46 protein-coding genes (1 of these 46 running past the window's edge) are annotated in these 57,671 nt (G+C 60.4%); 20 read left to right on the top strand and 26 right to left on the bottom strand.

Features of this window, described 5'->3' with window-relative positions; genetic code table 11:
* Both ACIPL2_RS30300 and cra read right to left on the bottom strand, forming a co-directional pair.
* On the bottom strand, positions 1-759 hold the 5' portion of the coding sequence (locus tag ACIPL2_RS30300; protein ID WP_401363082.1) for a TatD family hydrolase. Its footprint begins 18 nt before the window's first position; 759 of the gene's 777 nt are visible here — the first part of the coding sequence; the start codon lies at positions 757-759; its stop codon lies beyond the left edge, outside the window.
* A 3-nt stretch (positions 760-762) separates the two neighbouring features.
* Positions 763-1,758, bottom strand: a complete 996-nt coding sequence (cra, locus tag ACIPL2_RS30295) for a catabolite repressor/activator (protein ID WP_401363079.1) — start codon at positions 1,756-1,758, stop codon at positions 763-765.
* A gap of 288 nt (positions 1,759-2,046) precedes the next feature.
* On the opposite strand from cra, the gene ptsP reads away from it, so the two are divergent.
* From ptsP to ACIPL2_RS30275, 4 genes are all read left to right on the top strand, one after another.
* Complete coding sequence (ptsP, locus tag ACIPL2_RS30290) at positions 2,047-4,908, top strand: phosphoenolpyruvate--protein phosphotransferase (RefSeq protein ID WP_401363077.1); 2,862 nt, start codon at positions 2,047-2,049, stop codon at positions 4,906-4,908.
* Positions 4,908-5,849 (top strand): 1-phosphofructokinase, encoded by a 942-nt coding sequence (gene pfkB, locus ACIPL2_RS30285; protein WP_401363074.1) that lies wholly within the window; start codon positions 4,908-4,910, stop codon positions 5,847-5,849. The genes ptsP and pfkB overlap by 1 nt, the downstream gene beginning before the upstream one ends.
* An 11-nt stretch (positions 5,850-5,860) precedes the next feature.
* Positions 5,861-7,600, top strand: coding sequence for a PTS fructose-like transporter subunit IIB (locus ACIPL2_RS30280; RefSeq protein ID WP_401363071.1), 1,740 nt, complete (start codon positions 5,861-5,863; stop codon positions 7,598-7,600).
* Positions 7,601-7,764: 164 nt separating this feature from the next.
* The gene (locus ACIPL2_RS30275; RefSeq protein WP_401363068.1) at positions 7,765-9,306 is read left to right on the top strand and encodes an alkaline phosphatase D family protein; all 1,542 of its coding nucleotides are present in this window, start codon (positions 7,765-7,767) and stop codon (positions 9,304-9,306) included.
* A gap of 141 nt (positions 9,307-9,447) precedes the next feature.
* Here the strand turns inward: ACIPL2_RS30275 and ACIPL2_RS30270 are convergent, their stop codons facing one another.
* A complete protein-coding gene (locus ACIPL2_RS30270) occupies positions 9,448-11,976 on the bottom strand; it encodes a PepSY domain-containing protein (RefSeq protein ID WP_401363066.1) in 2,529 nt (842 codons plus the stop codon).
* A 236-nt stretch (positions 11,977-12,212) separates the two neighbouring features.
* On the bottom strand, positions 12,213-14,552 hold the full coding sequence (locus ACIPL2_RS30265) for a TonB-dependent receptor (protein WP_401363065.1): 2,340 nt from the start codon (positions 14,550-14,552) through the stop codon (positions 12,213-12,215).
* A 206-nt stretch (positions 14,553-14,758) separates the two neighbouring features.
* Here ACIPL2_RS30265 and ACIPL2_RS30260 point away from each other — a divergent pair, with 206 nt between their 5' ends.
* From ACIPL2_RS30260 to ACIPL2_RS30245, 4 genes are read left to right on the top strand one after another with little or no spacing between them, the layout of a single operon-like run.
* Positions 14,759-15,439: a Fe2+-dependent dioxygenase gene (locus ACIPL2_RS30260; protein WP_401363063.1), complete on the top strand. Its 681-nt coding sequence runs from the start codon at positions 14,759-14,761 to the stop codon at positions 15,437-15,439.
* The gene (locus ACIPL2_RS30255) at positions 15,436-16,221 is read left to right on the top strand and encodes a tetratricopeptide repeat protein (protein ID WP_401363061.1); all 786 of its coding nucleotides are present in this window, start codon (positions 15,436-15,438) and stop codon (positions 16,219-16,221) included. The genes ACIPL2_RS30260 and ACIPL2_RS30255 overlap by 4 nt, the downstream gene beginning before the upstream one ends.
* A 57-nt stretch (positions 16,222-16,278) precedes the next feature.
* Positions 16,279-16,542 (top strand): CopG family ribbon-helix-helix protein, encoded by a 264-nt coding sequence (locus ACIPL2_RS30250; RefSeq protein WP_401363058.1) that lies wholly within the window; start codon positions 16,279-16,281, stop codon positions 16,540-16,542.
* Positions 16,542-16,817: a type II toxin-antitoxin system RelE/ParE family toxin gene (locus ACIPL2_RS30245; protein WP_401363055.1), complete on the top strand. Its 276-nt coding sequence runs from the start codon at positions 16,542-16,544 to the stop codon at positions 16,815-16,817. The genes ACIPL2_RS30250 and ACIPL2_RS30245 overlap by 1 nt, the downstream gene beginning before the upstream one ends.
* Positions 16,818-16,898: 81 nt before the next feature.
* Here the strand turns inward: ACIPL2_RS30245 and ACIPL2_RS30240 are convergent, their stop codons facing one another.
* The 5 genes from ACIPL2_RS30240 to ACIPL2_RS30220 all read right to left on the bottom strand — a co-directional run bounded on the left by ACIPL2_RS30240 (position 16,899) and on the right by ACIPL2_RS30220 (position 21,970).
* Complete coding sequence (locus ACIPL2_RS30240; RefSeq protein WP_033058084.1) at positions 16,899-18,062, bottom strand: type III PLP-dependent enzyme; 1,164 nt, start codon at positions 18,060-18,062, stop codon at positions 16,899-16,901.
* Positions 18,063-18,519: 457 nt separating this feature from the next.
* Positions 18,520-19,677 carry a betaine/proline/choline family ABC transporter ATP-binding protein gene (locus tag ACIPL2_RS30235; RefSeq protein WP_401363052.1) on the bottom strand — a complete coding sequence of 386 codons (1,158 nt, stop codon included), beginning with the start codon at positions 19,675-19,677 and terminating at the stop codon, positions 18,520-18,522.
* On the bottom strand, positions 19,674-20,327 hold the full coding sequence (locus ACIPL2_RS30230; RefSeq protein ID WP_401363049.1) for an ABC transporter permease: 654 nt from the start codon (positions 20,325-20,327) through the stop codon (positions 19,674-19,676). The genes ACIPL2_RS30235 and ACIPL2_RS30230 overlap by 4 nt, the downstream gene beginning before the upstream one ends.
* 12 nt (positions 20,328-20,339) lie before the next feature.
* Complete coding sequence (locus tag ACIPL2_RS30225) at positions 20,340-21,233, bottom strand: glycine betaine ABC transporter substrate-binding protein (protein WP_401363046.1); 894 nt, start codon at positions 21,231-21,233, stop codon at positions 20,340-20,342.
* 20 nt (positions 21,234-21,253) lie between these two features.
* The gene (locus ACIPL2_RS30220; RefSeq protein WP_054049992.1) at positions 21,254-21,970 is read right to left on the bottom strand and encodes an ABC transporter permease; all 717 of its coding nucleotides are present in this window, start codon (positions 21,968-21,970) and stop codon (positions 21,254-21,256) included.
* A 453-nt stretch (positions 21,971-22,423) separates the two neighbouring features.
* On the opposite strand from ACIPL2_RS30220, the gene ACIPL2_RS30215 reads away from it, so the two are divergent.
* The 3 genes from ACIPL2_RS30215 (at position 22,424) to ACIPL2_RS30205 (ending at position 26,003) form a co-directional block, all read left to right on the top strand.
* Positions 22,424-24,007: a peptide chain release factor 3 gene (locus tag ACIPL2_RS30215; RefSeq protein ID WP_401363043.1), complete on the top strand. Its 1,584-nt coding sequence runs from the start codon at positions 22,424-22,426 to the stop codon at positions 24,005-24,007.
* 348 nt (positions 24,008-24,355) lie between these two features.
* A complete protein-coding gene (locus ACIPL2_RS30210; RefSeq protein ID WP_401363040.1) occupies positions 24,356-25,594 on the top strand; it encodes an MFS transporter in 1,239 nt (412 codons plus the stop codon).
* A 154-nt stretch (positions 25,595-25,748) separates the two neighbouring features.
* The gene (locus tag ACIPL2_RS30205) at positions 25,749-26,003 is read left to right on the top strand and encodes a hypothetical protein (RefSeq protein ID WP_401363037.1); all 255 of its coding nucleotides are present in this window, start codon (positions 25,749-25,751) and stop codon (positions 26,001-26,003) included.
* Positions 26,004-26,177: 174 nt separating this feature from the next.
* Here ACIPL2_RS30205 and ACIPL2_RS30200 read toward each other — a convergent pair whose 3' ends face one another.
* The 9 genes from ACIPL2_RS30200 to ACIPL2_RS30160 all read right to left on the bottom strand — a co-directional run bounded on the left by ACIPL2_RS30200 (position 26,178) and on the right by ACIPL2_RS30160 (position 38,622).
* On the bottom strand, positions 26,178-27,158 hold the full coding sequence (locus ACIPL2_RS30200) for a peptide ABC transporter ATP-binding protein (RefSeq protein ID WP_401363034.1): 981 nt from the start codon (positions 27,156-27,158) through the stop codon (positions 26,178-26,180).
* Positions 27,158-28,126 carry an ABC transporter ATP-binding protein gene (locus ACIPL2_RS30195; protein WP_401363031.1) on the bottom strand — a complete coding sequence of 323 codons (969 nt, stop codon included), beginning with the start codon at positions 28,124-28,126 and terminating at the stop codon, positions 27,158-27,160. Before ACIPL2_RS30195 ends, ACIPL2_RS30200 begins: the two co-directional genes overlap by 1 nt.
* Before the next feature lie 10 nt (positions 28,127-28,136).
* Positions 28,137-29,060 carry an ABC transporter permease subunit gene (locus tag ACIPL2_RS30190; RefSeq protein WP_401363115.1) on the bottom strand — a complete coding sequence of 308 codons (924 nt, stop codon included), beginning with the start codon at positions 29,058-29,060 and terminating at the stop codon, positions 28,137-28,139.
* Positions 29,061-29,073: 13 nt separating this feature from the next.
* Positions 29,074-30,084, bottom strand: coding sequence for an ABC transporter permease subunit (locus ACIPL2_RS30185; protein ID WP_401363028.1), 1,011 nt, complete (start codon positions 30,082-30,084; stop codon positions 29,074-29,076).
* Positions 30,085-30,156: 72 nt separating this feature from the next.
* On the bottom strand, positions 30,157-31,752 hold the full coding sequence (locus ACIPL2_RS30180; protein ID WP_401363025.1) for an ABC transporter substrate-binding protein: 1,596 nt from the start codon (positions 31,750-31,752) through the stop codon (positions 30,157-30,159).
* 78 nt (positions 31,753-31,830) lie between these two features.
* Entirely contained in the window at positions 31,831-33,264 is a 1,434-nt protein-coding gene (locus ACIPL2_RS30175; RefSeq protein ID WP_401363022.1) for an OprD family porin, read from the bottom strand.
* Positions 33,265-33,435: 171 nt separating this feature from the next.
* Complete coding sequence (locus tag ACIPL2_RS30170; RefSeq protein WP_401363019.1) at positions 33,436-35,037, bottom strand: ABC transporter substrate-binding protein; 1,602 nt, start codon at positions 35,035-35,037, stop codon at positions 33,436-33,438.
* A 304-nt stretch (positions 35,038-35,341) separates the two neighbouring features.
* Positions 35,342-36,967 carry an ABC transporter substrate-binding protein gene (locus ACIPL2_RS30165; RefSeq protein WP_401363016.1) on the bottom strand — a complete coding sequence of 542 codons (1,626 nt, stop codon included), beginning with the start codon at positions 36,965-36,967 and terminating at the stop codon, positions 35,342-35,344.
* A 938-nt stretch (positions 36,968-37,905) separates the two neighbouring features.
* Complete coding sequence (locus tag ACIPL2_RS30160) at positions 37,906-38,622, bottom strand: SIMPL domain-containing protein (protein ID WP_401363014.1); 717 nt, start codon at positions 38,620-38,622, stop codon at positions 37,906-37,908.
* Positions 38,623-38,962: 340 nt separating this feature from the next.
* On the opposite strand from ACIPL2_RS30160, the gene ACIPL2_RS30155 reads away from it, so the two are divergent.
* The 4 genes from ACIPL2_RS30155 (at position 38,963) to ACIPL2_RS30140 (ending at position 43,539) form a co-directional block, all read left to right on the top strand.
* Positions 38,963-40,225, top strand: a complete 1,263-nt coding sequence (locus tag ACIPL2_RS30155; protein ID WP_401363011.1) for an ATP-binding protein — start codon at positions 38,963-38,965, stop codon at positions 40,223-40,225.
* Positions 40,218-40,784 (top strand): response regulator transcription factor, encoded by a 567-nt coding sequence (locus tag ACIPL2_RS30150; protein ID WP_008148925.1) that lies wholly within the window; start codon positions 40,218-40,220, stop codon positions 40,782-40,784. The genes ACIPL2_RS30155 and ACIPL2_RS30150 overlap by 8 nt, the downstream gene beginning before the upstream one ends.
* Before the next feature lie 97 nt (positions 40,785-40,881).
* Complete coding sequence (locus tag ACIPL2_RS30145) at positions 40,882-42,609, top strand: ABC transporter ATP-binding protein/permease (protein WP_401363007.1); 1,728 nt, start codon at positions 40,882-40,884, stop codon at positions 42,607-42,609.
* A gap of 180 nt (positions 42,610-42,789) precedes the next feature.
* Entirely contained in the window at positions 42,790-43,539 is a 750-nt protein-coding gene (locus ACIPL2_RS30140) for a FadR/GntR family transcriptional regulator (RefSeq protein ID WP_401363004.1), read from the top strand.
* Positions 43,540-43,697: 158 nt separating this feature from the next.
* Here ACIPL2_RS30140 and ACIPL2_RS30135 read toward each other — a convergent pair whose 3' ends face one another.
* Together ACIPL2_RS30135 and ACIPL2_RS30130 are read right to left on the bottom strand one after the other, a co-directional pair.
* A complete protein-coding gene (locus ACIPL2_RS30135) occupies positions 43,698-43,889 on the bottom strand; it encodes a hypothetical protein (RefSeq protein WP_401363001.1) in 192 nt (63 codons plus the stop codon).
* Positions 43,890-43,903: 14 nt separating this feature from the next.
* Positions 43,904-45,220, bottom strand: a complete 1,317-nt coding sequence (locus ACIPL2_RS30130) for a phospholipase (protein WP_401362999.1) — start codon at positions 45,218-45,220, stop codon at positions 43,904-43,906.
* Between the two features lie 234 nt (positions 45,221-45,454).
* Between ACIPL2_RS30130 and kdgD the strand changes: the two genes are divergently transcribed.
* From kdgD to ACIPL2_RS30105, 5 genes are all read left to right on the top strand, one after another.
* Positions 45,455-46,366: a 5-dehydro-4-deoxyglucarate dehydratase gene (gene kdgD / locus ACIPL2_RS30125; protein WP_401362996.1), complete on the top strand. Its 912-nt coding sequence runs from the start codon at positions 45,455-45,457 to the stop codon at positions 46,364-46,366.
* A 61-nt stretch (positions 46,367-46,427) separates the two neighbouring features.
* Positions 46,428-47,873 carry an aldehyde dehydrogenase family protein gene (locus ACIPL2_RS30120; protein ID WP_401362993.1) on the top strand — a complete coding sequence of 482 codons (1,446 nt, stop codon included), beginning with the start codon at positions 46,428-46,430 and terminating at the stop codon, positions 47,871-47,873.
* 80 nt (positions 47,874-47,953) lie between these two features.
* Positions 47,954-49,399, top strand: coding sequence for an MFS transporter (locus ACIPL2_RS30115; RefSeq protein WP_401363112.1), 1,446 nt, complete (start codon positions 47,954-47,956; stop codon positions 49,397-49,399).
* 11 nt (positions 49,400-49,410) lie between these two features.
* Positions 49,411-50,964, top strand: a complete 1,554-nt coding sequence (garD, locus tag ACIPL2_RS30110; protein ID WP_401362990.1) for a galactarate dehydratase — start codon at positions 49,411-49,413, stop codon at positions 50,962-50,964.
* Between the two features lie 159 nt (positions 50,965-51,123).
* On the top strand, positions 51,124-52,065 hold the full coding sequence (locus tag ACIPL2_RS30105; RefSeq protein WP_401362987.1) for an AEC family transporter: 942 nt from the start codon (positions 51,124-51,126) through the stop codon (positions 52,063-52,065).
* Between the two features lie 129 nt (positions 52,066-52,194).
* On the opposite strand, the gene ACIPL2_RS30100 is transcribed toward ACIPL2_RS30105, so the two are convergent.
* The 6 genes from ACIPL2_RS30100 to gatC form a co-directional block, all read right to left on the bottom strand.
* Positions 52,195-52,575 carry a carboxymuconolactone decarboxylase family protein gene (locus tag ACIPL2_RS30100; protein ID WP_059403231.1) on the bottom strand — a complete coding sequence of 127 codons (381 nt, stop codon included), beginning with the start codon at positions 52,573-52,575 and terminating at the stop codon, positions 52,195-52,197.
* Positions 52,562-53,632: a calcium/sodium antiporter gene (locus ACIPL2_RS30095; RefSeq protein WP_401363110.1), complete on the bottom strand. Its 1,071-nt coding sequence runs from the start codon at positions 53,630-53,632 to the stop codon at positions 52,562-52,564. The genes ACIPL2_RS30100 and ACIPL2_RS30095 overlap by 14 nt, the downstream gene beginning before the upstream one ends.
* 50 nt (positions 53,633-53,682) lie before the next feature.
* Complete coding sequence (locus ACIPL2_RS30090; RefSeq protein WP_401362983.1) at positions 53,683-54,057, bottom strand: septal ring lytic transglycosylase RlpA family protein; 375 nt, start codon at positions 54,055-54,057, stop codon at positions 53,683-53,685.
* Positions 54,058-54,205: 148 nt separating this feature from the next.
* Positions 54,206-55,651 (bottom strand): Asp-tRNA(Asn)/Glu-tRNA(Gln) amidotransferase subunit GatB, encoded by a 1,446-nt coding sequence (gatB, locus tag ACIPL2_RS30085; protein WP_059403234.1) that lies wholly within the window; start codon positions 55,649-55,651, stop codon positions 54,206-54,208.
* A 10-nt stretch (positions 55,652-55,661) separates the two neighbouring features.
* Positions 55,662-57,113: an Asp-tRNA(Asn)/Glu-tRNA(Gln) amidotransferase subunit GatA gene (gene gatA, locus ACIPL2_RS30080; protein ID WP_401362979.1), complete on the bottom strand. Its 1,452-nt coding sequence runs from the start codon at positions 57,111-57,113 to the stop codon at positions 55,662-55,664.
* Positions 57,114-57,129: 16 nt separating this feature from the next.
* Positions 57,130-57,417 carry an Asp-tRNA(Asn)/Glu-tRNA(Gln) amidotransferase subunit GatC gene (gatC, locus tag ACIPL2_RS30075; RefSeq protein ID WP_007901429.1) on the bottom strand — a complete coding sequence of 96 codons (288 nt, stop codon included), beginning with the start codon at positions 57,415-57,417 and terminating at the stop codon, positions 57,130-57,132.
* Between the last annotated feature and the right edge of the window lie 254 nt (positions 57,418-57,671).

Raw genomic sequence — 57,671 nt, 5'->3', positions numbered from 1 at the left:
GCAGGCATTGGCGGTGCTGGCGGCGGCCAATTGTTCAGGGCTGATCGCCATGATCCCGGCCAGTGCCGAGCAGATCGCCGGCAGATGCGCCGGGCTGTTGCGTTGACCGGGGAACATGGCGGGCGCCATGTCCGGTGAGTCGGTTTCCAGCACCACCGATTCAAGCGGCAGATCGGCGAGCACGCGGTGCATGCGTAGCGCCTGTGGCCAGGTCGCGGCGCCGCCCAAGCCCAGTTTGAAACCGAGCTTGATGTATTCGCGGGCTTCTTCCTTGCTCCCGGCGAAGGCGTGGATGATCCCCGCGCGTTTCAAGCGAAACCGTTTGAGCGTGGCAATCACCGCCGCATGGCTGCGTCGCACATGGATCAGCGCCGGCAGATTGAAGTCCACCGCCAGTTGCAACTGCGCCTCGAACAGCGCCTGCTGACGCTCGCGATCAAGGGTTTCGATGAAGTAATCCAGACCGATCTCACCCACCGCACACAGCTGCCCATGACCGGTCAGCCGCGTCAGCCAATCGCCGAGTTCCGCCAGGTCTTCGGGGCGATGATCATCCAGGTACACCGGGTGCAAACCGAACGCCGCATGCAGGTCGGGATCGCTCTGCACCAGCTCCCAAACCCGCTGCCAATTGGCCTGATAAACCCCCAGCACGACGATCCGCCGCACCCCGAGGGCGCGGCTTTCGGCCAGCAGCGCCTGGCGATCCGCGTCGAAGTCCGGAAAATCCAGATGCGTGTGGGTGTCGATCAGCTCCACGGTTCAGTCCTGGTGAATTCGCTGCTTGAAGGTTCGCGCGATGGCCTGCACGCCGGGTTGGTAATCGGACTGCTCGATGGCGGCCAGGGCCAGGGCGAGCGCCTTGTCGGCGATCAATTGGTGTTGCTGGGCCATGGCGTTGACCGGCAGTGGCAGGAAGTCCAGCAACTGCGTGTCGCCGAAGGTGCCGAGGCGCAGCGGGCGGGTTTTCAGCGGGAAGTCATGCAGGGCGTCGAACACGCCTTGCAGCAGCACGTAGGACGTAGTCACCAGCGCATCCGGTAAATGCCCCAGGCGCTGCAGCAACTCTTCCATCAACTGTTTGCCGCACTCGCGGCTGAACGACTCGCCGTGCTCGATCAGCGCTTCGCCCTTGAACCCGGCCAGCGCCTCTTTGAACCCACCGGCGCGCTCCTGGCTGATGCTCAATTCGGGGCGTGCGCCAATCAGCGCGATCTGTTTGGGCAGCGGCTCCAGTAGACTGCGGGTCAATTGCAGGCTGGCCTCGCGGTCGTCGCTGATCACCGAGCAGAAATGCTCCGGTTCCATGACCCGGTCGATGGCGATGATCGGAATGCCTTTGGCCTGCAACTGGCGATAACTGTCGTCACCGGCCGGCAGGCAACTGGCAACGATCAATGCATCGCAACGCCGGGCGCGGAACAGTTTCAGCAGTTGTCGTTCGCTGTCCGGCGCATCGTCAGAACTGGCGATCAGCAGCTGATAGCCACGAGCCCGGGCACCTTGCTCAAGCAGTTTGGCGATCCGCGCGTAACTGGGGTTTTCCAGGTCCGGCAAAATGAAGCCCAGGGTGCGGGTGTGCCGACTGCGCAGCCCGGCCGCCTGGGGATTGGGCGTGAAGCCATGTTGTTCGACGACCGCGCGCACGCGCTCGACGGTGGCACTGCTGATCCGTTGCTGTTCTGCCTTGCCATTAATGACGTAGCTGGCGGTGGTAACGGACACACCGGCCAACTGGGCGATATCACTGAGTTTCAACCCGGGATTTCCTTGTTTGTTCGAGCTTGCCCCGACATTTTCGTCAATCCTACCCGATTCGGGCAGGTGACCAGTGTCGCAACGCGCCGACAAGTTGGACTTCAAGGATGGGACATTATCGAGTAACGTGCCAATCATTCTAGATTAAACGTTTCAGCAAGCGTATTTTCTACGTTATGGGCTGTTTGGACGGTTCTGCCGCGAAACCGCCAAAAGTGATGACCAAAAGCCTAAGCTGAATCATTCAAAACAATACCTGGCGCCATCAGGTGCCAAAAAGGAGAAAGCATGCTCGAGCTCACCATAGAGCAGATATCCATGGGCCAGTCGGCGGTGGATAAATCCGCAGCGTTGCATCTGCTGGCCCAGCATCTGGTCGGCGATGGCCTGGTCGCCGAAGGTTACCTCGCCGGTTTGCAGGCGCGCGAAGCCCAGGGCTCGACCTTTCTCGGTCAAGGTATTGCCATTCCCCACGGTACGCCTGACACCCGCGACCTGGTGTTTACCACCGGCGTGCGGCTGATGCAGTTCCCCGAGGGCGTGGATTGGGGCGATGGACAAATCGTCTATCTAGCCATCGGCATTGCGGCCAAATCCGATGAACACCTGCGCCTGTTGCAACTGCTGACCCGCGCCCTCGGCGAAACCGATCTGGGACAGGCCCTGCGCCGCGCCAGCTCCGCCGAAGCGTTGCTGAAACTGCTGCAAGGCGCGCCACAAGAACTGGCGCTGGATGCGCAAATGATCGGCCTCGGTGTGTCCGCCGACGATTTCGAAGAGCTGGTCTGGCGCGGTGCGCGTTTGCTGCGCCAGGCCGACTGCGTGAGCAACGGTTTTTCCGCGGTGTTGCAGCAAGTCGAAGCACTGCCGCTGGGCGATGGCCTGTGGTGGTTGCACAGCGAACAAACGGTCAAGCGTCCGGGCCTGGCGTTCGTCACGCCGGACAAACCGATGCGCTACCTCGGCCAGCCCCTCAGCGGGCTGTTCTGCCTCGCCAGCCTCGGTGAGGCCCATCAGGCCTTGCTCGAACGTCTTTGTGCGTTGCTGATTGAAGGTCGCGGCCACGAATTGGGCCGCGCCACCAGCAGCCGTAAAGTCCTCGAAGTACTCGGTGGTGAGTTGCCAGCCGACTGGCCGAGCGCGCGTATTGCGCTGGCCAACGCTCACGGTTTGCATGCGCGGCCGGCCAAGATCCTTGCGCAACTGGCGAAAAGTTTTGCAGGCGAAATCCGCGTGCGCATTGTCGATGGCCAGGACAGCGCGGTGTCGGTGAAAAGCTTGAGCAAGCTGCTCAGCCTCGGTGCCCGTCGCGGTCAGGTGCTGGAATTCGTCGCCGAACCGAGCATCGCTGCCGACGCCTTGCCAGCCTTGCTCGCCGCCATAGAAGAAGGCCTGGGCGAAGAAGTCGAGCCGTTGCCGGCCGTCAGTCAGCAGCGTGAAGTGATGGCCGACGTCGCCGAAGTGCTGCTCGCGCCGGCCTCCGGCAGCCTGGTTCAGGCCATTGCTGCCGCACCGGGCATTGCCATCGGTCCGGCCCATATTCACGTGCTGCAAACCATCGATTACCCGCTGCGCGGCGAGTCCGCCGCCATCGAGCGCGAGCGTCTGAAGCAGGCGTTGGCCGATGTGCGTCGCGACATTCAAGGGCTGATCGAGCGCAGCAAGTCCAAGGCGATTCGCGAGATTTTCATCACCCACCAGGAGATGCTCGACGACCCGGAACTGACTGACGAAGTCGACACCCGCCTCAAGCAAGGCGAAAGCGCCGAAGCAGCGTGGATGGCGGTGATTGAAGCGGCGGCCAAGCAACAGGAGTCGCTGCAGGACGCCTTGCTCGCTGAACGTGCCGCCGACTTGCGCGACATCGGTCGTCGCGTGCTGGCGCAGCTCTGTGGTGTCGAGACGCCGAGCGAACCCGATCAACCGTACATTCTGGTGATGGACGAAGTCGGCCCGTCCGACGTGGCGCGTCTCGATCCGGCCCGTGTCGCCGGCATTCTGACTGCCCGTGGCGGCGCCACCGCTCACAGCGCTATCGTCGCCCGCGCGCTGGGTATTCCGGCATTGGTCGGGGCTGGCGCTGCGGTGTTGCTGCTGGCGCCAGGCACGCCATTGCTGCTTGATGGCCAGCGCGGTCGCCTGCACGTGGACGCCGACGTGGCGACGTTGCAACGCGCCACCGAAGAACGCGACACCCGCGAACAGCGGTTGAAAGCGGCCGCCGAACAACGCCATCAACCGGCGCTGACCACCGACGGCCACGCGGTCGAAGTGTTTGCCAATATCGGCGAAAGCGCGGGCGTCACCAGCGCGGTGGAGCAGGGCGCCGAAGGCATTGGCCTGCTACGCACCGAACTGATTTTCATGGCCCACTCGCAAGCGCCGGACGAGTCCACCCAGGAAGTCGAGTACCGTCGCGTCCTCGATGGCCTGGCCGGTCGCCCGCTGGTGGTGCGCACCCTCGACGTCGGTGGCGACAAACCGCTGCCGTACTGGCCGATCGCGAAAGAAGAAAACCCGTTCCTCGGCGTGCGCGGCATTCGCCTGACCCTGCAACGTCCGCACATCATGGAAGCGCAGCTGCGCGCCTTGCTGCGGGCCGCCGACAACCGTCCGCTGCGGATCATGTTCCCCATGGTCGGCAGCGTCGATGAGTGGCGTCAGGCCCGGGACATGACCGAGCGCCTGCGCCTGGAAATCCCGGTTGCAGATTTGCAATTGGGGATCATGATCGAAGTACCGTCGGCGGCCTTGCTCGCTCCCGTGTTGGCCAAGGAAGTCGACTTTTTCAGTGTCGGCACCAACGACCTGACCCAATACACCCTGGCCATCGACCGTGGTCACCCGACGTTGTCGGCCCAGGCTGACGGCTTGCACCCGGCGGTGCTGCAACTGATCGACATCACCGTGCGCGCAGCCCATGCCCATGGCAAGTGGGTCGGCGTGTGTGGCGAGCTGGCGGCCGATCCGCTGGCGGTGCCGGTGCTGGTCGGTCTCGGTGTCGATGAACTCAGCGTCTCGGGTCGCAGCATTGCCGAGGTCAAGGCGCGCATCCGCGAACTCAGCCTGGCCCAGACCCAAACCCTTGCCCAACAGGCCCTGGCCGTGGGCAGCGCAAATGAAGTGCGCGCATTAGTGGAGGCTTTGTAATGGCCAAGATCCTAACCCTGACCCTCAACCCGGCACTGGACCTCACCGTTCAGTTGCCGGTGCTTGCACCCGGTCAAGTCAACCGCAGCGACGAAATGCACACCCACGCCGCCGGCAAAGGCGTGAACGTGGCGCAGGTGCTGGCGGACCTTGGGCATCAGCTCACGGTCAGCGGTTTCCTCGGCGAAGACAACCTTCAGGCGTTCGAAACCCTGTTCGCCAAACGCGGGTTTGTCGACGCGTTCATCCGTGTTCCCGGCGAGACCCGCAGCAACATCAAACTGGCGGAAAGCGCTGGGCGCATCACCGACATCAACGGTCCCGGGCCCTTGGTGAGTGAAGCGGCGCAGCAGGCGTTGCTTGATCGCCTCGATCAAATTGCGCCCGGTCATGACGCGGTCGTCGTCGCCGGCAGCCTGCCCCAAGGCATCAGCCCGCTATGGTTGGAGGCGTTGGTTTTGCGCTTGAAAAACCTCGGCTTGAACGTGGCGCTCGACACCAGCGGTGAAGCGTTGCGGGCCGCGCTCAATGCCGGCCCGTGGCTGATCAAACCCAACACCGAAGAGCTGGCCGACGTGCTCGGTTGCGAGGTGGTTTCGGTCACGGCCCAGGCCGAAGCGGCGAGCCGCTTGCACGCGCAAGGCATCGAGCATGTGGTGATTTCCCACGGTGCTGATGGCGTGAACTGGTTCAGCGTCGGCTCGGCGATGCACGCGACGCCGCCCAAGGTCAGCGTGGTCAGCACGGTGGGCGCGGGCGATTCGTTGCTGGCTGGCATGCTCCACGGTTTGCTCAGTGCCGACACGCCTGAACAGACCTTGCGCACCGCCACGGCGATTGCCGCGATGGCGGTCACCCAGATCGGTTTCGGCATTGGCGATGCGGCGCAATTGGCGCAGCTCGAACAGGGCGTGCGCATCCGCACCCTGACAGAACAATAAGAGGGTTTGTCATGAAGTTAGCCATTGTAACGGCCTGCCCGAACGGCATGGTCACCAGTGTGCTGTGCGCGCGGTTGCTCGATGCAGCGGCTCAGCGCCAGGGCTGGAGCACCAGCGTCGAAGTCAACGATGCGGCGCATCCGGAGCGGCAATTGTCGGCGGCCACGATCGAGGCTGCCGAATGGGTGTTGCTGGTGACCAGCACGCCTGTGGACCTGTCGCGGTTCGTTGGCAAACGGGTGTTCCAGAGTACCCCGGCCCAGGCGCTGCAAGATGTCGACGAGGTGCTGCGTCGTGGTGCTGACGAGGCTCAGGTTTACGTTGCCCCCGAAGCTGTCGTCGAGCCGGTTGTGGTCAGTAAAAATGCTCCGCGCCTGGTTGCGATTACGGCCTGCCCAACCGGCGTCGCTCACACTTTCATGGCTGCCGAAGCCTTGCAGCAAGCGGCCAAGCGACTGGGCTACGACTTGCAGGTGGAAACCCAGGGCTCGGTCGGTGCGCGCAATCCTCTGAGCGCAGCGGCGATTGCTGACGCTGATGTGGTGCTGCTGGCCTGCGATATCGAAGTCGCCACCGAGCGATTCGCCGGCAAGAAAATCTACCGTTGCGGCACCGGCATCGCTTTGAAGCAAGCCGAAGCCACGCTCAACAAAGCCCTCGCCGAAGGTAAGCAGGAAACCGCTGCGAGCGGCGCCCAAGGCCCGGCCAAGCAAGAGAAGACCGGCGTCTACAAACACCTGCTGACCGGTGTGTCGTTCATGCTGCCGATGGTGGTGGCGGGCGGGCTGATGATCGCCTTGTCGTTCGTCTTCGGCATCACCGCCTTCAAGGAGGAAGGCACCCTCGCGGCGGCCCTGATGCAGATCGGTGGCGAGACCGCCTTCAAACTGATGGTGCCGCTGCTGGCGGGGTACATCGCCTACTCGATTGCCGACCGTCCGGGCCTGGCGCCGGGGATGATTGGTGGTCTGCTCGCCAGTACGCTGGGCGCCGGTTTTATCGGCGGGATCATTGCCGGTTTCATCGCCGGTTACGCGGCCCAGGCGATCAACCGTTATGCGCGATTGCCGCAAAGCCTTGAGGCACTGAAACCGATCCTGATCATCCCGTTGCTGGCGAGCTTGTTTACCGGTCTGGTGATGATTTATGTGGTCGGCAAACCGGTGGCCGGGATGCTGGCGGGGCTGACGCAGTTCCTCGACAGCATGGGCACCACCAACGCCATTCTGCTCGGTGTGTTGTTGGGCGGCATGATGTGCGTCGACCTCGGCGGGCCGATCAACAAGGCGGCGTATGCGTTCTCGGTGGGGCTGTTGGCGTCGCAGAGTTATGCACCGATGGCCGCGACCATGGCGGCGGGGATGGTGCCGCCGATTGGTCTGGGTATCGCCACGTTTATTGCCCGGCGCAAATTTGCCCAGACCGAGCGCGAGGCCGGTAAAGCGGCATTGGTGTTGGGGCTGTGTTTTATTTCCGAAGGGGCGATTCCGTTTGCCGCCAAAGACCCGCTGCGGGTGATTCCGGCGAGCATCGCCGGGGGTGCGCTGACCGGTGCGTTGTCGATGTATTTCGGCTGCAAACTGATGGCGCCGCACGGTGGATTGTTCGTGCTGGCGATCCCGAATGCGATCAACCATGCGCTGTTGTACCTGCTGGCGATTGTCGCCGGGAGTTTGCTGACGGCGGTGGCGTATGCGGTGCTCAAGCGACCGGAAGTCGTTGAGTTGGCCATAGAACCCGTCAACGCCTGACCCCACCCTTGTAGGAGCGAGGCTTGCCCGCGAAGGCTGCTTAACATTCAACAAAGATGCTGACTGTGAGGCCGTCTTCGCGGGCAAGCTTCGCTCCTACAGGGGGAGTGTCATGTCGGTTTCACGTGTACATGTTTTAGTTTTTCCTTTTCAGGGAGAACACCATGAGCGAATTCGACCTCGGTCGCCGTCGTGTCATGCAAGCCGTTGGTGCCGGGTTGTTATTGCCCGGCCTGGCGCCAGCGGTGATTGCCTCGGTCAAGGATCGGCCGCAACTCACCGATGGCGTGCAGTCTGGCGACCTGCTCGGCGACCGCGCGATGGTCTGGAGCCGTAGCGACCGTCCGGCGCGGATGGTGGTGGAGTGGGACACCCGCAGCCTGTTCAGCAATCCTCGGCGATTCGTCTCGCCCCTGGCCGATGCCCGCACCGACTTTACCGCTCGGGTCGAGCTCACCGGCCTGCCCGCCGACCAGGCGATTTTCTACCGCGTGCAATTCGAAGACGCCCAGACCGGTGTCGCCAGCGAACCGTGGTTTGGCCACTTGCGCAGCGTGCCGCAAAGCCGTCGCGACATTCGTTTTATCTGGAGCGGTGACACCGTCGGCCAGGGCTTCGGCATCAACCCGGACATCGGCGGCATGCGCATCTACGAAGCCATGCGCTTGCGCCTGCCCGACTTCTTTATCCACAGTGGCGACAGCATCTACGCCGACGGCCCGGTGCCGGCGCAACTGCCCACCGAAAGCGGCCGTGTGTGGCGCAACATCACCAGCGAAGCCAAGAGCAAAGTCGCGGAAACCCTCGACGACTATCGCGGCAATTACCGCTATAACCTGATGGATGAAAACATCCGCCGCTTCAACGCCGAAGTGCCGCAGATCTGGCAGTGGGACGACCATGAAGTGGTGAACAACTGGTCGCCCGGCAAGCAACTGGACGAGCGCTACACGAATAAAGATATCCACAGCCTGGTCGGTCATGGGCGCCAGGCCTGGCTCGAATACGCACCGATGCGTTTGCAAAGCGCCGATGGCGGCGGGCGGATTTACCGCCAGCTCAGTTATGGGCCGTTGCTCGATGTGTTTGTGCTCGACATGCGCAGCTACCGTGGGGCCAACGACGACAACCTCGGCGCGGTCAAACCCTTCCTCGGTCGTGAACAACTGGACTGGCTGAAAGCTTCGTTGAAAGCCTCCAATGCGCAATGGAAAGTCATCGCTGCCGACATGCCCATCGGCCTCGGCGTACCCGACGGCGAAATCAGCCCCGGTGTGACGCGCTGGGAAGCGGTGGCCAACGGCGACCCGGGACCGGCGCAGGGCCGCGAGCTGGAAATCGCCGAGTTACTCGGTTTTCTGCGGGCGCAACAGGTGCGCAATTTCGTGTTCCTGACGGCGGATGTGCATTACTGCGCGGCGCATCATTACCACCCGGACCGTGCCGGATTCCAGGACTTCGAGCCGTTTTGGGAGTTTGTGGCGGGGCCCTTGAATGCGGGGAGCTTCGGGCCTGATCAGCTGGATAAAACCTTTGGTCCCGAAGTGGTGTTCGAAAAGGCCCCGCCGGCGCAGAACGCGTCACCGTTTGCCGGGTTTCAGTTTTTTGGCGAGGTGAATATCGATGGGCAGACGGGGGAGATGAGTGTGGTATTGCGGGATCTGGATGGGGTGTCGGTGTTTGAGCAGAAGCTGCAGCCGGTGTGAGCCCCCAACACCTTTTTCTGATCAACATCCAACGAATGTGGGAGCGGGCTTGCTCGCGAAAGCGGTCTAACAGGCAACATAAGTGTTGAATGTTAGTCAGTCTTCGCGAGCAAGCCCGCTCCCACATTTAATTGTGGTGGGTCAGTAGACGTCGCGGCGGTAGCGGCCCTGTTCGATCAGGCGGTCGACCTCTGGAATGCCGAGGATTTCGTTGAGCACGTGGTCCACGCCGCAAGCCATCCCCTGCAAACTGCCGCAGATGTAGATGACGGCGCCGTCCGCCAGCCATTGCTTCAACTCGTCCGCCGATTCGCGCAGCCGGTCCTGCACGTAGATTTTCTCTTCTTGATCCCGTGAGAACGCGAGATCGAGGCGCTCCAGGTCGCCGGAAATCAACCAGTCTTCCAGCTCGTCGCGGCACAGGTAGTCGTGTTCGCGATGGCGCTCGCCGAACAACAGCCAATGCCGTTGCTGGCCGTCGGCAATCCGCGCCTTGAGCAAGCTGCGCAGCCCCGCCAGACCGGTGCCATTGCCCAGCAGGATCATCGGCACAGGCTCGGTTGGCAGATGAAAACCGCTGTTGCGTCGTACACGCAGGCTGATGGCGCTGCCCACCGGCGCGTGTTCGGTCAGCCAACCTGAGCCGATGCCCAGGCTGCCGTCAGGATGCAGTTCCTGGCGCACGATCAGTTCGAGCACGCCATCGGCGGCAATCGAGGCGATGGAGTATTCGCGCATGGCCAAGGGCACCAACGCGTTCACCAGCGCCTGCGCATGCAGACCGACCAGGTGCGTTCGATTCTCCGGCAGTTGCCGAGTGGCGAGGGCTTGCTCCAACGGTTGCGACAGGCCGTCTAGCTCAACCGTGGCTCGACCATCAATCCCCATGCCATCAAGGAAATGCTCGATCGCCCACGGGCAATTACGCGGCAACACTTCCACCAGGTCACCGGCCAGCCAGCTGCTGGTCGTCGGTGCGGTCAGGCCCAGCAGGTAAACACCCGAGGCACTGCTGTCAGGGTTGAGCAAATCACGACGGGTCAGCGTCCAGTTGTCATAGCTCGGCGCTTGCCAAGTGTCCACGGGTGCCTGTCCGGTCAGCAGGCCGAGTTGCTGCTGCCAGTGACGCAAGGCGTAAGGGTCGCCGCTGTCGACTTCCACCGGGGCGAACAGCGTCTTGCCGCCGTGTTCGCCCAACCAGCCGTGCAAGCGTCGGGCGAAGCCGCAGAAGTGTTGATACTGCCGATCACCGAGTCCGAGTACCGCATAGTTGAGGCTTTCCAGGCTCAAGGTCCGGCCCAGCACTTTGCGCTCAAAACCCCGGGCGCTGTCCGGCGCTTCGCCGTCGCCGAAGGTGCTGACCACGAACAGCGCATGGTTGGAATCACGCAAATCCTGTTCGCTGACATTCGCCAGCGGCGAAACCTTCACTGGCAGGCCGGCAGCCTGCAATTGGCCGGCGGTCTGCCACGCCAGTTGCTCGGCGAAGCCGCTCTGGCTGGCGAAACCGATCAACCAGGCCGGCGCATCGCTGCCCGGTTGCACGAGGCCTTTGCGCGCGTCCTTGATCTGCTTTTTCTTGCGGCGACGGTCGAGGTACAGCAACCAGCCCGTGACGAAAAACAGCGGCATGGTCAGTGCGCTGAGCGTCAGGATGATCCGCCCGACGATGCCGAAATAGCTGCCGACGTGCAGCGCATAAATGCTGGTCAGCAGTTGCGCCTTGAGGCTCTTGTCGCTGTAACGGTCAACCCGCTTGACCACGCCAGTGGCCGGGTCGAGGCTGATCTGGTTCAACGCGCGATCATGTGGCGAAGTGTTCAGCAGGTAGAACACGGTTGCCGGTTGTCCGGCCACGGGCGGCATGCGGATGTTGTAGGCCGACAGGTTCGGGCCGGCGGCGCTGTAGATGCTGCTCCACATCGCCGCGTAATCGGCGGTGGGCGCCGGACCACTCGGCGCAGGGCCACGGCCACCGCGAACGCGTTCGTTTTGCGGCGCATCGGAAAGCAGTTGGGTCAGGCCTTTGTTGTACCACTCATACGACCAGGACAACCCGGTCAACGCCGCCAGGAGGTAAAACACCAGGCACCAGGTGCCGGCCACCGAGTGCAAATCCCAGTTGAAGCTGCGGCCCTTTTTCTTCCAGTCGAGGGTCAGCCAGGCACGCCAGCTGTTCCACTGGCGCGGCCAGCGCAGGTACAGACCCGACAGGCAGAAGAACACCAGAATCAGCGTGCAGGCGCCGGTGATCTGCCGGCCGGTGTCGCCCATGGCGAGGAAGCGGTGCAGTTGCAACATGAAGCCGAAGAAGTCCTCGCCGACGGCATGGCCCATGAATTCGGCGGTGTACGGGTTGAAGTAGCGCATCTCGCCACGGCGTTCACCCGGTGGCGGGGTGAAGGACACTCGCGCGGCGTTGCCGCTGTCGGTCTCGACCCAGATCATCGCGACTTTCTTGCCCGAGGCGCCTTCGATTTTCTCCACCAGTTCAACGGGTGGCAGCACACCGGCGAGCTGTTTTTCGACCTGCAACACCGAAGGGTTCAAAGCCCGGAGGATCTCGTCCTCAAACGACACCGTGGCCCCGGTGATGCCCATCAGGGCCAGGACCAGCCCGGCGCTGATGCCGAAAAACCAGTGCAACTGGAACAGGGTTTTCTTCAACACGTCGCTCGCCTTGTTCGTTCAAAAATAGTCATCACGGCGCGCATTATGCCGTGGGTTGTCGAGAAACATTCTTTCTTACGCACAAAAGCCCCGTTCATGTAGATGAACGGGGCCTGGCCCACTGCCAATCCTGTAGGAGCGAGCTTGCTCGCGAAGGTCGTCAACGATGACGCGGTAAACCTGACCCCGCGTCGTTCTTGCGTTTTTCGCGAGCGAGCTCGCTCCTACAGCGGTGGTTAGAAGTGGAAGTTGGTGCTCAGCAAAGCAGTTCGGCCCGCCGCCTGGTTGGCGAAGTGAGTCGAGAAGGCCTTGTCGTAGTAGGTTTCGTCGGTCAGGTTCTGCACGTTCAATTGCAGATCCACGTTTTTGCTCAGCTTGTACGCGGCCATTGCATCGTAGCGAACGTAGGAATCAACCATGGTGGTGTTGGCTGCGCTACCGAACACGTCGTCAACATAGAACGCGCCGCCGCCGATGGTCAGCTTCGGCGTGACTTGGTAAGTCGTCCACAGGCTGGCGCTGTTCTTCGGGGTGTTCGGCAGTTCGTTGCCATCGTTGGCTTTGTTGGCCGGCAAATCGCCGCCATCCACTTGCTCGCTGTCCATGTAGGCATAACCGGCGAACACCTGCCATTTGTCGGTGAGCTTGCCGGTGGCCGACAGCTCGAAACCTTGAACGCGGGTCTTGCCGACGTTTTCGTACGTGGTGGTGTTGGTTTGCACCCGAGCGTTGTCTTTCTCGGTGCGGAAGATGTCTGCCGTCAGCGACAGACGATCGTTCAGCAGATCCCACTTGGTGCCGATTTCGTAGTTTTTGGTGGTTTCCGGCTCCATGTCGCTGCCCAGCAGGTTGCCGTTGCGATCAGGGGTGCCGCCCAGCGGGTTGCCATCCTGACCTTCGCCAAGGCTGGAGCCTGGCGGTGTGGCGGACGTGGCGTAGGATGCATAGATGCTGCCGTTTTCCGCAGGCTTGTAGACCACGCCGAACTGACCGGTGACGAACTCGCTGGTGTCGTCACCCTTGGCCGTGGTGCCACCGGCTGCGGTGTAGGTTTTGTATTGGGTGTCGAAATGGTCGTAACGCAGGCCCATGTTCACCAGCCACTGCTCGGACAATTCCAGGGTGTCGAACACATACAGCGCATATGTGTCGGCCTTGGTGGTGGTGCCGGCGTAGTTACGCGAGATTGCACCGTTCCATGGGTCGTTCGGGTTCGGGTTCGACAGCGAGGTGCAGTTGAAACCGCTCGGTGCGCCGATCAATGCAGGCGAACAGTTGGTGCCTGATGGATTCGTGGGTGTCGTTGGCGTCAGTGGCGTGGTGTCCGTATTGACGTTGTACGAAGATTTTTTGCTTTCTTCGTGGCTGAACTCGATACCAGTGGCGAAGCTGTTCTTGAACCCGGCGATATAGACATCACCAAACAGGTCGGTCTGGTTGGTCGTCGTCTCGGTGTTGCTCACGCGAGTGTTGGCCCGACGCCAGACGCTGCCATTGTTGACGTTGCCCTTGCTGTCGTCCGGCTGGGTCAGGATGTAATCCTGCATGCTGGTGCCGTGGCGCAGAGTGTTCTTGACGGTCAGCGCGTCGCTCAGGTCGTGCTCGATGGCGAAGGTCGCGGTGTCGACGCGAGTCTTGCGGAAATCACGATCATTGAGGCCGTAGAAGTTGCTGCTGTCGCCGCCGTCATCCGGCTTGTCCGGGTTGGACTTGGTGCGGGCAGCGGAGCCTGCGACCGGGATCGAGTAAGGAATGCCCGAGTCCGGGGTGTCGTTGCTTTCCAGATGGTAGTAGTCGAGGTTGACCCGGGTATCGGTGCCCAGGCCGAAGGCCAGCGACGGCGCGATGCCCCAGCGGTCGTAATCGACGCTGTCACGGCCGGCGACATTGCTTTCGTGGCTCATCAGGTTCAGACGGCCAGCAGCGGTATCGGTGAACTGGTAGTTGCCGTCGAAGGTGTAGCGCTGGGTCTGGTCGGAGCCCCAGGTGAAGCCACCATCGAGCGAGTCACCCAAGTGAGCTTTTTTACTCACCAGGTTGATGCTGCCGCCCGCCGCGCCACGACCGCCAATGGCCGAGTTCGGGCCTTTGCTGACTTCGATCGATTCTACGGCGAAGATTTCGCGGCTCTGCGAACCGGTGTCGCGCACGCCGTCCAGGTAAGTATCACCTTGGGCATCGAAGCCGCGAATGAAGGGACGGTCGCCTTGCGGGTTGCCGCCTTCACCGGCACCAAAGGTGATGCCGGGAACGGTGCGCAGCGCGTCCTGCATGTTCAGGGCGCCGGTGTCCTTGAGCACTTGTTGCGGAATGACGGTGATCGAGCGCGGTGTGTCCACCAGCGGCGCGGTGTACTTGGGCGAGGAGGCTTTTTCGACGTTGTAGGAAGTCTGATCCTGAGCTTCACCAGTGATCGCGGTAGCGCCCAGGGAAATGGTGTTGCTTGGTGCTTTTTCGTCGGTTTTTTCAGCTGCGAAAACCATGTGGCCCGCGGAGCTGGCAGTGATCGCCACGCCAATTGCAGAAGCGAGTAAACGCGGTGAACTGACCGGTAGTTGTGGTTGTTGGCGTGACATTTTTATTCCCCTCCCCAAGGATTTGAGGCCGCGGAATATAGGGTAAACAGGTATTTGTATCAATTGCGAAACTTTACTATTTGCACTGAATTTACATTCTTTACAATTTACCCTTACGGTTTTTGCTGTTTCGTTCGTCGCGGGGGTTTTACACAGTCAATAAGAATCAATACCATTGCCGTCCCTTTGCATTCAGGTGTCACCCCATGCTGCTGCACATTCCCGGCGTGTTCGCGAAAGAAGAAGTGCAGCGCATTCGCGAGGCTCTGGAACAGGCTGATTGGGCCGATGGCAAAATCACCGCCGGTTATCAGTCGGCCAAAGCCAAGCACAATCTGCAACTGCCCGAGGGCCATCCACTGGCCAAGGAAGTCGGCGCGGCGATGCTTGAGCGGTTGTGGGGAAATCCGTTGTTCATGTCCGCCGCGTTACCGCACAAGGTCTTCCCTCCGTTGCTGAACTGTTACACGGCCGGCGGCAGTTTCGACTTTCACATCGACAACGCCGTGCGTCAGCCCAAGGGCAGCATCGAGCGGGTCCGCACCGATTTGTCGGCGACGCTGTTTTTCAGCGAGCCGGAGGACTACGACGGCGGTGAACTGGAAATCCAGGACACCTTCGGCACTCAGCGCGTGAAGTTGCCGGCCGGCGATTTGGTCCTGTATCCCGGCACCAGCCTGCACAAGGTCAACGCCGTGACCCGCGGTACGCGGTATGCCTCGTTTTTCTGGACGCAAAGCCTGGTCCGTGAAGACAGCCAGCGTGCGCTGCTGTTCGAGATGGACGGGGCGATTCGACAGCTGACCCAGGACATGCCCGACCATCCTTCGCTGATTCGTCTGACCGGCACGTACCACAACCTGTTGCGGCGTTGGGTCGAGGTATGAGTTTCCAACTGCGCCGCGAAGAAGTGCTCGACGGTGATCGGCTCAAAGCCATGCTCGATGAAAGCCCCGCCCGAGCCGCCCAGGCGATTCTGATTGCGGCCCGCGAAGGCGTGCTCGATGCCCAGGCCTTGCTTGGGCAGATTCTGCTGGACGGGCAGGGCATCGCGCAGGATCAGCCGCTGGCCGTGCGCTGGTTCGAGATCGCCGCCAACGGCGGGCACCTGATGGCGCGCAACATGCTCGGTCGGTGTCATGAGCACGGTTGGGGCTGCAACGCCAATGCCACGCTTGCCGCCAGGCATTACCGCCAGGCGGCCGAGGCCGGGCTGGATTGGGCGATGTACAACTACGCCAACCTGTTGGCGACCGGGCGCGGGGTGGTCGAGGATCAGGCGCAAGCGCTGAACCTCTATCGCCGCGCTGCGGAACTGGGCCACGCAAAGTCGATGAACCTGCTGGGGCGCTATCTGGAAGAAGGGCAGGTGTGCCCGGCTGATTCGCAGGCAGCGCGTGACTGGTATCGGCTCTCGGCGGTTGGCGGGGATTTTCGTGGGCAGTTCAGTTATGCCGCGATGCTGGCGGATCAAGGGCAAATCGATGAGGCGTTGGACTGGTTGCGCAAGGCGCTGGCCGGCGGCAATCTGAATTTTTTGCGGGTGGCGAGCAAGACGCTGTTGGACGCGCCAAATCCACACATTCGTGAATTCGCAGCCCTCTATCATCAACGCATGGTTCAGATGAGCGATGAGCGGAGTGTGTCCGGGGTTGTTGAATTGGTTTAAATCACTATGATTGGAAGTTAATCACTTCTAATCGAATTGCCTCGTGGAGACCAGATCATGGCAGCAACCAAAGTATTGACTGCACATGTGCCTATGGAGCTGGCTGATAAAGTCGATCAGATGGCAGCCAGGATGGAACGTTCGCGCGGCTGGATCATGAAGCAGGCGCTTGCCGACTGGATCGATCTGGAGGAGGAGCGAAGCCGACTTACTCGCGAGGCAATGGCTGACGTTGACGCCGGAAGGGTGATTGATCATCAGTCTGTCCAGGCCTGGGCGGAAAGTTTGAGTACTGAAAACCCGTTGCCGGTACCGCGCTGATGGAGTTGAAGTGGACCAGTAAAGCGTTATCGGATCTTGCTCGGCTTTTTGAATTTCTCGCAGTGGTCAACCGCCCAGCAGCAGCGCGCACTGTGCAATCGCTGACTCAAGCCCCTACCACCTTGCTCAGTAATCCGCGAATTGGCGAGCGGATTGAAGAGTTTGAGCCGCGAGATGTGCGCAGACTATTGGTCGGTCATTATGAGATGCGGTACGAGATTCAGGGCTCCACGCTCTACATACTTCGGCTGTGGCATGTGCGGGAAGAGCGGTAGTCAGCTGCTTCGAATGCGTGAAATTCAGGTGTAAAAAAGCCCATGACAGGTCATGGGCTTTTTGTTTTCCGCGTGTAGCGCTTACACGTAGAACGATTTCAGCGGCGGGAAGCCATTGAATTCAACGGCGCTGTAGCTGGTGGTGTAGGCACCGGTCGACAACCAGTACAAACGATCACCGATCGCCAGGTTCAGCGGCAGGCCGTACTTGTAGTTTTCGTACATGATGTCGGCGCTGTCGCAGGTCGGGCCGGCGATGACCACTTCTTCCATCTCGCCTTTCTTCTCGGTCCAGATCGGGAACTTGATGGCTTCGTCCATGGTTTCGATCAGGCCGGAGAACTTGCCCACATCCGTGTACACCCATCGCTCTACCGCGGTACGGGATTTACGCGCGACCAACACCACTTCACTGACCAGGATGCCGGCGTTGGCGATCAGCGAACGGCCGGGTTCGAGGATGATTTCCGGCAGCTCGTCGCCGAAGTCTTCCTTGAGGAAACGGATGATTTCTTCAGCGTAGGTTTCCAGGCTGTTGGTGCGGGTGATGTAGTTGGCCGGGAAGCCGCCGCCCATGTTGATCAGCTTCAGGTGGATGCCGTCTTCTTCTTTCAGGCGTTCGAAGATCACTTTGACCTTGGCAATCGCCGCGTCCCAGACGCTGATGTCGCGCTGTTGCGAACCCACATGGAACGAGATGCCGTAAGGCACCAGGCCCAGGTCACGAGCGAGGATCAGCAGGTCCATGGCCATGTCGGTCTGGCAGCCGAATTTGCGCGACAACGGCCAGTCAGCGGTGGTCGAGCCTTCGGTGAGGATGCGCACGTAGACTTTCGAACCCGGTGCCGCCTTGGCGATGTTGCGCAGGTCGGCTTCGGAGTCGGTGGCATACAGACGCACGCCCTTCTCGTAGAAGTAGCGGATGTCCTTGGATTTCTTGATGGTGTTGCCGTAGCTGATGCGATCCGGGCCAACGCCCTGGTTCATCACTTTGTCGAGCTCGTAGATCGAGGCGATGTCGAAGTTCGAGCCTTTTTCTTTGAGCAGGTCGATGATTTCGACGGCCGGGTTGGCCTTGACCGCGTAGTAGACCTTGGCGAATTCGAAACCGGCGCGCAGGTCGTCATAGGCCTGGCTGATCATCGCGGTGTCGATGACCACGAACGGGGTTTCTTGTTTGTCGGCGAATGCCTTCATTTTGTTGAAGGTATCGCGCGCGAAATAGTCTTCGACGTTGATCGACATGCTTGGGACTCCTACAGGGCAAACAAAAAAATAAATGGGCGCAAATGAACGTCCTCCGTATCCCCACTTTGGTTCGCCTACTTCCCAAGGCATGTCGCCGAAAGCAAAAAGGCCATGGGACGCGGTGCTTTCCCTTGGCCTTGCTGTCTCGTCGTCAGTACTTGAGCCGGATGGATCGTTTCCAGCATGGACGTTCGGCGCGAACTTTAGGGCGTGAGGGGCTTGAGATCAACAAAAAATGTCGCGTTTTTGCACGCATACGTCGTGCGGTCCCGGACATCTACTGATGTAACCGACCTGCATGACAGTGTGATGTTCCCGTAGAAGGGATATTTGATGGGGTTCTGCGGGATTCGTGGTGCCCCATTCGCGAGCAAGCCCGCTCCCACATTTGATCCGCGTTCATCCAGACAACGCCGATCAAATGTGGGAGCGGGCTTGCTCGCGAAGGCGTCGGTCAGGCCACCGCAGCCTCTGCTGGCGAAACAATGCTGGTCTTGCCGCCACGGGACTTGCCGGAACTCAAGTACTCGGCAATCGATTCCTGGGTCACTTCGCCGAGGAACACCCGTTCCGCGTCCATCACCGGCAACCACGAGCGGTTGAACTCGTACATACGCGACAGCAGGATGCGCAAATGCTCGTCGAACGCCGCCGTGGCGTTGAACTCGCGCAGGTATTGCGCGCAGGTCCCGGTCTGCCGGTGCAAGTCGCGACGGCGCACATAACCCAGCGCCTTGTTCTCACTGTCCGTGACCACCACATAACGACGGTCCAGTTCGTCCATCAACTCCAGGGCCTCGGCCACCGGCGTTTCCGGGCTCACCGACGGCGCGTTGTCCGCCGCGTCTTCGGCTTTCACCAGCAACAGGCGCTTGAGGGTGCTGTCCTGGCCGACGAAGCTGCTGACGAACTCGTCCGCCGGGTGGGCCAGCAGGGTGTCCGGGTGATCGACCTGGATCAACTTGCCGCCCCGGAAAATCGCAATCTTGTCGCCGAGCTTGATGGCTTCGTCGATGTCGTGGCTGACCATGATCACGGTCTTGTTCAGCGCGCGCTGCATCTCGAAAAACTCGTTCTGGATCATCTCGCGGTTGATCGGGTCAACCGCACCGAACGGTTCATCCATCAACAACAGCGGCGCATCCGCCGCCAACGCACGAATCACGCCGATCCGTTGCTGCTGACCGCCGGACAATTCACGCGGGTAGCGATTCAGGTATTGCTTGGGTTCAAGCTTGATCATGCTCATCAACTCGCGGGCGCGGTCGTGGCATTTCTGTTTGTCCCAGCCCAGCAGGCGCGGAACGATGGTGATGTTTTCCTCGATGGTCATGTTCGGGAACAGACCGATCTGCTGGATCACATAACCGATGTTGCGACGCAGGGTCACCGCGTCGAGGTCGGTGGTGTCTTCGCCGTTGATCAGGATCTTGCCCGAGGTCGGCTTGATCAGGCGGTTGATCATTTTCAGCGTGGTGCTTTTGCCGCAGCCCGATGGCCCGAGGAACACGCAAATTTCGCCTTCATTGACGGTCAGGCTTACCGAGTCCACGGCTTTCACATCTTTGCCGTTGCTTTGGAAGGTCTTGCTGAGGTTTTGAAGTTCGATCATTTCAGGAGTCCTTTTGGAGTCAGCGTGCGTTGCAGCCATTGCAGAAGCAGGTCGGCGAAGATGGCCAGGAGACTGACCAGCACGGCGCCGACGATCAGCATCGACATGTCGCTGCGGCTGATTGAAGCGAGAATAAGTACACCGAGGCCACCGGCGCCGATGGTCGCGGCGATGGTCATGACACCAATGTTCATGACCACGGCGGTGCGCACACCGGCGAGGATCACCGGCACCGCGATCGGCAGTTCAACCATGCGCAAGCGCTGGGCGAAAGTCATGCCGATGCCGCGAGCGGCTTCGCGAATGCCCGGTTCGACGCCGGTCAGCGCCAGGTAGGTGTTACGCATGATCGGCAGCAGCGAGTACAGAAACACGGCGGTGATCGCCGGCATCGGTCCCAGGCCCTGGCCGAATTTGGAGTAGAACGGCAGCAGCAGGCCGAACAGCGCTATCGACGGCACGGTCAGCAGCACCGTGGCGCTGGCTTGCAGCGGGCCGGCCAGTGTCGGGAAGCGCGTCATCAGGATGCCCAGCGGCACGCCGACCAGAATCGCCAGGGTCACGGCGATGCCGACCAGGGTGATGTGCTGCCACGTCAGGTGCAACACCTGCGGCCAATCGAGATGGGAAAAGGCGTTCAAGAATTCCATAACTTTTCCTCCTCAGTTGATGGGGTGCTGGCGCAGGAAATCGGCGGCAACGGATGAAGGGCTTTCGTGATCGACATCGACCCGCGCGTTCAGCGCGCGCATGGTTTCGTCGTCGAACAACTCGGCCAGCGGTTTGATGTCTTCCGCGAGTTTCGGGTGCGCGTCGAGGTAGACCTGACGCACTACCGGCGCGGCGGTGTAATCCGGGAAGTAATGCTTGTCGTCTTCAAGCAACTTGAGCTTGAAGGCGTTCAAGCGACCGTCGGTGGTGTAGACCAGGCCGGCGAACACTTGGCCGTTACGCAGGGCGGTGTAGACCAAACCCGCATCCATCTGCCGGATGTTTTTGCGGGTCAGGTTCATGCCATAGAGGTCGACCATGCCGTCCAGACCGTCGGAACGGTTGGCGAACTCGGTGTCCAGCGCGACGAGGTGGTTGGTCTTCGCCTCAGCCTGCATCACCGTGTTCAGCTCGCTGATGGTGTTGATCTGCGGATACGCCTTCGCGGTGGTTTCTGGCAGCGCCAGGGCATAGGTGTTGCTGAATTTCGACGGGGTCAGCCAGACCAGGCCTTTTTTCGCGTCGAGTTCCTTCACCTTGACGTAGGACTGAGCGCTGTCGAGCTTGTCCGTGATGTGGTTGTAAGCCACCAGCGATACGCCGGTGTATTCCCACATCAAGTCCAGCTGGCCACTTTCGTGGGCGCTGCGGGCCAGGTTGCTGCCCAGACCGCCGGTCACCTGGGTGTCGTAACCCTTGGTGCGCAGGTATTGGGAAGTGATTTCCGCCAGCAGGGTTTGTTCGGTGAACACCCGGGCGCCGATGCGGATCACCGGTTTTTCAGCGGCTTGGGCCAATCCTGCGAACAGCAGGACGCAGCCCATTAATAAGCTAATTTTCTTCATGTGTATTCCTTTGCCGAGGCTTAAGACGGGCGCAAGCCGCGTTCGAGCCAGAGGCGGCTGGCGAGTGTCACCAGACCGTCGAGCAGCAAGGCCAGCAGGGCGGTGCAGGCCGCGCCGAGCAGCAATTGCGGCTGATTGTTCAGGGCGATGCCGGGGAAAATCAGGCTGCCCAGGCTGTTGGCGCCAATCAGGAACGCCAGCGGTGCAGTACCGACGTTGATCGCCAGGGCCACGCGCACGCCACCGATGATGATCGGCACCGCGTTCGGCAGTTCGACCCGCCACAGCACTTGCGTCGGCGTCATGCCGATGCCGACGGCCGCTTCCTTGAGTGAACCCTGCACATTTTTCAGGCCTTCATAGGTGTTGCGCACGATCGGCAACAGCGAAGCGAGGAACAGGGCGAAGATCGCAGGGCCGCTGCCAATGCCCAGAATCCCCAGGGCGATGGCCAGTACGGCGAGAGGCGGCACGGTGTTGCCGATGTTGAAGATCTGCATGAAGCGTTCAGCGCGGCCCACCATGGTCGGGCGGCTGAGGAAAATACCGGCGGGGATGCCCACAACAAGGGCGGCCAGCATGGAAACAAGGACGAGAATCAGATGAGCTTGCAGGTAAAACAACAAATCGTCGCGGTAATGTTCGATCGTGTTGATGCCAATCCAATGGACCAGCAGGGCCAGGAGAGCGACGACAACCGCACCTCCTATCAGCCCCTTGCCATAGCGAATAGCCACAGGCGGACTCCTTTTGTTCAGTCGGCGGACGCAGTCCCGAGTGGCAAAGCCATTCCTGGCTGCCGGGGTATTAAGCGTTCGCGAGAAGCAGCTCATGCCGACGCGTTCTTCTGTAGGAGCGAGCTCGCTCGCGATGGACGTCAACGATAACGCGTGCTTCCTGAGCAAGCGCGTTGCCTGGATGTTCATCGCGAGCGAGCTCGCTCCTACAGGGGAAGGCGTACGGCGTATCGAGCCATAAGCGCAGCCTCGTCAGGCTAACTTGCTGATTTTTCAGCCCCTGACGCATAGCCGTAACAGGGGAGTGGACGCCTCCACCTTTTAAAAGGTTCCATAATTAAAAGCATTTAGCCACCCCGCATCCCGATCGCCCGTGGGCGAACGGTGGTCCGGAGGTCACGTTTTGGGCTATACTCGCCGCCCTTTTTTGAATCACCTGCCAGGCGATTTCCCATGACCAAACAGGCCGCCGAAGTCGCGAAACGCCGCACTTTCGCCATTATTTCCCACCCCGATGCCGGTAAAACCACCATCACCGAGAAGCTCTTGCTGATGGGCAAGGCGATTGCGATTGCTGGCACGGTGAAATCTCGCAAATCCGACCGCCATGCCACCTCCGACTGGATGGAAATGGAAAAACAACGGGGTATTTCCATTACCACGTCGGTCATGCAGTTCCCGTATCGCGACCACATGATCAACCTGCTCGACACCCCGGGCCACGAAGACTTCTCCGAAGATACCTACCGCACCCTGACGGCGGTCGACTCGGCCTTGATGGTTCTCGACGGCGGTAAGGGTGTAGAGCCACGGACCATCGCGCTGATGGACGTCTGCCGCCTGCGTGACACGCCGATCGTCAGCTTCATCAACAAACTCGACCGTGACATCCGCGACCCGATCGAACTGCTCGACGAAATCGAAGCGGTCCTGAAGATCAAGGCGGCGCCGATCACCTGGCCGATCGGTTGCTACCGCGATTTCAAGGGCGTTTACCACCTCGCCGACGACTACATCATCGTCTACACCGCCGGTCACGGCCACGAGCGCACCGATGTGAAAATCATCGAGAAGCTCGACTCCGATGAAGCCCGCGCGCACTTGGGCGACGAGTACGATCGCTTCGTCGATCAGCTGGAACTGGTGCAGGGCGCCTGTCACGAATTCAATCAACAGGAATTCCTCGACGGCCAACTGACCCCGGTGTTCTTCGGTACTGCACTGGGCAACTTCGGTGTCGATCACGTGCTCGACGCCGTGGTCAACTGGGCGCCGAAACCGCTGGCCCGTGTCGCCAACGAGCGTACCGTGGAACCGGTTGAAGAAAAATTCGCCGGCTTCGTGTTCAAGATCCAGGCGAACATGGACCCGAAACACCGCGACCGTATTGCCTTCATGCGGATCTGCTCCGGCAAGTACGAAAAAGGCATGAAGATGCGCCACGTGCGCACCGGCAAGGACGTGCGGATCGGTGATGCGCTGACGTTCTTCTCCTCCGAGCGTGAGCAGCTGGAAGAAGCGTTTGCCGGCGACATCATCGGCTTGCACAACCACGGCACCATCCAGATCGGCGACACCTTCACCGAAGGCGAAGTCCTCGGTTTCACCGGTATCCCGCACTTCGCCCCGGAACTGTTCCGTCGCGTGCGCCTGCGTGATCCGCTGAAATCCAAGCAACTGCGTCAGGGCCTGCAGCAACTGGCGGAAGAGGGCGCGACCCAGGTGTTCTTCCCCGAGCGCAGCAACGACATCATCCTCGGCGCCGTCGGTGTGCTGCAGTTCGATGTGGTCGCCAGCCGCTTGAAAGAGGAATACAAGGTCGAGTGTTCCTACGAGCCCATCACCGTTTATTCCGCGCGCTGGATCGATTGCGACGATAGGAAGAAGCTCGAGGAGTTCAAGGTCAAGGCTGTGGAAAACCTCGCCATCGACGGCGGCGGTCACCTGACCTACCTGGCCCCGACCCGGGTCAACCTGGCGCTGATGGAAGAGCGCTGGCCAGACGTGAAATTCCGCGCGACGCGTGAGCATCACTAAGCGCTGATCGGCGATACCGAAAACCCCGTTGCGAAAGCTGCGGGGTTTTTTTATTCCTGTAGGAGCGAGCTCGCTCGCGAAAAACGCCAACGATAATGCGCAGTGCCTGATGAAACGCAGCGTCTTGACGTCCATCGCGAGCAAGCTCGCTCCTACAGGTTGTGGGGTGCCCCCGCGATCTATGTGTAAGTCGTTTCTGTAGGTCTTTTCCCCCGATTTCGTAGCTTTACTCTGGTTTTCCGTTATCGGGGTTTTTACCCGCGACAACGAACGCGTCGACGTCTAGGGTTCAGAGAACATTTCGCAAGGAGCGATTTTCCATGAGCAGGAGCACCCGGAACCCATGGCATGACTAGCCGGCTCACGCACCTGATTCGACTCGATGGCTATTTCTGTCCGATGGCCTGGATGCTGGCCGCGTTGCTCTTCATCAATCGGTTGAGCGCCATGGTCAAGCTGTTCATGGCGCTGTACCTGCGTCAGGAACTGGGGCTGACGATTGAAACCGTGGGCTGGTTGTTATCCGGGTACGGGGCCGGGCTGCTGATCGGGTCGATGGTGGGCGGGCTGCTGAGTGATCACGTGTCCACGGCGCGGCTCACCGCTGCGTTGTTTTTCGCCTCAGCCTGGGTCCTGGTGTTGTTGGGGCTGGTCACCGACGTGCGGTTGCTGGCGGGTTTGCTGCTGTTCAGCGGTGTACTCGACGGGGCGATTCGAACACTTCATCAGCGCTTGATCATGGAGTATTGCCCGGTTGCGCAGCGGGCTCGTGCGCAGTCATTGAGCCGTGTTGCGAGGAACCTGGGCATGGCGGGCGCGGGGGTGATGGGTGGGTTCCTGGCGCAGACAGATTTTCGCTGGGTGTTTTTTGTCAGTGCGGCCATGACGCTGTTGGCGTTGTTCTGGTTTGTCCGGGTGACATTTCGTCGACCGGTTCTGCAGCCGGATGAAGGGCCTGACAGTGCGTCGGGCGCCTGCGGACCGTATCGAGACAAACCTTTTCTCTGGTTGTTGGCGGGTGCCGTCTTGCTCGGGATTGCCTTTGACCCGGTCTTCAGCATGCTGGCCAACTATCTGCACGATTTCTACCAGTTGAGTACCGACGTCATTGGGTGGCAATTTGCACTTAATGCAGTGCTGGTGGTGGTGCTGCAAATTCCGTTATCGCACTGGAGTGAGCAGTGGGGCGTGCGCCGGCAACTGCTGGCGGGCAGTGTGTTGTTGGCTGGCGGGCTCGGGATGCTGCCTTTGGGGTCCGGCGTGTTGTACGTCTGCTTGTCGACGGTGATTTGGACGCTCGGCGAAGCGCTGTTCATGCCGCCCTTGAACGTGCTGGTCATGCAGCATGCGCAAGCCGGAAAAAGCGGGCAGTATTTTGGCCTGTTCTTCATGTGCTGGAGTGCGAGCGTGCTGATTTCGCCGGCGCTTGGCGGCCAGTTGTACGGTCATTTTGGTGGGCACAGCGTGTGGCTCGCCAGCGCGGCCATGGCGCTGTTGTCGATACCGCTGTTTTATCAAGCGACGCGTTTGTCGGAGCAGCAACGGGAGCTTTCGTCTACGCGCAGTGAGTCCGCTTCACTTAGCTGATCTGGTTATAGCCGTTATGCAAAACCAATCTCCCTCTCGGCGGCATTCTGTCCATTCGTTAGCGTCCTATCTGGAGAGTCGGGTGAATCGGAACTAGATTTACTCAACGCCAGACACGCACCCATGCTTCACTCAAGAAAGGATGGAATCGGCTATGAGCATTTTTCAACGCATTGTGCTGTTGCTTAAGGTTTTGGTGATGCTGTCCGTGGGCATGTCGGCGGCGTGGGCCGAGTGCGAAGATCACGACAGGCAAGCGTTCAGCGGGCAGGCCGCGCACGGCGGCCAGATGATCGCCAAATCCGAATCGGAACCCGGCGATCAGGGCCAGGGTGGCAGTGCCGATGATGACGATTCGACCACTGACGAACCGGACTCGGATGACGACGACGGCGATAGCCAGACGTAAATGACCGACAAAAGAAAACCCCTTCTGCCGGACTGATGCGCAGTCCAGGCAGAAGAGGTCAGTGAACAGTTCGCCTATCCCTGTGGGAGCGGGCTTGCTCGCGAAGGCGTCATATCAGTCAATATCGATGGCGACTGAAAAACCGCTTTCGCGAGCAAGCCCGCTCCCACATCTTTACGCCGCGCCGTCGAGGAATTGCTCGGCGTAGTGGCAAGCCACCTGGCGGCTGTCGAGCAGGCGCAGGGCCGGCTCTTCAGTGCTGCAGCGCTCGGTCGCGTACGGGCAGCGCTTGTGGAACGCGCAGCCCGACGGCGGGTTCAGCGGGTTGGGCAACTCGCCGACGATCTTGATTTTCGGTTTGTCCGGATCCGGGTGGATGGTCGGCGTCGCCGATAACAGCGCCTGGGTGTACGGGTGCAGGGGACGGGTGTAGATGTCCTCTTTCGGGCCCATTTCCACAGGGCGGCCGAGGTACATCACCATCACGTGGTCGGCGACGTGACGCACCACCGCCAGGTTGTGGGAGATGAACACGTAGGCGGTGTTGAACTCTTGTTGCAGGTCCATGAACAGGTTCAGCACCTGCGCCTGGATCGACACGTCGAGTGCGGAAGTCGGTTCGTCCGCCACCAGCACTTTCGGCTGCAACATCATCGCGCGGGCCAGGGCGATCCGCTGGCGCTGACCGCCGGAGAACATGTGCGGATAACGCTGGTAATGCTCGGGACGCAAGCCCACCTGCTTCATCATCGCCTGGACTTTCTCGCGACGCTCCGAGGCACTGAGGTTGGTGTTGATCAATAACGGCTCTGCGAGCTGATCACCGACTTTCTGCCGTGGGTTCAACGACGCGTACGGGCTCTGGAACACCATCTGCACGTCTTTGCGCAATTGCTTGCGTTCAGCCTTGTTGGCGCCGGCGACTTCCTGCCCGGCGATTTTCAAGGAACCGGAGGACGGCTCTTCGATCAGCGTCAGGGCACGGGCCAGGGTGGATTTGCCGCAGCCCGATTCGCCGACGACCGCGAGGGTCTTGCCGGCTTCCAGTTCAAACGACACACCGTTCAGGGCGCGTACGGTCGCATGGCCCTTGAACAAGCCACGGGACACTTCGTAGTGACGGGTCAGGTCGCGGGCTGTAAGTACGACGGCCATTACGCCACCTCCTGATTCAGCGGGTAGAAGCAGCGGGCGAGGCTGTTGCTTTTCGGGTCGAGCGTCGGACGCTGGGTGCGGCAGTTGTCACGCACATACGGGCAGCGTGGCGACAGCAGGCAGCCTTGCGGACGGTCATAACGACCTGGAACGATGCCCGGCAACGTGGCCAGGCGCGACTCGCCCAGGCTGTGTTCCGGAATGGCCTTGAGCAGCGCTTCGCTGTACGGATGCGCCGGTATGTCGAACAGCTGTGGCACATGACCCACTTCGACCGCTTGGCCGGCGTACATCACGCACACGCGCTGGGCGGTTTCGGCCACGACCGCGAGGTCGTGGGTGATCAACACCAGGCCCATGTTCTGCTCTTTCTGCAACGCCAGCAGCAGGTCCATGATCTGCGCCTGAATCGTGACGTCGAGTGCCGTGGTCGGTTCGTCGGCGATCAGCAGTTTCGGTTCGCCGGCAATCGCCATGGCGATCGCAACGCGCTGGCTCATGCCGCCGGACAGTTGATGCGGGTAGGCGTCCATACGGCTGGCAGCGCCCGGGATTTCCACTTTTTCCAGCAGCTCGATGGCGCGGGCGCGGGCTTGCTTGCCGGACATTTTCAGGTGCAGGCGCAGCACTTCTTCGATCTGGAAACCGACGGTGTAGCTCGGGTTCAGCGCGGTCATCGGGTCCTGGAAGACCATGGCCAGGTCTTTGCCGACGATCTGCCGACGCTGACGGTTGCTCAGTTTGAGCATGTTCTTGCCATCGAAATTCAGGGCGTCGGCGGTGACGATCCCCGGATGTTCGATCAAGCCCATCAGCGCCATCATGGTCACGGACTTGCCGGAACCCGATTCGCCAACGATGGCCAGGACTTCGCCCTTGTCCACGGTAATGTCGAGGCCGTCGACCACCGGAACGGCGTTCTTGTCGCCGAAGCGAACGTTGAGATTCTTGATTTCTAACAGTGACATTTGAATCTCCTCAGGCGGCGTTCTTGAGTTTCGGGTCCAGCGCATCGCGCAGGCCGTCGCCCATCAAGTTGATTGCCAGCACGCTGAGCAAAATGGTCAAACCAGGCAGACTTACCACCCACCAGGCGCGTTCGATGTAGTCGCGAGCCGAAGCCAGCATGGTGCCCCACTCAGGGGTTGGCGGTTGTACGCCAAGGCCGAGGAAGCCCAGTGCGGCGGCATCGAGAATCGCCGAGGAGAAGCTCAAGGTCGCCTGAACAATCAGCGGCGCCATGCAGTTGGGCAGCACGGTGACGAACATCAGGCGCGGCAGAGTGGCACCGGCCAGGCGTGCGGCGGTCACGTAGTCGCGGTTCAGTTCGCCCATCACCGCGGCGCGGGTCAGGCGGACATAGGACGGCAGGGACACCACAGCGATGGCGATCACGGTGTTGATCAGGCCAGGGCCGAGGATGGCGACAATCGCCACGGCCAGCAGCAGGGACGGCAGGGCCAGCATGATGTCCATCAGACGCATGATGGTCGGGCCGAGCAAGCGCGGGAAGAACCCGGCGAACAGACCCAAAAGGATCCCCGGAATCAGCGACATCACCACCGACGACAAGCCGATCATCAAGGACAGGCGCGAACCGGTGATCAAGCGCGACAGCAGGTCGCGACCGAGTTCATCGGTGCCGAGCAGGAATTGAATCTGCCCGCCTTCCAGCCAGGCTGGCGGGGTCAGCAGGAAGTCGCGGAACTGCTCGCTCGGGTTATGCGGCGCAACCCAAGGGGCGAAGATCGCGCAGAAAATCACCAGCAGCATGAACATCAGGCCGGCGACGGCGCCTTTGTTCTTGGAGAACGCTTGCCAGAATTCTTTGTACGGGGACGGATACAGCAGGCTTTGATCGACTGTTACCGCTTGATTTGGAGTTGCAGCTGGGGTGGTCATGGTCATGATGATCTCAGCGCTGGTGACGGATGCGTGGGTTGGCAAAGCCGTAGAGGATGTCCACCACGAAATTGACCACAATCACCAGGCAGGCGATTAACAGGATGCCGTTCTGCACCACGGGATAATCCCGTGCGCCAATGGCTTCGATCAGCCATTTGCCGATGCCCGGCCAGGAGAAAATGGTTTCGGTCAGGACGGCGCCGGCGAGCAAGGTGCCGACTTGCAGGCCGACCACGGTCAGTACCGGAATCAGCGCGTTGCGCAGGCCATGGACGAACACCACGCGCGACGGCGACAGGCCTTTGGCGCGGGCGGTACGGATGTAGTCTTCACGCAGTACTTCAAGCATCGAAGAACGGGTCATCCGCGCAATCACCGCCAGCGGAATGGTGCCCAGCACAATGGCCGGCAGGATCAGGTGATGCAGGGCATCGAAGAACGCACCGACGTCATCGGCCAGCAGCGTATCGATGAGCATGAAGCCGGTCCGCGGCTCGATGTCATAGAGCAGGTCGATCCGCCCGGACACCGGGGTCCAGCCCAGCGACACCGAGAAGAACATGATCAGGATCAGGCCCCACCAGAAGATCGGCATCGAATATCCCGCCAGGGAGACGCCCATCACCCCATGGTCGAACAGGGATCCTCGCTTGAGTGCCGCGATCACCCCGGCCAAAAGGCCCAGGATGCCGGCGAACAACAGGGCGGCCATGGACAGTTCCAGGGTCGCGGGGAATAGCGAAGTGAATTCGCTCCACACGCTTTCACGGGTACGCAGGGATTCACCGAGGTCGCCGTGGGCCAACTTGCCGATGTAGTCCAGGTATTGGGCATACAACGGTTTGTTAAGGCCAAGGCGTTCCATTGCCTGAGCATGCATTTCGGGGTCGACGCGACGTTCGCCCATCATCACTTCCACGGGGTCGCCAGGAATCATGCGAATCAACGCGAAAGTCAGCAAGGTGATGCCGAAGAACGTGGGGATCAATAACCCCAGTCGGCGGGCAATAAAACTAAACATCTTGTGGTGTACCTCATCAGCCGGTTAGGCGTGCCCGGCATTCCTGGGTCAGGAATGCCGGTAGTTTCTTATCTACTTCACCTGGGTGGTGGCGAAGTTATTAGTGGTGAGCGGGCTAATGTGATAGCCCTCTACGTTGTTGCGCATTGCGGTGAACATACGGGTGTGCGCCATGCTGATCCATGGCTGGTCCTGATTGAAAATCTCCTGTGCTTGCTCGTAGAGCGCTGCGCGTTCCGCCGGGTTAACTTTAGCCCGAGCTTCATCGATCAGCGTCTGGAACTTCTCATTGCACCAGCGCGCGTAGTTTTCGCCGTTTTTGGCCGCCTCGCAACTGAGCATAGGCGTCAGGAAGTTATCCGGGTCGCCGTTATCACCCGCCCATCCGGCGGAAACCATGTCGTGCTCGCCATTTTTCGCGCGTTTGAGCATTTCGCCCCATTCCATGACGCGAATATCGACCTTGATCCCGACCCGCGCCAGGTCCGACTGCATCATCTGCGCGCCCAGCATAGGGTTAGGGTTGGTCGGGCCGCCACCGTTACGGGTGAACAGGGTGAATGTGGTGCCTTCCGGTACACCGGCTTCCTTGAGCAGGGCGCGCGCCTTGTCCAGGTCGTGGGCCGGGTTCTTCAGGGTGTGGTTGTAGCCCAGCAGGGTGTCCGGGTACGGGTTGACCGCCGCCGTAGCATTGCCTTTGCCGAACAGCGCATTGACGTAGGCTTCCTTGTCGAAGGCGATGTCGATGGCTTTGCGCACCCGCACATCGCTCATGTACTTGTGCGAGGTGTTCATGGCGACGTACGAAACGGTCATCGCGTTCAGTTCGTCAACTTTCAGGTTGGTGTCTTTCTTGATGCTCGGGATGTCATCCGGTTTCGGATACAGCGCGATCTGGCACTCGTTTGCCTTGAGCTTTTGCAGGCGCACGTTGTTGTCGGTGGCGATGGCCAGGATCAATGCGTCAGCCGGTGGCTTGCCACGGAAGTAATCCGGGTTGGCCTTGAAGCGAACCTGGGCGTCCTTGTTGTAGCGCTGGAAGACGAACGGGCCGGTGCCGACCGGTTTGTTGTTGAGGTCGCCGGTCTTGTTCGCCTTGAGCAGCTGGTCGGCGTATTCGGCGGAGTAGATCGAGGAGAACGCCATGGCGATGTCGGCCAGGAACGGCGCTTCACGACGGGTCAGGGTGAACGTGACCGTGTTGTCGTCGATCTTCTCGACACTTTTCAGCAGTTCCTTGAAGCCCATGCTTTCAAAGTACGGGAAGCCCACGCTCGACAGTTTGTGCCATGGATGGTTTGGGTCCAGCTGACGCTGGAAGCTCCAGACCACGTCGTCGGCATTCATGTCGCGGGTCGGCTTGAAGTAGTCGGTGGTGTGGAACTTGACGCCTTTACGCAGGTGGAACGTGTAGGTCAGGCCGTCTTCGCTGATGTCCCAGGAGTCGGCCAGTGCCGGAATCACTTCAGTGGTGCCAGGCTTGAAATCCGCCAGGCGATTGAAGATGGTTTCGGCCACCGCATCGGCTGTGACTGCAGTCGTGTACTGGACCATGTCGAAGCCTTCCGGACTGGCTTCGGTGCACACCACCAGGGGTTTGGCCGAGACGCCAACAGCGACACTCAGCAACGCGGCCGCAATGGCCGCACGTAGGGGAAGCATTTTCATCAAGAGCCCTCTGCAATCGGTTAAAGGACAAAAGCCGAACGGCCGATTCATCATTGAATCAACCGTTCGGCAGGTGCATTACAGGATGTTGAACGGGATGGTGGTCACGAGACGGAACTCGTTGATGCTGCCATCAGCCTGGTTTTCGCTGGCGCGGTGGGCGGTGTAGGTCGCGCGGATAGCGGTGGCCTTGAGCGGGCCGCTCTGCACCGCGTACGAAGCACCGATACCGTATTCGTAGTGGTGTTCGCCGTCCTGAATCTGGATACCGTCGTAACCCTTGCCTGCTACGCCTTGGTTGCCGTTGTAGTGAGTACCGTCGATACCCCAGCCGCGAGCCTGGTAGATGTTGAACTTCAGGCCTGGCACACCGTATTCGGCCATGTTCAGACCGTAGGCAATCTGGAAGGACTTCTCGTTCGGGCCGTTGAAGTCCGACAGCAGGGAGTTGGCCAGGTAGATGCCGTTGGTTTCGTGCAGGTAGTCGAAGTACTCGTTACCGTTCACTTCCTGATAAGAGAAGGTCAGGCTGTGGGCTTGGTGAGTCAGGCCGAACGACAGGGAGTAGGTGTCGTTATCGATTTCGCCCAGTTTGGCCGAACCTGAATCGACAGTTTTGTAGTAGTTCAGGCCGGTGGTCAGGCTCAGAACCGAGCTGTCACCCAGCACGTGGGTGGCGCCGAAGTAGTACTGGTTCCACAGGTCTTCAGCCTGGGTGCCCCAGAGGCTGGTGGTCAGGCTGGCGAAGGGTGTGTAAGTGATGCCGCCGGTGTTGACGTGACCGGTTTCAGCATCGGAGTTGCCGTACTCGGAGCGGAATTTGCTCAGGCTTTCTTCGGTACGCGGCGAAACGCGGTCAAAGGAGCCCAGGTCGAAGGCCAGGTTGTTCAGCTCTTCGCTGTGGATCGCCACGCCTTCGAAGCTCGAAGGCAACGGACGGTTACCGATCACATCGACCTGAGGGCTGCTGAAGTTCATGCGGCCAGCGGTCAAGGTGGTGTTGGAGACACGGGCCTTGATGTTGGCCAGGCCGATTTTGCTCCACTGACCTTGAGCGTCGCCGCCTTCTTTGGTCAGGGTGCGGTTGTTGCCCGCGCCTGGACGAGTGCCCGGTGCGCCACCGTTGTTGGAGGCCAGGTTCTCGCGATCACGTTCCAGCGCAATGGCGTTGTAGGCCGCTACTTCGGTGCTGAAACCCACGGTGCCTTCGGTGAAGCCCGAGTTGTACTTGACGATGGTGCCCTGTACCCAGTTGATACGACGATCAGTCGGAGTCGACACGCCATCTTTTTGATAGGCGAACTTGCCACCACGTTTCAGTTGTTCGTTGGCATACCAGTTACGGGTGCTGCCGGTCACCGTGCTGCCTTCGATAAAGCCGGTTGCATCGGCTTGAGCACTTTTGGTGTTGACCGTCACCGGGGTGAATGCCTGGCTTTGGGTTTCTGCGTACGCCGAGGCGGTGACGCTGCTGATGGCCAAGGCCAATAACGCGGTGCTGCTCAGTTTCATGGGTGAAGCTCCTTACTTTCTTTTTTTTATGCCGGTCTTTTTTTGTGATCCGACTATTGGTTTAGAACTCATTCATGGCATCGCAAACGTTTGCTGTAGGCCGGATTGGCGATTTACGGCAATACGCTTGCGTGGGGGCGCAAAGCGCCCCCAGCGGTTCTGGCTAATCGGTTATTTTTCTATGCTGACACCCGAGAACACGTTACGACCGAAAGGACTCACCTTGAAGCCTTCGATTTTGGCGCTCAACGGCTGGTTGACCGTCGAGTGGGCGATTGGCGTCATCGGCACCTGCTGCTTGAGGTACTGCTGCGCCTGTTTGTAGAGCACGGTGCGCTGGTCGCGGTCGGTAACGACTTTGGCCTGCTTGATGAACTTGTCGTACGCCGGATCACACCACATGGAGTAGTTGTTGCCGCCGATGGCGTCACAGCTATAGAGCGTGCCGAGCCAGTTGTCCGGGTCCCCGTTGTCACCGGTCCAGCCGATCAGGCTGATGTCGTGCTCGCCGTTCTTGGTGCGCTTGATGTACTCGCCCCATTCGTAGCTGACGATCTTGACCTTGAGACCGATCTTCGCCCAGTCAGCCTGGAGCATTTCGGCCATCAACTTGGCGTTGGGGTTGTACGGACGCTGGACCGGCATGGCCCAGAGGGTGATTTCGGTGCCTTCTTTCACGCCGGCAGCCTTGAGCAGTTCCTTGGCTTTTTCCGGGTTGTAGGCGGCGTCTTTGATGGTGTCGTCGTAGGACCACTGCGTCGGCGGCATGGCGCCGACTGCCAGCTGACCGGCACCTTGATAGACGGCGTTGAGGATGCCTTGCTTGTTCACCGCCATGTCCAGCGCCTGGCGCACTTCGAGCTGGTCGAAAGGCTTGTGGCGCACGTTGTAGGCGATGTAGCCGAGATTGAAACCGGGCTTCTCGATGAGCTTGAGTGTCGGGTCGTTCTTCAGCGCGGTGACATCGGCAGGGCGCGGGTTCAGGGTGATCTGGCACTCGTTGGCCTTGAGCTTTTGCACCCGTACCGAAGCATCGGTATTGATGGCGAAAATCAGGTTGTCGAGTTTGACCCGGCTCGGATCCCAGTACTGCGGGTTGCCGGTGTAGCGGATGTTGGAGTCTTTCTGGTAGCTCTTGAACACGAACGGGCCAGTGCCGATCGGTTTCTGGTTGATCTCGCTCGGCTTGCCTTCGGCCAGCAGTTTGTCGGCATATTCGGCGGACAGGATGGCGGCGAAGCTCATGGCGATGTTCTGGATGAACGCGGCGTCGACGCTGTTGAGCGTCATGACCACGGTCAGCGGCCCGGTCTTCTCGACCTTGGCGATGTTCTTGTTCAGGCTCATCCCGTTGAAATACGGGAACTCGGTTGGATACGCCTTACGGAAAGGTTGCTGCGGGTCGAGCATACGATTAAACGTAAAGAGCACGTCATCGGCATTGAAATCACGAGTCGGCGTGAAGTATTTGGTCGTGTGAAATTTCACCCCTTCGCGCAGGTGAAAGGTGTACTTGAGGCCGTCCTCGGAAATATCCCAGCGAGTGGCCAGGCCTGGTACGACGTTGGTGGCGCCTTTTTCAAACTCTGCCAGTCGGTTGTACAGCGGTTCGGCGGCGTCGTTATCGGTCGAGGTCGTGTACTGCGCGGTGTCGAAGCCAGCGGGGCTGCCTTCGGAGCAGAACACCAGGCTGTTATTGGCGGCCTGGCTGACTGAAGCGGCGGCCAACAGGCCGGTGCCCAGCAATGCGGATAAAACCAAGGTATGGCGCATGACGCTCCCTTTCTCTTTCTTAGTGTTTTTCAATGAGCCACGGTCCCGTCCGCGGACGAGGGGGCTTCACTGATCTCAAACCATGACGTGCAGCAGACCGATGGCCCACGAAAAAACTGGTCGGATCCCGACGGTATGAACCGTGGGTCCGGCAGTAAATGCGAAAAGCCTGAAAGACTCGTAGGAAAAGGCAATACGTCCTAACGCGCTGCTGTGGTACGCAGTGGATTTGGATGTAGGCGAATTCCTGCTTTCTCGGTAGATAAAGCAACGGCGACGTCAAAAACGTCGCCGTTGCAACACCTTACTTGCTGACGCTGACGCCGTAGAAGGAGTTCAAGCCGAATGGGCTGATCTTGAAGTCCTGCACGTTGTCGCGCATGGGTTGGAACACCGTCGAGTGAGCGATAGGTGTCATTGGAACGGCGTCCTTGAGGACGTGTTGCGCCTGTTTGTACAGTTCGGTGCGCTTGCCCTGATCGGTCGTGCGCTTGGCTTCTTTGACGATGCCGTCAAACTTCTTGTCGCACCACTTGGAGAAGTTGTTGCCGCTGAGCGAGTCGCAGCCGAACAGCACGTTCAGCCAGTTGTCCGGATCACCATTGTCGCCGCTCCAGCCAATCAGCATCGCCTGGTTCTCGCCGCCCTTGGAGCGCTTGATGTACTCGCCCCATTCGTAGCTGACAATGTTGACCTTGAGGCCGATTTTCGCCCAGTCGGACTGCAGCATTTCAGCCATCAGTTTAGCGTTCGGGTTGTACGGACGCTGAACCGGCATGGCCCACAGAGTGATCTGGGTGCCTTCCTTGACGCCTGCTTCCTTGAGCAGCTCCTTGGCTTTCTCAGGGTCGTACTTGGCGTCCTTGATGGTCGTGTCGTAGGACCACTGGGTTGGAGGCATGGCGTTGACCGCCAGTTGACCTGCACCCTGGTAAACCGAGTCGATGATCTGCTGCTTGTTCACCGCCATGTCCAGCGCCTGACGTACCTTCAGCTCGGCCAACGGGTTGGCGTCGGTGCGGCCCTTGAGTACTGGCATAACGTTGTAGGCGATGTAACCGAGGTTGAAACCAGCCTGGTTAGGCACTTTCAGCGTCTTGTCTTCCTGAAGCGCCTTCAGGTCGGCCGGACGTGGGAACAGAGTGATCTGGCACTCGTTCTTCTTCAACTTCTGGATACGCACCGACGGGTCGGTGGTGATCGCGAAGATCAGGTTGTCGATCTTGACGTCATCAGGCTTCCAGTAGTCCTTGTTCCCGGTGTAGCGGATGTTGGAGTCTTTCTGGTAGCTCTTGAACACGAACGGGCCAGTGCCGACCGGCTTCTGGTTGATGTCGGCGGCTTTGCCTTCCTTGAGCAGCTGGGCAGCGTACTCGGCGGACTGCACCGACGCGAAACTCATCGCCATGTTCTGAATGAACGCAGCATCCACTTCTTTGAGGGTGAACTTGACGGTGTGGTCGTCGACTTTATCGATCTTGGTGATGTTGGTATCCATCCCCATGTCGGTGAAGTACGGGAATTCGGTCGGGTACGCTTTGCGGAACGGATCATCCTTGTTAATCATGCGATTAAAGGTGAACAGCACGTCGTCGGCGTTGAACTCACGAGTGGGCTTGAAGTATGGCGTGGTGTGAAACTTGACGCCTTCACGCAGGTGGAAGGTGTACGTCAGGCCATCATCGGAGATGTCCCACTTGGTTGCCAGGCCAGGAATAACGGCGGTGCCGCCGCGCTCGAACTGAGTCAGGCGGTTGAACATGGTTTCTGCAGAGGCGTCGAAGTCGGTTCCGGTGGTGTACTGACCAGGATCAAAACCGGCCGGGCTCCCTTCGGAGCAAAACACCAGGTTAGTCGCCGCTTGGGCGAAAGGTGCGCTGGCTAATAAGCCCGCGCCGACTAAAAACGGAATGACCGCGTGTTTAAGCATGGTGGCCTCATGATTTGTTGTCATTTTTGGAATTTGAGGACGACCTCGTGAGTCGTGCCTGCGGATACTTATGCAGGGGCCGTACCCAATGCAAGATGCAGAGCGGCTACAAGCCTTAAACAGTGGCACGAACGTACCTTAATGTCGCATATGTATAAATTGACGCGCATTTGACCGTTTGCGCGGGTTTTTTTCGGTGCAAACCGCGCACTTGCAAGGGGCGGCCGGGGTGGCGCGCGCACCCGGTTGGGGCGGGGTGTTACTTATTTATACCTACCCTGTAGAAAGGTGTGAGGCCGACTGGGCTGATCTTGAAATCGGTGAACTGTGCACCGCCGCAGTGCAGTTTGATCTTGGCGGCCTGGTAGCCGACCATGCTCTTTTTCAGGTGTACATATCCGTTATTTTGGTAACGGCGGCTATGGGTTACGCCCTTACGGCGTGTCACTTGGAAGAGCCCCAAGTAACCAAGGGCTTTTGCCCCTTTCGTTCGGTGCCTCGCCTAGGCTCGGCATGCCCTCGCTCCGGTCCTGCTCCGTGGGCCCGCCGCCATCGGCCATCCATGGCCGGGGGCGGCTAACCCGGCATCCATGCCGGGTTGCCCACTGCGCAGAACCTGCGCTCGGCCTCTCGATGGGACGGTGCGTCAAAATCAAAAGCGACAGGCGAGCTAACGCTCGACCTTGAGTGGTGAAAATCAAAAGCGTACGCCGCTTCTGATTTTCTGTAGGAGCGAGGCTTGCCCGCGAAGGCGGCCTCATAGCCAACCAATCCCTCACAGATGCACACCGTCCAACTGTAGGAGCGAGGCTTGCCCGCGAAGGCGGCCTTATAGCCGACCAATCCCTGACAGATGCACACCGTCCAAATGTGGGAGCGAGCCTGCTCGCGATGGCGGTCGGCCAGTCAGCACACAACCCGACTGACCCACCCCAGCATCAAGGCATCAACACTTCAATCGAACCATCCGCCGTCATGCTGACCTGACTGGTGCCCGCTTCGACTTCCGGGGTCACCGGGGCGGCATCCATGCTCGCGGCCTTCATCATCATCGGCCCGCGCATGTACGGCTGTGGATAACCGTTGCTGTTCAGGTTCAGGTTGACGATTTTGTAGCTCTTGCCGCCGAGGGCGTCGGTGGCCAGTTGGGCGCGGGCTTTAAAGGCGGTAACGGCGTCTTTGAGCAACGCGTCTTCGCTGGCCTTGCGGGTTGGCGTGGCGATGGCGAAGTCCATGCCGCCCATTTTCAGGTCGGTGAGCAGTTCGCCAGTCAGTTTCGACAGGGCAGCGAAGTCGGCGCTTTCCAGGCGCAGTTCGGCGCGTTCGCGCCAGCCGGTGATTTTCTGGCCTTTGGTGTCGTAGATCGGGTAGCTGTTGCGGCTGCCCTGGCGCAGAGTGATGTCTTTGACCTGTTTGGCCTGGGCCAATGCCTTGTTCATGGTGGTGCTGACGTCGGCGGCGAGTTTGGCCGGGTCGGTGTTCTGTTCTTCGGTGTAGAGGGTCACGATCATCAGGTCGCGGGCCACTTCCTGACTGACTTCGGCGCGCAGGGAAATCTGGTTGTAATGAAGCTCGTCGGCGGCCAGGGCCGGGAGGCTGGCGACGGTGCCAACGCTGAGGGCAAGAAGGGCGGCGCTGCGGCGGAACGTGTGCATGAAAACTCCTTGGGCAATGCGCAGGTGTCAGGGTCCGAGCCTGCGTGAAACCATCAGACTCTAGCTTTAATGATCCGGTTCGCACAGTTACAACTTCTATACAGATCGTAGGTGGCCGCTTCGCGACCATTCGCGGGCAAGCCTCGCTCCTACAAGTCCGTGTCGTTCCCACAATATTTCGCCGACGCGATCCTGTAGGAGCGAGGCTTGCCCGCGAAGGCATTTTTGCAGACGCAGCAAACCTCTCCGCCCTGTGGCCGTTTGCCGCACTTTTGCCTGCCAGCCCCCGCGCTTGGTTATACTCCCGGCGATCCGCCTGCAGCGCTCATCAGGAGAGCTCATGCTCGCCGCCGTTCAAATCACTTCCGCTACCCGCCAGAACCTCTGGCGGCTGACGTTCATCCGCACCTTGGTGCTGGCCGCCCAGGCCGGTTCCGTAGGCCTGGCCTACTGGCTCGACTTGCTGCCGCTGCCCTGGTTTCAACTGGCCGCGACCCTCGGTTGCTCGATGCTGCTATGCGCGTTCACGGCGATCCGCCTGCGTACCTCGTGGCCCGTCACCGAACTCGAATACGCCGTGCAACTGGCCTGCGACCTGTTTATCCACAGTGCCTTGCTGTATTTCTCCGGCGGGTCGACCAACCCGTTCGTCTCTTATTACCTGGTGCCGCTGACCATCGCCGCCGTAACGCTGCCGTGGCGTTATTCGGTGATTCTGTCCGGCATCGCGTTGACGATGTACACCCTGCTGCTGGCGCGCTTCTACCCGCTGCAAACCTTCCCGATCGCTCGGGAAAACCTGCAGGTCTACGGGATGTGGCTGAGTTTCGCCCTGGCGGCGGCAGTCATCACGTTCTTCGCCGCGCGCATGGCCGAAGAGCTACGCCGTCAGGAAGAATTGCGGGCCATCCGTCGCGAAGAAGGCCTGCGCGATCAGCAACTGCTGGCCGTCGCGACCCAGGCCGCCGGCGCCGCCCATGAATTGGGCACACCGTTGGCGACCATGAGCGTGTTGCTCAAGGAAATGCGTCAGGATCATCATGACCCGATGTTGCAGGACGACCTGAGCGTGCTGCAGGATCAGGTAAAACTGTGCAAAGAGACCTTGCAGCAGTTGGTTCGGGCCGCGGAAGCCAATCGCCGCTTGGCGGTGGAAATGCAGGACGTCACCGACTGGCTCGACGAAGCGCTGAACCGCTGGCACCTGATGCGTCCGGAAGCCAGTTACCGTTTCCAGCGGCTCGGCCAAGGCGCCGTGCCACGCATGGCGCCGCCGCCGGACTTGACCCAGGCGCTGCTGAATTTGCTCAACAACGCCGCCGATGCGTGCCCCGAAGGGCTGCAAGTGACGCTGGACTGGAATGCCGAGGACCTGACCATCAGCATCCGCGACCACGGTGCCGGTGTGCCGTTGGCCATCGCCGAGCAGATCGGCAAACCGTTTTTTACCACCAAGGGCAAAGGTTTCGGCCTGGGCCTGTTTTTGAGCAAGGCCAGCGTGACACGCGCCGGCGGCTCAGTGAAACTCTACAGTCATGAGGAAGGTGGCACGCTGACCGAGCTGCGCCTGCCCCGTGTCGCCCGAGGAGACGAACATGAGTGACGAGATTCAAGTCGAAGGCGAAGGCGAAGAACTGCCGCATTTGCTGCTGGTCGACGACGACGCAACGTTCACCCGAGTGATGGCCCGCGCCATGGCCCGTCGCGGTTTTCGCGTGAGCACCGCCGGTTCCGCCGAAGAAGGCCTGACCATCGCCCAGGCCGACCTGCCGGACTACGCCGCACTGGACCTGAAAATGGACGGCGATTCCGGCCTGGTGTTGCTGCCCAAGCTGCTCGAGCTGGACCCGGAAATGCGCGTAGTGATCCTCACCGGTTACTCGAGCATCGCCACCGCTGTCGAGGCGATCAAACGCGGCGCCTGCAATTACCTGTGCAAACCGGCCGACGCCGACGACGTGCTGGCCGCGCTGCTTTCCGAGCATGCCGACCTCGACACCCTGGTGCCGGAAAACCCGATGTCGGTGGACCGCCTGCAGTGGGAGCACATCCAGCGCGTGCTCACCGAGCACGAAGGCAACATCTCCGCCACTGCCCGCGCCTTGGGCATGCACCGCCGCACGTTGCAGCGCAAGTTGCAGAAGCGTCCCGTTCGTCGCTGAACCTGCGCTGAACGAATGCCGGCCGTTCCTCGCGATAAACCGAACCGATCATCTATGATCGGTTCGTGTGTGTTCTTTTCTTTATCGAGCCTTATCCATGAATCAGAACGCTGAATATTCCGCGGTCAACGATGCTGTGCGCGGGCAGTTTTTTCGCAAAGTCTGGGCGATGACCACGCCTTACTGGCGCAGCGAAGAGAAGGTCAAGGCCTGGACGCTGCTGATCGCGGTGATTGTGCTGTCGCTGGTCAGCGTCGGTATCTCGGTGTGGTTCAACACCTGGTACAAAGATTTTTACAACGCGCTGCAAAAGAAGGATGAAGCTGCGTTTTGGCAGTTGATTCTGTATTTCTGCGCGATTGCGGCCGTGGCGATTGTCGGTGCGGTGTACCGGCTCTACCTGACCCAAATGCTGACCATCCGCTGGCGGGCCTGGCTGACCGAAAAGCATTTCGCGCGCTGGCTCGGCAACAAGAATTACTACCAGCTGGAGCAGGGCGGTTACACCGATAACCCGGACCAGCGGATTTCCGAAGACCTCAACAGCTTCACCTCGAACACGCTGGAGCTGGGCATTGGTTTGCTGCGCAACATTGTCAGCCTGGTGTCGTTCTCAATCATTCTGTGGGGCGTATCGGGCAGTATCGAAGTGCTCGGTTTCACCATTCCCGGTTACATGTTTTGGTGTGTGCTGGTCTACGCCGTGGTCGGTAGCTGGCTGACTCATTTGATCGGTCGTCGCCTGATCGGCCTGAACAACCAACAACAACGCTTCGAAGCCGACCTGCGTTTCTCCATGGTTCGTGTTCGGGAAAATGCCGAAAGCATTGCGTTGTACAACGGCGAGCCAAATGAGAATCGGCGCTTGAGCAGCCGTTTCGGCCTGGTCTGGCATAATTTCTGGGACATCATGAAAGTGTCCAAGCGCCTGACTTTCTTCACCGCCGGTTATAGCCAGGCCGCCATCATCTTTCCGTTCATGGTCGCCGCACCGCGTTATTTCGCGGGCAAGATCGAACTGGGTGAGCTGATGCAAATCAGTTCGGCGTTCGGCAACGTGCAAGAGAGTTTCAGCTGGTTTATCAGCGCGTATCAAAACCTCGCTGCGTGGCGCGCCACCTGTGATCGTCTGTTGAGTTTCCATCAGGCCATGCGCGACAACGAAGAGCGGGTGCCGGCGATCGATGTGCAGAATCAAGGTGACGCGCTAAAGGTGCACAACCTCGGCCTCGACCTGGCGGATGGTCGCCACCTGCTGACCAACGCTGACATGACCGTGGAGGAGGGCGAGCGCGTGATGCTCAGCGGTCGTTCCGGCAGCGGCAAGTCAACCTTGCTGCGAGCGATGGGGCATTTGTGGCCGGCGGGCCACGGCAGCATTCGTTTGCCGGCGGCGCGTTATCTGTTCCTGCCGCAAAAGCCGTATCTGCCGATTGGCACCTTGCGTGAGGCGCTGAGTTATCCACAGCCTGGCGAAACCTACCCCAACGAGCGCTATGGGCACGTGCTGGAAGCCTGTCGCTTGCCGCACCTGGTGGCACGTCTGGATGAAGCCAATCACTGGCAGCGCATGCTGTCGCCGGGTGAACAGCAACGGCTGGCCTTCGCCCGTGCGCTGCTGTATGCGCCGCAATGGCTGTACATGGACGAGGCCACCTCGGCGATGGATGAAGAAGATGAAGCGTCGCTGTATCAGGCGTTGATCGATGAGATCCCGGGGCTGAGCATTGTCAGCGTCGGCCATCGCAGCAGCCTGAAGCGTTTCCATCCACGACACGTCCGCATCGACAACGGCCATCTGGTGGATCAGACCGTGACCGCCTGAACACCACACCCCTTGTAGGAGCGAGGCTTGCCCGCGAAGGCCATCACACGGTTCCAATCAGGGACCGCGTCATCGTTCTTCGCGGGCAAGCCTCGCTCCTACAAGGGCGGTGGGTGATCGTACAACCCGCTTGCGCTATGATGCGGTTTCAGCCGAATTTTTTCGAGAAAGACGTTCACCATGGAAAACCCGATCGACGCACCTCGCCTCCCTCGCAAGCGCCGCAGCCTCGCTCAGGAACTGGTGACCGTGCTGTCCGAGCAGATCCGCGACGGTCACCTCAAACGCGGCGACAAATTGCCCACCGAGTCGGCGATCATGGATGCCCATGGCGTCAGCCGCACCGTGGTGCGCGAAGCGATTTCCCGTTTGCAGGCGGCCGGGCAGGTGGAAACCCGCCACGGCATCGGCACCTTCGTTCTCGACACCCCGAGCCCGAGCGGTTTTCGGATCGACCCGGCGACTGTGGTGACCTTGCGTGATGTGCTGGCGATTCTGGAGTTGCGCATCAGCCTCGAAGTGGAATCCGCCGGCCTCGCCGCACAACGTCGCAGCCCTGAGCAGTTGGCGTTGATGCGTGCCGCGCTGGATGCATTGAATGAAAGTGCTTCCCACGCCAGTGATGCGGTGGCTTCGGATTTCCAGTTCCACCTGCAAATCGCCCTGTCGACCGGCAACCGCTACTTCACTGACATCATGACTCACCTGGGCACCAGCATCATTCCGCGCACGCGGCTGAACTCGGCGCGGCTGGCCCATGATGATCAGCAGCACTACATGAGTCGTTTGAGTCGTGAGCACGAAGAGATTTACGACGCGATCGCCCGCCAGGATTCCGATGCGGCGCGCGCGGCGATGCGCTTGCACCTGACCAACAGTCGCGAACGGTTGCGGCATGCGCATGAAGAGGCAGAGGCGCAGCGGGGGTAGGTTTTCTGATGGGGTGATTTATTGCCTGACAGGCCGCTTTCGCGAGCAAGCCCGCTCCCACATTTGATCTCTGGTGTTCATAAATTTTGTGTGCACAGATGATCCAGTGTGGGAGCGGGCTTGCTCGCGAAGAGGCCAGCAGCCGTTACGCTACGGCTTCAGCCTGTCCTGAGAATCGAACGATCCACCCGCACCGCCAATTCACCAGTCCTGGGTTTGGCATCAAACACCACATTCCCCAACTCACCCACCACCGCCCGAGCAATCGGCACTCCCTTGGCCAACAACTCCAACGGCGCGCCCTTCATCGATTGCCCCGAAGCCAATTCCAGTTTCAATTTAATCGTCATCTTCGATCTCCTTATCAGGCCACGTTGCCAGTCGGTTGGTAATCTTTGAGCAGCAGGTACGTGCTCCAGCCCCACCAATCGTCAACAGTGGCGGTGTCGTTCAGGTTGTTGACGTCCTTGCGCCGCAGCACCTTGCTGCCCTCGACCTTGAACAACGCCGAGAAATTGCCCGTCGGGTTCAGCGCGGTTTGCAGATCCGGCAGTTTTTTCAACGCAGCGAAGCTGGCGGGCGCCGGCGCGATACCGCTGAGGTAGGCCGCGAAGATCTCATCCGCCGACACCTGCACCGCTTGATTCACCTGGACGCGATTGGCGCTGTCGATAGCGTCGAAGTAGCGCTTGTCCCCATACGCGCGCCACTGCTCACCGTTGCCATTGCGCACATTAAGGCCGAACTTGCTGTCCTCGTCGTGCATGAAACGGGTGATCAACGAACCCAGGTCGCTGGGCGTGACCACCGCCGCCAACTGCTTGCGCGGCACTCGCAAGTGGCCGGCGGAAAACAGGTCGGTCAGGTAATGATCGGCAAACGCGTTCATCGCGTAGGCCCGTTCCAACGACTGCTCATCGCCGCTGTTGCGGGCCGCGACCGCTTGTTGCAACGCGGCCGTGTGCCCGGCGATGTACGCCAGCAGCGCCCACTCGCCAAAGTGGTCGGCATTGTTGGCGGCCAGCTTCAGATAACGCCCCAACGGGAAAAGTGCCGAGACGAAACTGCCGCCGCCGGTGATCGTGTTCCACTCTTCCGACAACGTATCACCCAGTGCGTCATAGGCTTCGTGAGGTTGTTTACCGTCGTTGATCGCCTGCTTCACTGCGGCGATCTCCTTCTGCATCACGCCAAGAATCAACTTGGCCTCGGCGTTGGCAGCCGGCAGCACCGCCATGGAGTTGAAGGCGTTGGTAAACCGCTGGATTCGATCAATGGCTGTCGCGCCTTCGCTGACCGGTTGATCGGGGATTCCATAGAAATCACCGCCCAGTGCAACGATTTGGCCATAGGTCAGTGCCAGCCCATTGGGCAGGTGCAGCTCTACCTGCGAAGCCGCAATGGCGGGCGCATCCTTGACGAAACGCAGCAGGGTGCTGTCACCGATGGCGGTGTGTTCGCCACCCTCGAACCGCAGCTGTGGCGTGCCTTTCGAGGCTTTGCCATGAGCGGTGGAGGGCGATGCGGCTTTTTTGGTCGCGTGGTTATGCGGATCGGAGATCAGCAACACCAGATGATGGCTGTCCCCGGAAATACGGATGCCTTGCTTGGTAAACAGATCATCCAGTTCGGCAATGACCGGCTTCGAGTTTTCCTGCAGTCGAGTGTGTAGACCTGACATTTCTAGCTCCTTGATATGTCGTCGGTATGAATCTAATAACTGTATGTATATACAGTGATTCCGAGCATAGAGGAGATTTTTCCTACGTCAAGAAAATACCTTTCCGACACAAAATCTGCAGGTGAGCGATGAAATGCAGTTGACGGTTATTATTTAAGTTGTACGATGACCTACAACTTCGGCGAAGGCTGAACGGTTTTCTCACATAACGTCGCTACTCAGGGTGTTCGAATAATGAATCCACAAGAACTGAAGTCCATCCTCTCTTCCGGTCTGCTGTCCTTCCCGGTCACCGACTTCAATGCTCAGGGCGATTTCCATCGCGCGGGCTACATCAAGCGTCTCGAATGGCTGGCCCCATACGGCGCCTCGGCATTGTTCGCCGCGGGCGGCACCGGTGAGTTTTTTTCTCTGGCGGCCAGCGAATACTCGGAAATCATCAAGACCGCCGTCGACACCTGTGAAACCAGCGTGCCGATCCTGGCCGGCGTGGGCGGTTCGACTCGCCAGGCCATCGAATACGCACAGGAAGCCGAGCGCCTGGGCGCCAAAGGCCTGTTGCTGCTGCCGCACTACCTGACCGAAGCCAGCCAGGACGGCGTTGCCGCCCACGTTGAAGCCGTGTGCAAATCGGTGAAAATCGGCGTGGTGGTTTACAACCGTAACGTCTGCCGCCTGACCGCGCCGCTGCTGGAACGCCTGGCCGAGCGCTGCCCGAACCTGATCGGCTACAAGGATGGCCTGGGCGATATCGAGTTGATGGTGTCGATCCGTCGCCGCCTCGGCGATCGCTTCAGCTACCTGGGCGGTTTGCCGACCGCCGAAGTGTACGCCGCTGCTTATAAGGCGCTGGGCGTGCCGGTGTACTCCTCGGCGGTGTTCAACTTCATCCCGAAAACCGCGATGGATTTCTACCACGCCATTGCCCGCGAAGATCACGCCACCGTCGGCAAGATCATCGACGACTTCTTCCTGCCGTACCTGGACATCCGTAACCGCAAATCCGGTTACGCCGTCAGCATCGTCAAGGCCGGGGCAAAAATTGCCGGCTATGACGCAGGTCCTGTGCGTGCACCGCTGACCGATCTGACGGCTGAGGAGTATGAAATGCTCGCCGCGCTGATCGACAAGCAAGGTGCTCAATAACACACCCGATTAAACAAGGCCGCTGAGTGATCAGCGGCCTTTTGCGTGAGGAGATCTTCCAGTGGCTGATACAAAGCGTTTCGATAACTACATCAACGGTGAATGGGTTGCGGGTAGCGATTACTCCAACAACATCAACCCGTCCGAGTTGACCGATACCATTGGCGCATACGCCAAGGCCGATCTGGCCCAGGTTCACGCCGCCATCGACGCCGCTCGCGCCGCGTTCCCGGCGTGGTCGACCTCGGGCATCCAGGCTCGTAACGATTCACTGGATAAAGTCGGTACGGAAATCCTCGCCCGTCGCGAAGAACTCGGCACCCTGCTGGCCCGGGAAGAGGGCAAGACCCTGCCCGAAGCCATCGGCGAAGTGACCCGCGCCGGTAACATCTTCAAGTTCTTCGCCGGTGAATGCCTGCGCCTGTCCGGCGACTACCTGCCGTCGGTGCGTCCGGGCGTCAACGTCGAAGTCACTCGCGAAGCACTGGGTGTGGTCGGCTTGATCACACCGTGGAACTTCCCGATCGCGATCCCGGCGTGGAAAATCGCCCCGGCCCTGGCCTACGGCAACTGCGTCGTGCTGAAACCGGCCGACCTGGTCCCGGGTTGTGCCTGGGCGCTGGCTGAAATCATCTCCCGCGCAGGCTTCCCGGCCGGCGTGTTCAACCTGGTAATGGGCAGCGGTCGAGTGGTGGGCGATGCGCTGGTGCAGAGCCCGAAAGTCGACGGCATCAGCTTCACCGGCTCCGTCGGTGTTGGCCGTCAGATCGCCGTCAACTGCGTGTCGCGCCAAGCGAAAGTGCAGCTGGAAATGGGCGGCAAGAACCCGCAGATCATTCTCGACGACGCCGACCTCAAACAAGCGGTCGAGCTGTCGGTGCAGAGCGCGTTCTACTCCACCGGCCAGCGTTGCACCGCCTCCAGCCGCTTCATCGTCACCGCCGGGATTCACGACAAGTTCGTCGAAGCCGTGGCCGAGCGCATGAAGTCGATCAAGGTCGGTCACGCGTTGAAAGCCGGCACCGATATCGGTCCGGTCGTCTCGCAAGCGCAGCTTGAACAAGACTTGAAGTACATCGACATCGGCCAGTCCGAAGGTGCGCGTCTGGTCAGCGGCGGTGGTTTGGTCACCTGCGATACCGAAGGCTACTTCCTCGCCCCTACGCTGTTTGCCGACAGCGAAGCGGCGATGCGCATCAGCCGTGAAGAAATCTTCGGCCCGGTGGCCAACGTGGTTCGCGTCGCGGATTACGAGGCAGCCCTGGCCATGGCCAACGACACCGAATTCGGTCTGTCGGCGGGCATCGCCACCACGTCGTTGAAGTATGCCAATCACTTCAAGCGTCACTCCCAGGCCGGGATGGTGATGGTCAACCTGCCGACCGCCGGCGTGGATTACCACGTGCCATTCGGTGGGCGCAAAGGTTCATCCTATGGATCGCGTGAGCAAGGTCGCTATGCGCAAGAGTTCTACACCGTCGTAAAAACCAGCTACATCGGTTCCTGATCCACGCAACTCCTGTGGGAGCTGGCCTGCCAGCGATAGCATCACCGCGGTGTGAATGAAACACCGAGTGGCCTGTATCGCTGGCAGGCCAGCTCCCACAAAAGACAGACCTAAGAAGATTCACCCCGCATAAAAATAATCAGTGGGAGTACGTCTACATGCAAGCGACCAAGCCGACCCACGTCCGCTATTTGATTTTGCTCATGCTGTTTCTGGTGACCACGATCAACTACGCCGACCGGGCTACTATCGCCATCGCGGGCTCCAGCCTGCAAAAAGACCTCGGCATCGACGCGGTCACCCTCGGTTATATTTTCTCTGCATTCGGTTGGGCCTACGTGGCCGGGCAAATTCCCGGTGGCTGGCTGCTGGACCGTTTTGGCTCGAAAAAAGTCTACGCACTGAGCATCTTCACCTGGTCGCTGTTCACCGTGCTGCAGGGTTATGTCGGTGAGTTCGGCATGTCCACGGCGGTGGTGGCGCTGTTTATGCTGCGCTTCCTCGTGGGCCTGGCCGAAGCGCCGTCCTTCCCCGGTAACGCGCGCATTGTCGCGGCCTGGTTCCCGACTGCTGAACGCGGCACGGCCTCGGCGATCTTCAACTCGGCGCAATACTTTGCCACCGTGTTGTTCGCACCGCTGATGGGCTGGATCGTCTACACCTTTGGCTGGCAGCACGTGTTCATCGTGATGGGCTGCATCGGCATTGTGTTCTCGCTGATCTGGCTGAAAGTTATCCACAGCCCGCGCCAACACCCGATGATCAATGACGCCGAGTTCAAGCACATCGCCGACAACGGCGGCATGGTCGACATGGACCAGGACAAAGGCAAAGGCAAAAAGGTCGACGGACCGAAGTGGGACTACATCCGCCAGTTGCTGACCAACCGCATGATGCTCGGCGTGTACCTCGGTCAATACTGCATCAACGGCATCACCTATTTCTTCCTGACCTGGTTCCCGGTGTACCTGGTGCAAGAACGCGGCATGACCATCCTCAAGGCCGGTTTCATTGCCTCGTTGCCGGCCATCTGCGGCTTCATCGGTGGCGTGCTCGGCGGGGTGATTTCCGATTACCTGCTGCGCAAGGGCCATTCCCTGACCTTCGCCCGCAAGGCGCCGATCATTGCCGGCTTGCTGGTTTCCAGCAGCATCGTGGCCTGTAATTACGTAGACATCGAATGGATGGTGGTCGGTTTCATGGCCCTCGCGTTCTTCGGCAAAGGCGTGGGCGCACTGGGTTGGGCCGTGGTGTCCGACACCTCGCCGAAACAGATCGCCGGTTTGAGTGGCGGCCTGTTCAACATGTTCGGCAACATCGCTTCCATCACCACGCCGATCGTGATTGGTTACATCATCAGCTCCACCGGCTCGTTCAAATGGGCGCTGGTGTTCGTCGGTTGCAACGCGCTGGTCGCGGTGTTCAGCTACCTGGTGATCGTAGGCCCGATCAAGCGTGTGGTGTTGAAAGAGCCGCCGGTCAGCGGCCCTGAAACCAGCAATAAATTATCTCAAGCGCATTCCTGAGGAGCGGCGTCATGCAGTTGATTGAACATTCCGACTCGCCGCGCTACATCCGCCTGCACGAGCGGGACAACGTGGTGATCGTGGTCAATGACCAGGGCGTGCCGGCCGGCACCGAATTTCCGGACGGGCTGGTCACCGTGGACTTTGTGCCGCAGAGCCACAAGGTCACTCTGGAAGACATTCCCGAGGGCGGCCAGGTGATTCGTTACGGCCAGACCATTGGCTACGCGTTGCAGCCGATTCCGCGCGGCAGCTGGGTCAAGGAAGATCAACTGCGCATGCCCACCGCGCCACCGCTGGACAGCCTGCCGCTGTCCACCGAAGTGCCGGCGGCGCAGGCACCGCTGGAAGGCTTCACGTTCGAGGGTTATCGCAACGCCGACGGCACCGTCGGCACGCGCAATATTCTGGGGATTACCACCACGGTTCAATGCGTCACGGGCGTGCTGGATCATGCGGTCAAGCGCATCAAGGACGAACTGCTGCCGCAGTACCCTAACGTCGATGACGTGGTGGCGCTGACCCACAGTTATGGCTGTGGCGTGGCGATCACCGCCGCTGACGCGTACATCCCGATCCGCACCGTGCGCAACCTGGCACGCAACCCGAACCTGGGTGGCGAAGCGTTGGTGATCAGCCTGGGCTGCGAGAAATTGCAGGCCGGGCAGGTGATGCATGAGAACGACAGCTCGGTGGATCTGAGCGAGCCGTGGTTGTACCGCTTGCAGGATTCCAGTCACGGTTTCACCGAGATGATCGAGCAGATCATGGCGTTGGCCGAAACCCGATTGAAGAAGCTCGATCAACGTCGCCGGGAAACCGTACCGGCGTCCGAGCTGATCCTCGGCATGCAATGCGGCGGCAGCGATGCGTTCTCCGGGATCACCGCCAACCCGGCGCTTGGCTACGCCTCGGACCTGTTGCTGCGCGCGGGCGCGACGGTGATGTTCTCCGAAGTCACCGAAGTGCGCGATGCGATTTACCTGCTGACGTCCCGGGCGGAAACCACGGAAGTCGCCGAGGAACTGGTGCGCGAAATGGACTGGTACGACCGTTACCTGGCCAAGGGCGAAGCGGATCGCAGCGCCAACACCACGCCGGGGAACAAGAAGGGCGGGTTGTCGAACATTGTCGAGAAGTCGTTGGGCTCGATCGTCAAATCCGGCAGCAGCGCGATCAACGGGGTGCTGGGCCCTGGCGAGCGTTTCAAGCGTAAAGGGCTGATCTTCTGCGCGACGCCGGCCAGCGATTTCGTCTGCGGCACCTTGCAACTGGCGGCGGGGATGAACCTGCATGTGTTCACCACCGGCCGCGGTACGCCGTATGGTTTGGCGATGGCACCGGTGGTGAAGGTCTCGACCCGCACCGAACTGGCGCAACGCTGGCCGGACCTGATCGATATCGATGCCGGGCGGATTGCCACCGGGCGCGCTTCGATTGAGGACTTGGGTTGGGAGTTGTTCCACTACTACCTGGACGTCGCCAGCGGCAAGAAACAGACGTGGGCCGAGCAGCACAAACTGCATAACGACATCACCTTGTTCAACCCGGCGCCGATCACCTGAGACCGCGTTATCGTTCATCGCGGGCAAGCCTCGCTCCTACAGGTTCGGTGATCCCCTGTAGGAGCGAGGCTTGCCCGCGAAGGCGGTTTAACAGGCGCCAGAGGACTTGGTGGCTTATCATTAGCCGCCTATCGACGCTCACCCAAGGTTCCCCCCGGCATGCTGGCTATCTTCCTCGAAACCCTGAACATCACCGCGCCGGTGTTTGCCATGCTGTTTCTGGGGGTGCTGCTCAAGCGCATCAACTGGATCAACGACAACTTCATCCACACGGCTTCGGCCCTGGTGTTCAACGTCACCATGCCGGCGCTGCTGTTCCTGGGCATCCTGCATGCCGACCTGCACGCCGCGTTGCAACCGGCGCTGCTGATCTATTTCTCGATAGCGACGCTGCTGTGTTTCGCCATCGCCTGGGGCTGGGCGATCTTGAAGTGCCCGCGTGAAGACCGGGGGATTTACACCCAGGGCGCCTTTCGCGGTAACAACGGCGTGATCGGCCTGGCACTGGCAGCGAGCATGTATGGCGACTACGGGATTTCCCTCGGGGCGATTCTCGCGGCGTTGGTGATCCTGTTTTACAACACGCTCTCGACCATCGTGCTGGCGGTGTACAGCCCGGTGATCAAGTCCGACCCGTGGAGCATCTGCAAGAGCGTGATGGTCAATCCGCTAATCATCAGTGTGTTTGCAGCGGCGCCGTTTGCCTACTTCAAGCTCAGCTTGCCGGGATGGCTGGAAACGTCCGGCCAGTACCTGGCGCAAACCACCTTGCCACTGGCATTGATCTGCATCGGCGGCACGCTGTCACTGGCGGCGTTGCGCAAAAGCGGTGACATGGCGTTGAGCTCAAGCCTGGTGAAGATGATCGGCCTGCCGGTACTGGCAACGCTCGGCGCATGGCTGTGGGGCTTTCGGGGGGCGGAGTTGGGGATTCTGTTTCTGTACTTCGGCAGCCCGACGGCGGCGGCCAGTTTTGTCATGGCCCGTCAGGCCGATGGTAATCATGAACTGGCGGCTGCGATTATTGTGATTACGACGTTGATGGCAGCGGTGACCACCAACATCGGGATTTTTGTGTTGCAGTGGGGCGGGTGGATTTAGCGTCAGGATTTGCAGTGTTTTATCGGGCCTCTTCGCGAGCAAGCCCGCTCCCACAGGGGAATGCATTCCAAATGTGGGAGCGGGCTTGCTCGCGAAGGCGATAGACCTGCCACCGCCAATGCCGGCTATTTACTCCGGCTTCTGATAGCTATCGATCACTTCCTGCGCCGCCCGGAATGCATCGATCGCAGCCGGCGCACCGGCATACACCGCGCAATGCAGCAATGTCTCGCGAATCTCTTCCACGGTGCAGCCATTGTTCAGCGCACCGCGCACATGACCTTTCAATTCCTGCGGGCACTTCAACGCGGTCAGCGCGGCGAGGGTGATCAGGCTGCGGGTTTTCAGTGGCAATCCTTCACGGTTCCAGACGCTGCCCCACGCGTGCTCGTTGACGAAATCCTGCAGCGGCTGGCTGAACTCGGTGGCGTTGCCCAGTGCGCGGTCGACGAAGGCATCGCCCATCACTTGGCGGCGGACTTCAACGCCAGGTTTTTTATTCTCGGTCATGCAATTCCCTCTTGTGGTGTTGGCGACGCCAGGCGCGCAGCGACGTGAACAGCAAAAACGCCACCAGCGCCGGCAGGACGAAAAACAGCATCAGGTGTTCAAGCTTGCCGGCCAGCGGCATGCCGGTGGTGAATGACACCACGTGCAGACCGTAAGCCAGATACAAACCGAGGAACAGCAGACCTTCGGCGCGGGTCACCCGGTAACCGGAATAGAACACCGGCAGGCACAGCGTCGCGACGCCGAGCATCACTGGCAGGTCGAAATCCAGGGCGTTGGGCGAGACCGACAACGGCGACGGTGCGACCAGTGCGGTGAAACCGAGCACGCCCAGCAGGTTGAACAGGTTGCTGCCGATCACGTTACCAACGGCGATCTCCCGCTCACCGCGCAACGCGGCGATCAACGAGGTCGCCAGTTCCGGCAGGGACGTGCTGACGGCGACGATGGTCAGGCCGATGATCCGTTCCGACAGCCCCAGGTCGGTGGCGACCGCAACCGCGGCGCCCAACAGTAAGTGTCCGGCATACACCAGCATCGCCAGCCCGGCTACGATCATCAGCAGGCTGCTGATCCACGGCGCTTGCGGGGCATCGTGGGTGGCCGATTGCGGACGGGCCGAGTGCCGCGACTGGCGCAGCAGCAAGCCCAGATACAGCGCCATGGCCGCCAGCAACAGCATGCCGTCGGTTCGGGTCAGCTCTTCATTCCACGCCAGTACGAACACCAGCAGGCTGGCGCCGATCATCAACGGAATGTCCAGGCGCACCAGTTGCCGCGATACCCGCAGCGGGATGATCAGCGCCGAGAGGCCGAGGGTCACGAGGATGTTGAAAATGCTGCTGCCGATCACGCTGCCGACCGCGATGTCAGCGTTTTGCGCCAGGGTCGCTTGCAGGCTGACAGCCATTTGCGGCGCGCTGCTGCCGAGGGCGACGATGGTCAGGCCGATAATCAGCGGTCGCACGTGCAACCGCGCCGCCAGGCGCACGGCGGCGCGCACCATCAGCTCGGCGCCGGCGATCAGCAGGACCAGGCCGCTGAGCAATTCGATCAGGCTGATCAGGGGGATGTCGGTTAGTCCGAAAATGGTCGGGGCTCCGTCTGTCAGTCGTCGAGGGCTTGCACGCGTACCCGTGCGGTGCCGCTCCTGAGCATACCCAGTTGTTCGGCGGCCTCGTGTGAAAGATCGATCAGGCGCCCACGGGTATGTGGCCCGCGATCGTTGATGCGCACCACGCAGGATTGGTCGTTATTCAGATTGGTGACCTTCACCCGCGTACCAAAGGGTAGCTGGCGATGGGCAGCGGTCAGGGAATTCTTGTTGAAACGCTCGCCACTGGCGGTGCGCTTGCCCTGGTGTTTGGCACCGTAATAGGACGCCATGCCGGTCTTGTCGTAGCCGTGCGGATCGATGACATCGTTACTGGCACAACCGGCGAGCAGCGAGAGCAGGGCGCAGGCGCTGAGTAGTCGTTTCATTCTAAGGTTTCCCGAAACAATTGTGGGAGCGAGCCTGCTCGCGATAGCGTTCTGACAGTCAACTCATCGTTGAGTGCCGGACCGCCATCGCGAGCAGGCTCGCTCCCACAGGGGGTAGAGCCAGGCTTTGAAACTGGCTCCATTCCGGTCAGCCTTCGAGCTTGCTTTTCAGCAGTTCGTTGACCTGTTGCGGGTTGGCCTTGCCTTTGGAGGCTTTCATGGCCTGGCCGACGAAGAAGCCGAACATCTTGCCGCGTTTGGCTTCGTCGGCCGCGCGGTATTGCTCGACCTGCTCGGCGTTGGCCGCGAGCATTTCGTCCAGCACCGCCGAGATCGCACCCGTGTCGGTCACTTGCTTCAAGCCGCGCTTGTCGATGATCTCGTCCGCGCTGCCTTCACCGTTGGCCATCGCTTCAAACACCACCTTGGCGATTTTGCCGGAGATGGTGTTGTCCTTGATGCGCAGCAACATGCCGCCCAGTTGCTCGGCCGAGACCGGCGACTGCTCGATGTCCAGGCCCTGTTTGTTCAACAGGCTGCCCAGTTCAACCATCACCCAGTTGGCCGCCAGCTTGGCGTCGCCGCTGATGCTCACGACTTTCTCGAAGTAATCGGCTTGCTCGCGGCTGGTGGCCAGGACGCTGGCGTCGTAGACCGACAGGCCGAACTGCTCCTGGAAGCGCTCGCGTTTCTGCGGCGGCAATTCCGGCAGGGTGGCGCGCACGTCATCGAGGAACGAGTTCTCGATGACCACCGGCAGCAGGTCCGGATCAGGGAAGTAACGGTAGTCGTTGGCTTCCTCTTTGCTGCGCATCGGACGGGTTTCGTCCTTGTTCGGATCGTACAGGCGAGTCTGCTGGATCACCCGGCCGCCGTCTTCGATCAGCTCGATCTGACGCTGTACTTCGGTGTTGATCGCCTTCTCGATGAAACGGAACGAGTTGACGTTCTTGATCTCGCAGCGAGTGCCGAATTCAACCTGGCCTTTCGGACGGATCGACACGTTGCAGTCGCAACGCAGCGAGCCTTCGGCCATGTTGCCGTCGCAGATGCCCAGGTAACGCACCAGCGCGTGGACGGCCTTGACGTAAGCCACGGCTTCCTTGGCGCTGCGCATGTCCGGCTCGGACACGATCTCCAGCAGCGGTGTGCCGGCGCGGTTCAGGTCGATGCCGGTGGCACCGTTGAATTCTTCGTGCAGGCTTTTACCGGCGTCTTCTTCCAGGTGCGCGCGGGTGATGCCGACGCGTTTGACCGTGCCGTCTTCCAGCGCGATGTCCAGGTGGCCCTTGCCGACGATCGGCAATTCCATCTGGCTGATCTGGTAGCCCTTCGGCAGGTCCGGGTAGAAATAGTTTTTGCGGGCGAACACGTTGTGCTGGCCGATCTCGGCATCGATTGCCAAGCCGAACATCACCGCCATGCGCACCGCTTCCTGGTTCAGCACCGGCAGTACGCCGGGCATGCCCAGGTCTACCAGGCTGGCCTGGGTGTTCGGCTCGGAGCCAAACGTGGTGGAACTACCGGAAAAGATTTTCGACCGGGTGGTGAGCTGGGTATGAATCTCCAGCCCGATCACGACTTCCCATTGCATGTGTGTCTCCTCAGAAGCCGGTTGGGGTGCGGGTGTGCCAGTCAGTGTTCAACTGATACTGGTGCGCAACGTTGAGCAAGCGGCCTTCCTGGAAATACGGAGCGAGCAATTGCACGCCGACCGGCAGGCCATCGACGAAACCGGCGGGCATGGACAAGCCCGGCAGACCGGCGAGGTTGGCGGTGATGGTGTAGACGTCTTCCAGGTACGCAGCGACCGGGTCGCTGTTCTTGGCGCCAAGCTTCCAGGCCGGGTTCGGCGTGGTGGGGCCGAGAATGATGTCGACCTCATTAAAGGCCGCCATGAAGTCGTTCTTGATCAAGCGACGAATCTTCTGCGCCTTCAGGTAGTAGGCGTCGTAGTAACCGGCGGACAGCGCGTACGCACCGACCATGATCCGGCGCTGTACTTCCGGGCCGAAACCTTCGCCACGGGAACGCTTGTACAGGTCGATCAGGTTTTTCGGGTCTTCGCAGCGGTAGCCGAAACGCACGCCGTCGAAACGCGACAGGTTGGACGAGGCTTCTGCCGGCGCGATCACGTAGTACGCAGGAATCGCGTGCTGCATGTTCGGCAGGCTGATTTCCTTGACCACGGCGCCGAGCTTTTCCAGCTCCTTGACGCTGTTGTGGATCAGCTCGGCGATGCGCGGGTCGAGACCGGCGCTGAAGTATTCCTTCGGCACGCCGATGCGCAGGCCTTGCAGCGAACCGTTGAGGCTGGCGCTGTAATCAGGCACGGGCTCGTCGATGCTGGTGGAGTCTTGCGGGTCGAAACCGGCCATGCCTTGCAGCAGGATGGCGCAGTCTTCGGCGGTGCGCGCCAACGGGCCGCCCTGGTCGAGGCTGGAGGCGTAAGCGATCATGCCCCAGCGCGAAACGCGACCGTACGTCGGTTTCAGGCCGGTGAGGTTAGTCAGTGCAGCGGGCTGACGGATCGAGCCGCCAGTATCGGTGCCAGTGGCTGCAGGCAGCAGACGAGCGGCAACCGCCGCCGCTGAACCGCCAGACGAACCGCCCGGAACGTGTTCCAGGTTCCACGGGTTTTTCACCGCGCCGTAGTAGCTCGACTCGTTGGCCGAACCCATGGCGAATTCGTCCATGTTGGTCTTGCCCAGGGTCACGGCCCCGGCAGCGGCCAGCTTGGCGACCACGGTGGCGTCGTACGGTGCTTTAAAGTTGTCGAGCATCTTCGAGCCGCAGCTGGTGCGGATGCCCTGGGTGCAGAACAGGTCTTTGTGAGCGATCGGCGCGCCGAGCAGGGCGCCGCTCTCACCGTTGGCCCGGCGTGCGTCAGCGGCTTTCGCCTGCTGGAGCGCCAGGTCTTCGGTGAGGCTGATGAAGCTGTTGAGCTGCGGATCGAGCTGGGCGATGCGCGCCAGCAGGACTTTGGTCAGCTCTTCGGAAGAAAACTTTTTATCGGCGAGTCCGCGGGCGATCTCGGCCAGAGTCAATTGATGCATTGCAGGCTCTTTCCCTTTAGTCGATGACTTTCGGAACCAGGTACAGGCCGTTTTCGACCGCTGGTGCGATGGACTGATAGGCCTCGCGATGATTGGTCTCGGTCACGACGTCTGCACGCAGGCGCTGGCTGGCTTCCAGTGGGTGGGCGAGCGGCTCGATACCGTCGGTATTGACCGCCTGCATTTCGTCGACCAGCCCGAGAATGCTGTTCAGGGCCGAAGTGATGTGTGGAAGATCGGCATCATTAAGGCCAAGACAGGCCAGATGAGCGATTTTTTCCACGTCGGAGCGTTCAAGCGCCATGGGAATCTCCAGTGGAAAACAGAACGGACGGCGTCCGTGTGTTAGATTGTCGGAACACTACCGCATTTCTACGGTCATAAGGCCGCGATTGTGGGGGTTGGTGCACAGAAAAGCGGCCAATTTAACATATTGGCGCCTTGCCCAAAATCCCTGTCGTTGTTAGAGTTTGCCGCACTTTTTTACCCACGCGTTGCCTAGGGTCCTTTCCCCATGTTCAAGAAACTGCGTGGCATGTTTTCCAGCGATCTTTCCAT

Origin of the sequence: Pseudomonas sp. NPDC086251 (genome assembly GCF_044746405.1) — a bacterium.
Lineage (GTDB): Bacteria > Pseudomonadota > Gammaproteobacteria > Pseudomonadales > Pseudomonadaceae > Aquipseudomonas.
Note: the sequence above shows the minus strand (reverse complement) of the source record. Positions and strands in the feature narration are given on the sequence as shown.

Bases quoted from the DNA above. Each gene is read 5' to 3' on its own strand.
- ACIPL2_RS30165 (WP_401363016.1), bottom strand. From the start codon at position 36,967: ATGCTTAAACACGCGGTCATTCCGTTTTTAGTCGGCGCGGGCTTATTA.
- ACIPL2_RS30210 (WP_401363040.1), top strand. From the start codon at position 24,356: ATGACTAGCCGGCTCACGCACCTGATTCGACTCGATGGCTATTTCTGT.
- ACIPL2_RS30275 (WP_401363068.1), top strand. From the start codon at position 7,765: ATGAGCGAATTCGACCTCGGTCGCCGTCGTGTCATGCAAGCCGTTGGT.
- ptsP (WP_401363077.1), top strand. From the start codon at position 2,047: ATGCTCGAGCTCACCATAGAGCAGATATCCATGGGCCAGTCGGCGGTG.
- gatC (WP_007901429.1), bottom strand. From the start codon at position 57,417: ATGGCGCTTGAACGCTCCGACGTGGAAAAAATCGCTCATCTGGCCTGT.
- gatB (WP_059403234.1), bottom strand. From the start codon at position 55,651: ATGCAATGGGAAGTCGTGATCGGGCTGGAGATTCATACCCAGCTCACC.
- ACIPL2_RS30170 (WP_401363019.1), bottom strand. From the start codon at position 35,037: ATGCGCCATACCTTGGTTTTATCCGCATTGCTGGGCACCGGCCTGTTG.
- ACIPL2_RS30145 (WP_401363007.1), top strand. From the start codon at position 40,882: ATGAATCAGAACGCTGAATATTCCGCGGTCAACGATGCTGTGCGCGGG.
- gatA (WP_401362979.1), bottom strand. From the start codon at position 57,113: ATGCATCAATTGACTCTGGCCGAGATCGCCCGCGGACTCGCCGATAAA.
- ACIPL2_RS30200 (WP_401363034.1), bottom strand. From the start codon at position 27,158: ATGGCCGTCGTACTTACAGCCCGCGACCTGACCCGTCACTACGAAGTG.
- garD (WP_401362990.1), top strand. From the start codon at position 49,411: ATGCAGTTGATTGAACATTCCGACTCGCCGCGCTACATCCGCCTGCAC.
- ACIPL2_RS30160 (WP_401363014.1), bottom strand. From the start codon at position 38,622: ATGCACACGTTCCGCCGCAGCGCCGCCCTTCTTGCCCTCAGCGTTGGC.
- ACIPL2_RS30185 (WP_401363028.1), bottom strand. From the start codon at position 30,084: ATGTTTAGTTTTATTGCCCGCCGACTGGGGTTATTGATCCCCACGTTC.
- ACIPL2_RS30245 (WP_401363055.1), top strand. From the start codon at position 16,542: ATGGAGTTGAAGTGGACCAGTAAAGCGTTATCGGATCTTGCTCGGCTT.
- ACIPL2_RS30215 (WP_401363043.1), top strand. From the start codon at position 22,424: ATGACCAAACAGGCCGCCGAAGTCGCGAAACGCCGCACTTTCGCCATT.
- ACIPL2_RS30155 (WP_401363011.1), top strand. From the start codon at position 38,963: ATGCTCGCCGCCGTTCAAATCACTTCCGCTACCCGCCAGAACCTCTGG.
- ACIPL2_RS30135 (WP_401363001.1), bottom strand. From the start codon at position 43,889: ATGACGATTAAATTGAAACTGGAATTGGCTTCGGGGCAATCGATGAAG.
- ACIPL2_RS30255 (WP_401363061.1), top strand. From the start codon at position 15,436: ATGAGTTTCCAACTGCGCCGCGAAGAAGTGCTCGACGGTGATCGGCTC.
- ACIPL2_RS30140 (WP_401363004.1), top strand. From the start codon at position 42,790: ATGGAAAACCCGATCGACGCACCTCGCCTCCCTCGCAAGCGCCGCAGC.
- ACIPL2_RS30195 (WP_401363031.1), bottom strand. From the start codon at position 28,126: ATGTCACTGTTAGAAATCAAGAATCTCAACGTTCGCTTCGGCGACAAG.
- ACIPL2_RS30240 (WP_033058084.1), bottom strand. From the start codon at position 18,062: ATGTCGATCAACGTCGAAGACTATTTCGCGCGCGATACCTTCAACAAA.
- ACIPL2_RS30150 (WP_008148925.1), top strand. From the start codon at position 40,218: ATGAGTGACGAGATTCAAGTCGAAGGCGAAGGCGAAGAACTGCCGCAT.
- ACIPL2_RS30235 (WP_401363052.1), bottom strand. From the start codon at position 19,677: ATGATCGAACTTCAAAACCTCAGCAAGACCTTCCAAAGCAACGGCAAA.
- kdgD (WP_401362996.1), top strand. From the start codon at position 45,455: ATGAATCCACAAGAACTGAAGTCCATCCTCTCTTCCGGTCTGCTGTCC.
- ACIPL2_RS30250 (WP_401363058.1), top strand. From the start codon at position 16,279: ATGGCAGCAACCAAAGTATTGACTGCACATGTGCCTATGGAGCTGGCT.
- ACIPL2_RS30265 (WP_401363065.1), bottom strand. From the start codon at position 14,552: ATGTCACGCCAACAACCACAACTACCGGTCAGTTCACCGCGTTTACTC.
- ACIPL2_RS30230 (WP_401363049.1), bottom strand. From the start codon at position 20,327: ATGGAATTCTTGAACGCCTTTTCCCATCTCGATTGGCCGCAGGTGTTG.
- ACIPL2_RS30190 (WP_401363115.1), bottom strand. From the start codon at position 29,060: ATGACCACCCCAGCTGCAACTCCAAATCAAGCGGTAACAGTCGATCAA.
- ACIPL2_RS30180 (WP_401363025.1), bottom strand. From the start codon at position 31,752: ATGAAAATGCTTCCCCTACGTGCGGCCATTGCGGCCGCGTTGCTGAGT.
- pfkB (WP_401363074.1), top strand. From the start codon at position 4,908: ATGGCCAAGATCCTAACCCTGACCCTCAACCCGGCACTGGACCTCACC.
- ACIPL2_RS30100 (WP_059403231.1), bottom strand. From the start codon at position 52,575: ATGACCGAGAATAAAAAACCTGGCGTTGAAGTCCGCCGCCAAGTGATG.
- ACIPL2_RS30260 (WP_401363063.1), top strand. From the start codon at position 14,759: ATGCTGCTGCACATTCCCGGCGTGTTCGCGAAAGAAGAAGTGCAGCGC.
- ACIPL2_RS30225 (WP_401363046.1), bottom strand. From the start codon at position 21,233: ATGAAGAAAATTAGCTTATTAATGGGCTGCGTCCTGCTGTTCGCAGGA.
- ACIPL2_RS30280 (WP_401363071.1), top strand. From the start codon at position 5,861: ATGAAGTTAGCCATTGTAACGGCCTGCCCGAACGGCATGGTCACCAGT.
- ACIPL2_RS30205 (WP_401363037.1), top strand. From the start codon at position 25,749: ATGAGCATTTTTCAACGCATTGTGCTGTTGCTTAAGGTTTTGGTGATG.
- ACIPL2_RS30130 (WP_401362999.1), bottom strand. From the start codon at position 45,220: ATGTCAGGTCTACACACTCGACTGCAGGAAAACTCGAAGCCGGTCATT.
- ACIPL2_RS30175 (WP_401363022.1), bottom strand. From the start codon at position 33,264: ATGAAACTGAGCAGCACCGCGTTATTGGCCTTGGCCATCAGCAGCGTC.
- ACIPL2_RS30090 (WP_401362983.1), bottom strand. From the start codon at position 54,057: ATGAAACGACTACTCAGCGCCTGCGCCCTGCTCTCGCTGCTCGCCGGT.
- ACIPL2_RS30105 (WP_401362987.1), top strand. From the start codon at position 51,124: ATGCTGGCTATCTTCCTCGAAACCCTGAACATCACCGCGCCGGTGTTT.